This is a genomic window from Devosia sp. (genome assembly GCF_017307565.1).
Classification (GTDB): domain Bacteria; phylum Pseudomonadota; class Alphaproteobacteria; order Rhizobiales; family Devosiaceae; genus Devosia.
The window spans coordinates 1-46,269 of record NZ_JAFKHD010000068.1; the positions used below are offsets into that span (position 1 = coordinate 1).

The 46,269-nt window shown below is 58.6% G+C and carries 43 protein-coding genes; 31 read left to right on the forward strand and 12 right to left on the reverse strand.

The annotated features are described in order from the left end of the window. From J0I64_RS01350 to J0I64_RS01375, 6 genes are all read left to right on the forward strand, one after another. On the forward strand, positions 1–243 hold a 243-nt coding region (locus J0I64_RS01350; RefSeq protein ID WP_291405667.1), incomplete at its 5' end, for a DapH/DapD/GlmU-related protein. Continuing rightward, entirely contained in the window at positions 240–1,277 is a 1,038-nt protein-coding gene (locus J0I64_RS01355; protein WP_291405669.1) for a Gfo/Idh/MocA family oxidoreductase, read from the forward strand. The genes J0I64_RS01350 and J0I64_RS01355, both read left to right, overlap by 4 nt. Continuing rightward, the gene (locus tag J0I64_RS01360) at positions 1,274–2,377 is read left to right on the forward strand and encodes a DegT/DnrJ/EryC1/StrS aminotransferase family protein (RefSeq protein ID WP_291405671.1); all 1,104 of its coding nucleotides are present in this window, start codon (positions 1,274–1,276) and stop codon (positions 2,375–2,377) included. Before J0I64_RS01355 ends, J0I64_RS01360 begins: the two co-directional genes overlap by 4 nt. Then, the gene (locus tag J0I64_RS01365) at positions 2,367–3,053 is read left to right on the forward strand and encodes an acyltransferase (protein WP_291405673.1); all 687 of its coding nucleotides are present in this window, start codon (positions 2,367–2,369) and stop codon (positions 3,051–3,053) included. The genes J0I64_RS01360 and J0I64_RS01365 overlap by 11 nt, the downstream gene beginning before the upstream one ends. A 19-nt stretch (positions 3,054–3,072) precedes the next feature. Then, on the forward strand, positions 3,073–4,047 hold the full coding sequence (locus tag J0I64_RS01370) for an NAD-dependent epimerase/dehydratase family protein (RefSeq protein WP_291405675.1): 975 nt from the start codon (positions 3,073–3,075) through the stop codon (positions 4,045–4,047). Continuing rightward, positions 4,044–5,219: a DegT/DnrJ/EryC1/StrS aminotransferase family protein gene (locus J0I64_RS01375; protein ID WP_291405677.1), complete on the forward strand. Its 1,176-nt coding sequence runs from the start codon at positions 4,044–4,046 to the stop codon at positions 5,217–5,219. Before J0I64_RS01370 ends, J0I64_RS01375 begins: the two co-directional genes overlap by 4 nt. On the opposite strand, the gene J0I64_RS01380 is transcribed toward J0I64_RS01375, so the two are convergent. Then, a complete protein-coding gene (locus J0I64_RS01380) occupies positions 5,216–6,757 on the reverse strand; it encodes an O-antigen translocase (protein ID WP_291405679.1) in 1,542 nt (513 codons plus the stop codon). The two genes, J0I64_RS01375 and J0I64_RS01380, sit on opposite strands and share 4 nt — an antisense overlap. 430 nt (positions 6,758–7,187) lie before the next feature. Between J0I64_RS01380 and J0I64_RS01385 the strand changes: the two genes are divergently transcribed. After that, positions 7,188–9,044, forward strand: a complete 1,857-nt coding sequence (locus tag J0I64_RS01385) for a M10 family metallopeptidase C-terminal domain-containing protein (RefSeq protein ID WP_291405681.1) — start codon at positions 7,188–7,190, stop codon at positions 9,042–9,044. Between the two features lie 87 nt (positions 9,045–9,131). Here the strand turns inward: J0I64_RS01385 and J0I64_RS01390 are convergent, their stop codons facing one another. Then, entirely contained in the window at positions 9,132–9,914 is a 783-nt protein-coding gene (locus tag J0I64_RS01390; protein ID WP_291405683.1) for an FkbM family methyltransferase, read from the reverse strand. 393 nt (positions 9,915–10,307) lie between these two features. Here J0I64_RS01390 and J0I64_RS01395 point away from each other — a divergent pair, with 393 nt between their 5' ends. Next, positions 10,308–11,105, forward strand: coding sequence for a response regulator transcription factor (locus tag J0I64_RS01395; protein ID WP_291405685.1), 798 nt, complete (start codon positions 10,308–10,310; stop codon positions 11,103–11,105). Positions 11,106–11,492: 387 nt separating this feature from the next. Then, complete coding sequence (locus J0I64_RS01400) at positions 11,493–12,101, forward strand: BTAD domain-containing putative transcriptional regulator (RefSeq protein ID WP_291405687.1); 609 nt, start codon at positions 11,493–11,495, stop codon at positions 12,099–12,101. A gap of 78 nt (positions 12,102–12,179) precedes the next feature. On the opposite strand, the gene lhgO is transcribed toward J0I64_RS01400, so the two are convergent. Genes lhgO through rfbA (J0I64_RS01425) form a run of 5 tightly spaced genes read right to left on the reverse strand, consistent with a single transcriptional unit; the run spans position 12,180 to position 16,797 of the window. Continuing rightward, positions 12,180–13,376, reverse strand: coding sequence for an L-2-hydroxyglutarate oxidase (gene lhgO, locus J0I64_RS01405; protein WP_291405689.1), 1,197 nt, complete (start codon positions 13,374–13,376; stop codon positions 12,180–12,182). 19 nt (positions 13,377–13,395) lie between these two features. Continuing rightward, a complete protein-coding gene (rfbD, locus tag J0I64_RS01410) occupies positions 13,396–14,277 on the reverse strand; it encodes a dTDP-4-dehydrorhamnose reductase (protein WP_366933672.1) in 882 nt (293 codons plus the stop codon). Between the two features lie 8 nt (positions 14,278–14,285). Beyond that, positions 14,286–15,350: a dTDP-glucose 4,6-dehydratase gene (gene rfbB, locus J0I64_RS01415; protein ID WP_291405693.1), complete on the reverse strand. Its 1,065-nt coding sequence runs from the start codon at positions 15,348–15,350 to the stop codon at positions 14,286–14,288. Then, the gene (rfbC, locus tag J0I64_RS01420; RefSeq protein ID WP_291405748.1) at positions 15,347–15,916 is read right to left on the reverse strand and encodes a dTDP-4-dehydrorhamnose 3,5-epimerase; all 570 of its coding nucleotides are present in this window, start codon (positions 15,914–15,916) and stop codon (positions 15,347–15,349) included. Before rfbC (J0I64_RS01420) ends, rfbB (J0I64_RS01415) begins: the two co-directional genes overlap by 4 nt. A 2-nt stretch (positions 15,917–15,918) precedes the next feature. Continuing rightward, the gene (rfbA, locus tag J0I64_RS01425; RefSeq protein ID WP_291405695.1) at positions 15,919–16,797 is read right to left on the reverse strand and encodes a glucose-1-phosphate thymidylyltransferase RfbA; all 879 of its coding nucleotides are present in this window, start codon (positions 16,795–16,797) and stop codon (positions 15,919–15,921) included. 752 nt (positions 16,798–17,549) lie between these two features. Between rfbA (J0I64_RS01425) and J0I64_RS01430 the strand changes: the two genes are divergently transcribed. Further along, complete coding sequence (locus J0I64_RS01430) at positions 17,550–18,752, forward strand: sugar transferase (protein ID WP_291405697.1); 1,203 nt, start codon at positions 17,550–17,552, stop codon at positions 18,750–18,752. A gap of 47 nt (positions 18,753–18,799) precedes the next feature. Here J0I64_RS01430 and J0I64_RS01435 read toward each other — a convergent pair whose 3' ends face one another. Beyond that, the gene (locus J0I64_RS01435) at positions 18,800–19,732 is read right to left on the reverse strand and encodes a GDP-L-fucose synthase (RefSeq protein WP_291405699.1); all 933 of its coding nucleotides are present in this window, start codon (positions 19,730–19,732) and stop codon (positions 18,800–18,802) included. Positions 19,733–19,735: 3 nt separating this feature from the next. Further along, complete coding sequence (gene gmd, locus J0I64_RS01440) at positions 19,736–20,857, reverse strand: GDP-mannose 4,6-dehydratase (protein WP_291405701.1); 1,122 nt, start codon at positions 20,855–20,857, stop codon at positions 19,736–19,738. A gap of 294 nt (positions 20,858–21,151) precedes the next feature. Between gmd and J0I64_RS01445 the strand changes: the two genes are divergently transcribed. From J0I64_RS01445 to J0I64_RS01510, 14 genes are all read left to right on the forward strand, one after another. After that, positions 21,152–23,032, forward strand: coding sequence for a nucleoside-diphosphate sugar epimerase/dehydratase (locus tag J0I64_RS01445; RefSeq protein WP_291405703.1), 1,881 nt, complete (start codon positions 21,152–21,154; stop codon positions 23,030–23,032). Positions 23,033–23,188: 156 nt separating this feature from the next. Continuing rightward, a complete protein-coding gene (locus J0I64_RS01450) occupies positions 23,189–24,928 on the forward strand; it encodes an ABC transporter ATP-binding protein (protein ID WP_291405705.1) in 1,740 nt (579 codons plus the stop codon). A gap of 87 nt (positions 24,929–25,015) precedes the next feature. Beyond that, positions 25,016–25,789: a glucose-1-phosphate cytidylyltransferase gene (gene rfbF, locus J0I64_RS01455; protein WP_291405707.1), complete on the forward strand. Its 774-nt coding sequence runs from the start codon at positions 25,016–25,018 to the stop codon at positions 25,787–25,789. 17 nt (positions 25,790–25,806) lie between these two features. Continuing rightward, positions 25,807–26,856, forward strand: coding sequence for a CDP-glucose 4,6-dehydratase (rfbG, locus tag J0I64_RS01460; protein WP_291405709.1), 1,050 nt, complete (start codon positions 25,807–25,809; stop codon positions 26,854–26,856). Beyond that, on the forward strand, positions 26,853–28,088 hold the full coding sequence (locus tag J0I64_RS01465; protein ID WP_291405711.1) for a class I SAM-dependent methyltransferase: 1,236 nt from the start codon (positions 26,853–26,855) through the stop codon (positions 28,086–28,088). The genes rfbG and J0I64_RS01465 overlap by 4 nt, the downstream gene beginning before the upstream one ends. Beyond that, entirely contained in the window at positions 28,085–28,627 is a 543-nt protein-coding gene (gene rfbC / locus J0I64_RS01470) for a dTDP-4-dehydrorhamnose 3,5-epimerase (protein ID WP_291405713.1), read from the forward strand. The genes J0I64_RS01465 and rfbC (J0I64_RS01470) overlap by 4 nt, the downstream gene beginning before the upstream one ends. Further along, positions 28,624–29,736, forward strand: a complete 1,113-nt coding sequence (locus J0I64_RS01475) for a DegT/DnrJ/EryC1/StrS aminotransferase family protein (protein ID WP_291405715.1) — start codon at positions 28,624–28,626, stop codon at positions 29,734–29,736. Before rfbC (J0I64_RS01470) ends, J0I64_RS01475 begins: the two co-directional genes overlap by 4 nt. Next, complete coding sequence (locus tag J0I64_RS01480) at positions 29,729–30,763, forward strand: ATP-grasp domain-containing protein (RefSeq protein WP_291405717.1); 1,035 nt, start codon at positions 29,729–29,731, stop codon at positions 30,761–30,763. The genes J0I64_RS01475 and J0I64_RS01480 overlap by 8 nt, the downstream gene beginning before the upstream one ends. Then, the gene (locus J0I64_RS01485) at positions 30,760–31,986 is read left to right on the forward strand and encodes an NAD-dependent epimerase/dehydratase family protein (protein ID WP_291405719.1); all 1,227 of its coding nucleotides are present in this window, start codon (positions 30,760–30,762) and stop codon (positions 31,984–31,986) included. Before J0I64_RS01480 ends, J0I64_RS01485 begins: the two co-directional genes overlap by 4 nt. After that, positions 31,986–32,792, forward strand: a complete 807-nt coding sequence (locus tag J0I64_RS01490) for a methyltransferase domain-containing protein (protein ID WP_291405721.1) — start codon at positions 31,986–31,988, stop codon at positions 32,790–32,792. The genes J0I64_RS01485 and J0I64_RS01490 overlap by 1 nt, the downstream gene beginning before the upstream one ends. Before the next feature lie 22 nt (positions 32,793–32,814). Then, positions 32,815–33,594, forward strand: a complete 780-nt coding sequence (locus J0I64_RS01495) for a cephalosporin hydroxylase family protein (RefSeq protein ID WP_291405723.1) — start codon at positions 32,815–32,817, stop codon at positions 33,592–33,594. A 152-nt stretch (positions 33,595–33,746) separates the two neighbouring features. Further along, positions 33,747–34,829, forward strand: coding sequence for a dTDP-glucose 4,6-dehydratase (gene rfbB, locus J0I64_RS01500; protein ID WP_291405725.1), 1,083 nt, complete (start codon positions 33,747–33,749; stop codon positions 34,827–34,829). Beyond that, positions 34,826–35,695, forward strand: coding sequence for a glucose-1-phosphate thymidylyltransferase RfbA (gene rfbA, locus J0I64_RS01505; RefSeq protein WP_291405727.1), 870 nt, complete (start codon positions 34,826–34,828; stop codon positions 35,693–35,695). The genes rfbB (J0I64_RS01500) and rfbA (J0I64_RS01505) overlap by 4 nt, the downstream gene beginning before the upstream one ends. 33 nt (positions 35,696–35,728) lie before the next feature. After that, the gene (locus J0I64_RS01510) at positions 35,729–36,637 is read left to right on the forward strand and encodes an NAD-dependent epimerase/dehydratase family protein (RefSeq protein ID WP_291405729.1); all 909 of its coding nucleotides are present in this window, start codon (positions 35,729–35,731) and stop codon (positions 36,635–36,637) included. 38 nt (positions 36,638–36,675) lie between these two features. On the opposite strand, the gene J0I64_RS01515 is transcribed toward J0I64_RS01510, so the two are convergent. Further along, complete coding sequence (locus J0I64_RS01515) at positions 36,676–37,380, reverse strand: methyltransferase domain-containing protein (protein ID WP_291405731.1); 705 nt, start codon at positions 37,378–37,380, stop codon at positions 36,676–36,678. A 185-nt stretch (positions 37,381–37,565) separates the two neighbouring features. On the opposite strand from J0I64_RS01515, the gene J0I64_RS01520 reads away from it, so the two are divergent. The 7 genes from J0I64_RS01520 to J0I64_RS01550 are packed head-to-tail and all read left to right on the forward strand — an operon-like array spanning position 37,566 to position 44,220. Next, a complete protein-coding gene (locus tag J0I64_RS01520; protein WP_291405733.1) occupies positions 37,566–38,408 on the forward strand; it encodes a glycosyltransferase family 2 protein in 843 nt (280 codons plus the stop codon). Positions 38,409–38,420: 12 nt separating this feature from the next. Continuing rightward, a complete protein-coding gene (locus tag J0I64_RS01525) occupies positions 38,421–39,191 on the forward strand; it encodes a DUF268 domain-containing protein (protein ID WP_291405750.1) in 771 nt (256 codons plus the stop codon). Continuing rightward, entirely contained in the window at positions 39,188–40,168 is a 981-nt protein-coding gene (locus J0I64_RS01530) for a glycosyltransferase (protein ID WP_291405735.1), read from the forward strand. Before J0I64_RS01525 ends, J0I64_RS01530 begins: the two co-directional genes overlap by 4 nt. 8 nt (positions 40,169–40,176) lie before the next feature. Further along, entirely contained in the window at positions 40,177–41,043 is an 867-nt protein-coding gene (locus J0I64_RS01535; RefSeq protein ID WP_291405737.1) for an alpha-1,2-fucosyltransferase, read from the forward strand. Continuing rightward, positions 41,040–42,185 (forward strand): glycosyltransferase family 4 protein, encoded by a 1,146-nt coding sequence (locus J0I64_RS01540; RefSeq protein WP_291405739.1) that lies wholly within the window; start codon positions 41,040–41,042, stop codon positions 42,183–42,185. Before J0I64_RS01535 ends, J0I64_RS01540 begins: the two co-directional genes overlap by 4 nt. Next, positions 42,182–43,090: a glycosyltransferase family 2 protein gene (locus tag J0I64_RS01545; RefSeq protein WP_291405740.1), complete on the forward strand. Its 909-nt coding sequence runs from the start codon at positions 42,182–42,184 to the stop codon at positions 43,088–43,090. The genes J0I64_RS01540 and J0I64_RS01545 overlap by 4 nt, the downstream gene beginning before the upstream one ends. After that, a complete protein-coding gene (locus J0I64_RS01550) occupies positions 43,087–44,220 on the forward strand; it encodes a glycosyltransferase family 4 protein (protein ID WP_291405742.1) in 1,134 nt (377 codons plus the stop codon). Before J0I64_RS01545 ends, J0I64_RS01550 begins: the two co-directional genes overlap by 4 nt. A gap of 1 nt (position 44,221) precedes the next feature. On the opposite strand, the gene J0I64_RS01555 is transcribed toward J0I64_RS01550, so the two are convergent. Together J0I64_RS01555 and J0I64_RS01560 are read right to left on the reverse strand one after the other, a co-directional pair. Further along, on the reverse strand, positions 44,222–45,409 hold the full coding sequence (locus J0I64_RS01555) for a hypothetical protein (protein ID WP_291405744.1): 1,188 nt from the start codon (positions 45,407–45,409) through the stop codon (positions 44,222–44,224). Next, a complete protein-coding gene (locus tag J0I64_RS01560) occupies positions 45,406–46,170 on the reverse strand; it encodes a hypothetical protein (RefSeq protein WP_291405746.1) in 765 nt (254 codons plus the stop codon). The genes J0I64_RS01555 and J0I64_RS01560 overlap by 4 nt, the downstream gene beginning before the upstream one ends. Positions 46,171–46,269 lie beyond the last annotated feature (99 nt).

A 46,269-nucleotide genomic window follows, 5' to 3' on the forward strand; every position in this document is an offset into this window, starting at 1 on the left:
GGCCGGCTGCAAAGCGGCGACGACTGGACGGTCGTGCCGACCATCGTGCGCTCGCGCGCGTCCATCGGCAGCAATGCAACCATCCTGCCCGGCGTGACCATCGGCGAGGGCGCCATTGTCGGCGCCGGCGCAGTGGTGACGCATGACGTGCCGCCGGGCGCGATCGTCGCCGGCGTGCCGGCGCGTCAATTGTCTTCCCAAGGGGTCGCTTTGGCGACCAGGCATGAAGGAGCGCTATCATGATCGGCGTCGGCGTTGTCGGATATGGCTACTGGGGCCCCAACCTCGTTCGAAACCTGGCGGACCTCCCCAATGCCGACCTGCGTTGGGTATGCGACCTGCAGACCGAGCGACTGGCCCGCTTGCGCAGCCGCTACCCGGCCGTGCAGATCACCGAGGATTTTGCCAACCTGCTGGCCGACCCCAAGGTGGACGCGATTGCCATCGCCACCCCGGTCTCGACGCACTTTGCCCTCGCCATGCGGGCCCTGCGCGCCGGAAAGAGCGTTTTCGTCGAAAAGCCCATCACGGCCACCGCCGAACAGGCCGAGCGCCTGATCGAGGAAGCCGACCGGCGCGGCCTCGTGGTGGCGGTGGACCACACCTTTATTCATACGGGCGCCGTCAAGAAGCTGCGCGAGCTGATCAACAAGGACCTGGGCGAGGTCTACTATTATGACTCCGTCCGCGTGAACCTCGGCCTCTTCCAGCACGATGTCAGCGTCATGTGGGACCTGGCGGTGCATGACCTTGCCATCATGGACTATGTGCTCGGCGCCCGCCCCCGTGCGGTCTCGGCCACCGGCATGTCCCATGTCGCCGGTTCGCCGGAGAACATGGCCTATCTGAACCTTCATTTCGACTGCAAGCTCATGGCCCATGTGCACGTCAACTGGCTCGCCCCGGTGAAAATCCGGCGCACGCTGATCGGCGGCAGCAACAAGATGGTCGTCTATGACGATCTGGAGCCGAGCGAGAAGATCAAGGTCTACGACCGCGGCATCACGCTCGACCCGATGGCGCCCAAGGCCGGTGAGCGCAAGAACCAGATGCGCATCGGGTATCGCGCCGGCGACATGTTCGCGCCCCAGCTCGACATCACCGAGGCGCTGGGGTCCGAACTCGCCGAGTTCGCCTCCTGCGTCGAGAAAAACACCAAGCCCACCGCCGACGGCGAGGCCGGGTTGCGGGTGGTGCGCATTCTGGAAGCTGCGGGCCAATCGCTGGCCAAGGGCGGCGCGCCGGTCGAGCTCGCCAGGGAAAGCGTATTGGCATGATCCCGTTTCTCGATATCAAGGCGCAATACGCCACCATCCAGCCGTCATTGGAGGCCGCCGCCCTCAAGGTGCTGCGCTCCGGCCGCTATGTGCTCGGCGAAGAAGTGGCGGCGCTGGAGACTGAGTTCGCCGAATATTGCGGCACCAGCCACGCCATCGCGGTCAATACCGGCACAAGCGCGCTGCACCTCTCGCTGATCGCCGCCGGTGTCGGGCCGGGCGACGAGGTGATCACCACGCCGTTCACCTTCGTCGCGACTGCCGCCGCCATTCGCTATATCGGCGCCCGGCCGGTCTTCGTCGATATCGACCCGGTGACCTTCACCATCGATCCCTCAAAAATCGAAGCGGCCATAACCCCGCGCACCAAGGCCATCGTGCCGGTCCATCTCTATGGGCAGATGGCCGATATGGACGCCATCATCCTGATGGCGGCGCGGCATGGTCTGGCCGTGATCGAGGATGCCTGCCAGGCCCATGGCGCCACCTATCAGGGCCAGCGCGCCGGCAGCCTCGGCCTTTCGGGCTGCTTCAGCTTCTATCCTGGCAAGAACCTCGGCGCCTGCGGCGAGGGTGGAATGATCGTGACCAATGACGACGAGCAGGCGCACAAGATGCGCATGCTGCGCGATTGGGGCCAGGACCGCCGCTATCACCACGTGCTCGAAGGCTACAACTATCGCATGGACGCCATTCAGGGCGCCCTGCTCCGGGTAAAACTGCGGCATCTCGAAGACTGGACCGAGGCACGTCGCGCCCGCGCCCGTCTTTACACACAGCAGTTGGCAGGCGCCCCGGTCGAGGTACCGCGCGAAGCCCGTGGCCGCCGCCATGTCTGGCACGTCTTCGCCATCCGCTCGCGTGACCGCGACCAATTGCAGAAATACCTGCTGGCCGAGGGGGTCGAGACCGGCCTCCACTATCCGGTGCCGGTGCACCTGCAGCCATCCTATTCCGATCTGGGCCACGGCCCGGGCGACTTCCCCGAGGCCGAGGCCGCCGCCAACAGCGTGCTGTCCCTGCCCCTCTATCCCGAACTTAGCCTGCGCGATGTGGAGATCGTTTCCGAGCTCGTGCGCCAGGAGTCCTATGTCCATTGAGTCCATTGAATTCAACCGTCTGACCCAGTCGGTTCATGGGCGCTCCGTCGTGAAAGACGATCCGTCTTTTGAAGAAGGCCTCGCCGCCTGGCTTAACGACACCTACGGCTCGGCTTCCCTGCAGGAGGTCTATGCCCGCTTTGCCATAGGCGATGGCAAGCTGGACGCGTTGATGCGCAAGGCAATCTGGCAGGCAGGCGTGCGAAGCTGCGGCCCGGGCCTGCAGGTCGGCAGCCAGGTCGGGTTCCGTCACCTCGAAACCTTCGATATCGGCGCCAACGTCTTCATCGGCGCCGGGGCCTATATCCAGGGCCGCTTCGACGGCACCTGCATCATCGGCAACCACGTCTGGATCGGCCCGCAAGCCTATCTCGACGCGCGCAACCTCATCCTCGGCGACTATGTCGGCTGGGGCCCCGGCGCCAAGGTGCTGGGCTCGCAGCATACCGCCCTGCCGGTTAGCGAGCCGGTGATCGCAACCGATCTCGAGATCAAGCCAGTCCGCATCGGGTCCGGCGCCGATATCGGCACCAATGCCACCATCCTGCCCGGCGTCAGCATCGGGGAAGGCGCCATCATCGGCGCTGGTGCAGTCGTGACCTCGGATATCCCCCCTTTCACCGTCGCTGCCGGCGTGCCTGCTCGCGTCATGCGCCACCGCCAGGACGTCACCTAGGACAGAAAAGGAGCCAGCCATGCGCAACAAGCGAATTCTCATCACCGGCGGCGCGGGGCTCATTGGCTCGCACATTGCAGATCTGCTCGCGGCACAGTCGCCAGCCGAAATCATCGTCTATGACAACTTCGTGCGCGGGCGCTCGCGCAATCTCGATCATGCCCGTGCCAACGCCAACCTCACCATCGTGGCCGGCGACATCCGCGACACCGATCTGCTGGCCGTGACCATGGCCGGCGTCGATATTGTCTTTCATCAGGCAGCGATCCGCATCACCCAATGCGCTGAGGACCCGCGCCTGGCCCATGACGTGCTGGCGACCGGCACGTTCAACGTGCTCGAGGCTGCCGTGACCGCCAAGGTGCAGAAGGTGGTTGCCGCCTCGTCCGCCTCGGTTCTGGGCGCCGCCGATATCTTTCCGACGACCGAGCAGCATCACCCCTATAACAACCGGACCATCTACGGCGCGGCCAAGACCTATAATGAGGCCCTGCTGCGCAGCTTCAATGAAATGTACGGCCTCGACTATGTCGCGCTGCGCTATTTCAACGTCTATGGCCCGCGCATGGACGTCTATGGTGCCTATACCGAGGTGCTGATCCGCTGGATGGAGCGCATCGCGGCAGGCCTGCCGCCCATCATCATGGGCGATGGCACCCAGACCATGGATTTCGTCCATGTGCACGACATCGCCCGCGCCAATATTCTGGCCGCCACATCGGGAGCAACCGATACGGTCTTCAACGTCGCGAGCGGCACCGAAACCAGCCTCTCGGAGCTTGCGCGAATCCTGCTCGAAGCCATGGGGTCTCGCCTGACGCCCGTGCATGAGCCCGCGCGCAAGGTCAATCCGGTGGCGCGACGCCTCGCCTCCGTCGACAAGGCCGAGCGCGAACTTGGCTTCCGGGCCGAAATCTCCATCGAACAGGGCATGGCCGATCTGGTCGCCTGGTGGCGTGCGGAGCGGCTGGCAGAGCGGAGCGATGTCGCATGAGCACCCAGCAAATTCCCGTTGCCAAGCCGGTGCTGGATGAACTCGAGGTCGAGGCAGCTCGCCGGGTCATCCTTTCGGGCTGGGTCACGCAAGGGCCCGAGGTGGCGCGTTTCGAGCAGGAATTCGCCGCCTATGTCGGCGCACCCCATGCCTGCGCCGTTTCCAACTGCACCACCGCATTACATCTGGCGCTGATGGCCGTCGGCGTCGGCGAAGGTGATGAGGTGATCACGGTCAGCCACTCTTTCATCGCCACAGCCAATGCGATCCGCCATTGCGGCGCGACGCCGGTCTTTATCGATATCGAGCAGGACGGTTTCAACATCGATCCCGACCGCATTGCCAGCGCCATCACCCGGCGTACCAAGGCCATCCTCTGCGTGCACCAGCTGGGCATGCCGTGCAATCTCATGGCGATCATGGCCATTGCCCGGCGCTATGGCATCAAGGTCATCGAGGATGCCGCCTGTGCCATTGGCAGCGAAATCCATTGGGACGGCGAATGGCAGCGCATCGGCCGGCCACATGCCGACATCGCCTGTTTCTCCTTCCATCCGCGCAAGGTGATCACCACCGGTGACGGCGGTATGCTGACCACCGCCAACCCGGAATATGACCGCGTATTCCGCAGCCTGCGCCAGCACGCCATGACCGTGCCCGACACGGTCCGCCACGGCTCGCGCCAGGTGATTTTCGAAAGCTACGCCGAGGTCGGCTACAACTACCGCATGACCGACCTGCAGGCCGCCATTGGCCGGGTGCAGCTCACCCGCCTGCCAGAGATCATCACGAAGAGACGCGAGCTGGCTGCACTCTATACCAGCCTCCTTTCCTCCATCGACGGGCTGACTGCGCCGATCGAGCCCCATTGGGCCCGCAGCAACTGGCAGAGCTATTGTGTGACCCTGCCAAGCGGCGTGAGCCAGGCCGGGGTCATGCAGGTTCTGCTCGACCGGGGCATTTCCACCCGGCGCGGCGTCATGAACGCCCATGTCGAGCCCGCCTATGACGGCCGCGGCAATTATAGTGCGATCGACACCCTGTCGCGTTCGATTGCCGCTCAGGAGAGCGCCATCATGCTGCCGCTCTATGTGCAGATGAGCGAGGCCGATGTGGCCATGGTCGTCTCCGAACTCAAGAACGCCCTGACCCCAGCCGTGGCCGCTGCCTAGCGCACCACGGCCGGCTCGTGCCGCAATACGAAGTAGATCACCGGCCGCAGCCGGGTCGGGATCCACTGTTGCGGCACCAGGCGCACCAGCTGGGCCAGCGACAGCCAGCAGCCGATCGCTGTTCCCATCAGCGCCCAGGCCAGCCCCAGCCAGAACGGCAGCAGTTCCACACCGACCAGCACCACGGCCGTTAAACCGGCAAAGAGAGCGATGAGCACTGTGTTGTCGTGGGTCCACCTGAACCCGCTCAGCCGACGCACCAGATAATAGATCAGAAGGCCGTGCCATATATAAAGAGCGGCAAAGGCAACGCCGGCACCCATGAGCCCAACCACAGGCAACAGGAGCCAGGTCAGCCCCACCTGCACCACCGCTGCCGCCAGCTCGGTCCAGAAAAACATCTGACGGGCGCCCTTGGCGAGGATGATGAAGCCCATCGGCCAGGCCACCACCCGCAACAGCATGCCGAGACAGAACCAGCGCAGCAGCGGCACCGCGTCGGCAAACTGAGCGGAATAGAACAAGGTCATGATCACTGGTGACAGCGCCAGCGTTCCGAGGAGCCCCGGGGCCGCGAGGAGGATGCTGACGCGGGCTTGTTCATTGACCATGCTGTTGCACTCGGCATTGTCCTGCGCCACGGCCGAGAGGCGCGGATAGAAATCCGTGCCCATGGCCTGGAGAATGAAGCCGACATAGATGCCGCCCAGCGCCCAGGCAGCCTGATAGTTGCCGGCCGCATCGACCCCCTCGTGCTGCACGACGAGGATGCGGATCAGGAAGGCGGCTCCTGCAGTGAGAAGGCCACTGGCCATGAAGGCAAAGCCCAGCTGCAGCAGCAGCCGGGTTTCCTCGGTGAAATCGGACCAGGCGAGGCTGACCTTGGGCAGCGCGATCTTGCGCCCATACCACTGCGCCGCCACCCAGGATGTCAGCGCCACCGCGATGAGCGAAGGCACGACGCCGTCTTCCCCGAAGAAGTAGACCAGCGGAATGGCAAAGACCGTGTTGAGCAGCGCCCCCACGATCGTCATCCGGGCGAGGTCGCCGATCCGGCGCGAACCCTGGATAACGGCAATGGGCGCTCCGGCCATGATGCGGAGCATGACGGCAAGACCCACGAGCATAACGCCTGTCGCGCGCGCCGGCGTGTCGAAGGAGAGGTTCGAAATCTGCGGCGCGAGGACCAGCAGCATCAATGCCCCGAACCCACCCAGCCCCCATGAGGTCAGGGTCAGCACGCGGGCGATGCGGGCGACCTCGCGCGCGTCGCCGCTCGAGAGCGCCACCGCCACCTGCCGCACGCCGCTCGATTGCACGCCGAGGCCAACCAGATTGGCCGCGAGATCGACGATGACGTTGTAAATGCCGAACAGCCCGATTCCCGCCGGCCCCAGCAAAACGGCCAAAACCTTCAGCCGCACCATCGACAGAATGATATTTATGACTGAGGACGCACCGATCAGCGACGTCGACTTGAGGATTTCGCCATAGCGGGAACCCGTCCCAGCATCCTCGATTCTATCCTGGCTCGCCATAATTCCCACTGGCCTCAAATCGTGCCCCGAACTGTGGCAAGACCCGCAGGAGGTCGCAATCAGCGGAAAATACAGAACGACATGAGTGTTTTACATCGAACGATGTAGGCGAAGATGTAGGCAATAATTATTTTGATCTGCGAATATGCGAATTGCTTTACGTCCATCAAAACTGTTGCGACAAAGACACACAACACCCGTCAATCCACAAAAAAGCGAAATTAACTAAATCCCAACCATGATATAGCAAAAAGATTCGACGATTAATTTCATAGGACGACCCAGTTGTTTGCGGCATCCTGAAATTTCGGTCGCTCGCAATAGGGCAAAAGAATGGCCGCGTTCCTGGCCTTTTTGCCGATTTTGGCCGCCTCACAGCCCGATTTAGCCGTCAATCCTGAAGTCGTATTAACTACAGAAGGAACATCAGATGGCTGGTTGGCCAGATGCAACAAATACCGGCGTACCTGACGGTGTGCAGCTGCTCCCCTCTGGTGACGTCGTCGTTACCAAGCCGGGTACAGTTATTTCGGGCCTCAACATTACCGGAACGGTCTATATCGCCGCCGACAATGTGACCCTGCAGAACTGTAAGATTACCTCAAACAGCTTCTCTGTCGTGCAGATCAAGGCCGGCAGTTCCGGCGTCATCGTCCAGGATTGTGAAATCAACGGCGTTGGCACCAATAATGAAGGCAGCAGCGGCATTACCGGCGCCGGCACCTTCCTGCGCAACAACATCTACAATGTCGAAAACGGCCTCAACATCGGGCCGGGTACCGGCACCGTGATCGAAGGCAACTACATCCACAATCTGAAGGCGTCGGGCTCCCCTCACTATGACGGGATTCAGATCGATGGCGGCCAGACCGACACCATCGTGCGCCATAACACCGTGATCAACGACCACACCCAGACCGCTGCGCTGATGATCGACAACTATTTCGGTCCAGTGAAGAACATCCTGGTCACCGACAATCTGTTGGTGGGCGGTGGCTACACCATTTATTCGGACGGCCAGTTCAATGGCGGTGTGATGACTGGCATCCAGATCACCAACAACCATGTTGGTGGTGGCTACTGGGGTCCGCTCAATGCCAACAGCACCTCGCCGGTCTATACCGGCAACGTGATGGACGGCGTTGCGGTTGCGGCCACGCTGAACGGCCACGGTAACGAAAGCACCACTCCCCCGGTCACCCCGACTGATCCGGTGACGCCCCCGACCTCCAATACGGCCACCGAAGGCCCCGACCGTCTGGTCGGCGATTCCGGCGACAACCGCATTGACGGCAAGGGCGGCAACGACATCATCGATGGCGGTGCGGGCAATGACACCATTATCGGTGGTGCCGGCTACGACATCCTGACCGGCGGCCCCGGCAGGGACACGTTCGTATTCGCCAGCGCAGCCGATATCGGCGACCGCCCCGGCGCACGCGACATCATCACGGACTTCACCCCCGGTGAAGACAAGATCGATCTGTCCGGCATCGACGCCAACTCCAAGCTGGCTGGCAATCAGGACTTCACCTTCATTGCGGCCAACAATGGCGCTTTCACCAAGACGGCAGGCGAACTCGCCTGGCACACTGACGCCGCACGCGGCATCACCTTGGTGCAGGGCGATATCGACGGCGATGGCGTGCATGATTTCGAACTGGAACTGAAGGGCGTGCTGTCCCTCAAGGCCAGCGACTTCATTGGCGTGACCGACAAGGCGACCTCGCCGGGCAATCCCTCAACGCCTGAAACCCCGGACGTGAGCAATCCCAGCGTTCCGCCTGCCACGGGCAACATGACCAATGTGATTGGGACCAACGGGGCCGACAAGCTCTTCGGCGATGCCGGCGACAACTTCCTTGATGGCAAGGGCGGCAACGACATCCTCAATGGCGGTGCCGGCAACGACATCATCTATGGTGGTGCCGGTCGCGATATCATGACCGGGGGTGCCGGTAACGACATCTTCCTGTTCAAAGCCGTGTCGGAAATGGGCACCAAGGCCAGCACGCGGGATATCATCACCGACTTCACCCAGGGCCAGGACAAGATCGACCTTTCGGCGATTGATGCCAACTCCAAGCTGGCCGGCGATCAGGCATTCACTTTCCTGACCGGCGACAACCAGGCTTTCAGCCGCAAGCCCGGCGAACTGGCCTGGCGGATCGATGAAGCACACAACCAGACCATCATCCAGGGTGACATCAACGGCGACGGCGTGCACGATTTCGAAATCGCGCTCACCGGCCAGATCCACCTCAATGCTGGTGACTTCATTCTCTAGCACCTGATTGACGCAGGCGGCCTATCGGCTGCCTGCACCAAAAGCGAAAAGGAGCGGGCCCTGCAGACGCAGTGCCCGCTCTTTCTCTTAGGCCATCTGCAACGGCCGGATCGGCATGACGCCGCCGACGATATCGGCCACTGCGGCGCTGCGGATCGCCAGGATGTGCCGCGCCGGCCATGGGCGGTGCGCGAGCACGCTATCCTCGTCGAACCGCGTCACCTCGAAGAGGCATCGCTGGCGCGGATGATAATAGAAGAAGCGGTAGCCCAATTCGGCAATCGCGGCGTAGAGCGGCAGCGATGCCAGCCCCAGCAGCAGCACCATCACATCAACCTGACCTGCCCGCAGGGTCTCCATGGCCCCCTCAAGCACCTGCGGCTCGAAGCCCGCGACATTGATCTTGAGCAGGTGGATGTGATCGAGCGCCATCGCCTCGGCCACCGCATCGAGCGTATCGACCGCAACCAGTTCGCTATCGGCGTCATCACTGCTGCCCGGGGTGAGCAACTGGCTCATCCAGGTCTTGGGCGCGGTGGCGAAGCGGGCCGTTTCCTTGCGGTTCGACAGGGCCATCTGGTGGACGACAACCCGCCCCTCCACCCCATTGCGCTCGATATTACGCTGCAGGGTCTCGGTATTGACCCGGCTGGGCTCGAAGGCCTCAACCCGCGCCTGCGGCAGGCACACAGCCGCAAACATCGAAAACTGCCCGATGGCGGCCCCGACATCCACCACTTGCCAGTGCGGCTTGGCCACCAAACGCAGGAAGGGGAACTCCGGATCGATGAAATCGCCGAACATAACCAGGGTCGGCGGGAACTGTCCGGGATAGTCAAATTCGAGGATCGCCCCTGACTTCAAACGCATTTGTGATTGCGCTGGGCGTGTTAACCAAATTTTTACAAATCGCATTGCGCCGGCCGCCGTCGCCAAAGGACCGGCGGAACGAAGGCCCCAGCTCAGCTTGTCGCCGACGATTTGCAGCCGCCTCATTGCCATCTGCCCACCCAACTCCGTTCACGGCCGACGCCAAAGCGCTGCTGGCACAAGAAAATCTACAATATCCCAAACTAGTTGAGTTGTGATTTGCCAGTTTGATCTAGCGGAAAACCGACCGAACTAGACCAGTCTAGATGAAGCCAAGTGGCTTATTTCATAGACTTTTCGGCGCACTCAGAGTCACGGGCGTGTCACGCTCGATATGTTCAGTTAAAAATTAGGTCAACTACACACGACAAACAACCAACTCGTGGGGACAATATGTCTGAACAAACAAGCTTAGATATCGAACGGAGTATCTACGCCGTCTGGCACAACACACAGTCAGAAGATGGAGAGGAGCACAGCGGCATACTAATATTGGCGGACACCGGGGTTACATTTCAAAGTCTATTGAAGGCAGCCCAGCAGTGTTTCCCGCGCGTCGCCATCACGCTGGCCAGCCAGATCCCAGACGACAACACGGAAATTCAACCGCCCAGGCTGATCCTTCTCGACGCCTTTGCCTTCCGCAATATTTCCACCACCATCTCCCAATGCCGGGAGCGCTACCCGGGCACCTTGATCGCGCTCATGGTTGAAAGTGGCTGGAACGAAGACCCAGCCCTGCGGGCCGTCGTCGCCGAACGCGCGATACAGGGTCTTGTGCCGTTCAATCTGCAGATCAATGTCTGGTTGGCGACCATATGGCTGCTTTTGAATGGCGGAGAGTATTTTCCCAGCGTTATCAACCCGCGATCCGCCGCGCGTGGTTTTTTGACCCGCCGCAATCACCACAGCAATTCCGACGATCCCAACGCTGACTCGGCCGGCGTACTGTCGGGCCGCGAGGGTGAGGTTCTCGAATTGATGTCGGACGGGCTGCAGAACAAGATCATCGCAGCCAAGATGGATCTGTCCGAACATACGGTGAAGGTGCACGTGCACAACATTATCCGCAAGCTCAAGGTCCACAACCGCACCCAGGCCGCTGCGGTCTTCAGATCCTTCGACCGCCGCCCAAGCTATGAAGTTCTGGGCAGCGCCTCACCCGGCCCATCGCGCAGCCTTCTGAAGTAAGCTGCAGACAATCTACCGAGCGACGTGCAGGAGGCCACGCCTTCGCGGAGCGCAATTACCAATTTCTTCGAGAAGTTTGTGCAAGCGGGCACGTGTTGGGATATACTGACGCAGCTTCCGCCGGCAACTAGGTCGTCACGCAACCATTTGGCATCCAAAGCATTTTTTTCGGAAACTACTGAACTCTCAAGAACGAAAAGACTTCGTCTAAAAAAATCTGCGCCCCAAGACCACGGTCAAGAAATGACGAACGGCTTAAAAACGAGAATATCGATCCAAACCTTTGGTGATGTCTCATTTTCTGAAAATGGGAGACCGCTAAACCCCCCGTTTAACCTGATACGTCTTCTCGTCTACGTCCTGCTCGAGGGCCACGGAAAGCCCGTTATGCGCAGGCGCGTAGGGGATCTTATCTGGTCGGACAACGGGTCCGAACAGGCGAGCGCCGACATTCGCCAGGCACTCGTGCGCATCCGCCGGTTCCAGCTGGAACACGACCTGCAGCTATTGGCGGTCGACGCGCGCATGGTCTGGCCCACCCTGGCGGACGATATCTATTTCGACCTGGCCGAGTTTGTGAAACTGGCGGCCAACCCCACCCTGTCTGGCTGCGTTCGAATGTGCGCAATCTACAATGGCGAACTGCTCTCCTCCCTTCGGGCCGCCGGCGAAGGTTTCGAAGAGTGGCTTTCCTATCAGCGCACCGCACTACGCAACGATTTCGTCAGCACCATCTCCGAGGCGGTGCTGCCCGACAGCGCCCTGTCTTCGCATGATCGGCACTTTTGCGCGCAGAGCCTGCTGCGCATCGACCCCTATCACGAGGGCGCCCACCGCGCGCTCATGCGCGTTGCAGCCGAAAACGGCCAGTTCTCATTTCTGCGCAAGCTGTTTGGCGAGTTCAATCACAAGCTGCGCAATGAACTGGGCGTCCCCCCCGACGAAGAAACCATACGCCTCTACCAGCGACTGATCTCGCAGGCACACGCTACCTAGCCTGCTCGATCGATGCCCTGCGCTCCGAAGGTAGGTTAGTCGAGAATAGCAACGCGATCTCGTTAGGAAAAATACGCCCTAGTCCCGTCTCGCAAGCAGGCGCCCGGCTATATAGTCCCCGATAGGCAGGGACGATGTCGCCGCCGGCGACGGCGCGTTGCACACGTGCAGCATGCGTGCGGTTTCGAGCATGAGGAAGTCCTGCACCATGGCCCCGTCCCTGGACACAGCCTGAGCACGGATGCCCGCGGGCATGGGCGAGAGGTCGGACAATTCGAGCTGCGGGCAATATTTGCGGCAGGCGGCGAGATAGCGGCTGGCAAAAAGACTATTGCCCAGTTCATCGAGTCCCGACCGCAGATTGCGCCCGATCAACTGCCACAAACCGGCGAAGCGCGCTGCATCCATGAGATCGCGCGGGGAGGCAGAGCCCTTGGCATAGCCTTCGCGCGCAAGGCCCAGCACCGCATTGGGCCCAAGGCTGATCCCGCCATCGATCATCGGCGTCAGGTGAATGCCGAGGAACGGCAGGGCCGGGTCCGGCACCGGATAGATCATCGCAGTGACGAGCCCCTGGCGTTGCGGCGGCAGCCGATAATATTCGCCGCGGAAGGGCACGATGGCGAAGTCGACATCGAGCCCGGCCATGCGCGCCACACGGTCCGCCTGCAGCCCGGCACAGGCCACCAGCGCCGATGCGGTAATGCTGCTACCGCCAAGATCGAGCTCCACATCACCCGCGCGCTCCCGTATCGCCAGCGGCACCACGCCCATGGCGATCTCGCCCCCGCCGGCCCTGACATCATCGGCAAAGGCCGAGAGGATTTCGCGATAACTCACGATCGCGGAGGAAGGCACGTGCAGTGCGCTCATGCCGGCAATCGCGGGCTCCCTCTCGGCAATTTCCTCGCCGGACAGCGGCGTCACGGGGATGCCGTGAATGCCGGCTCGTTCTTCCAGCGCCTTGAGGCGCTCGACCTCGAGCGGCGAGGTTGCGACGATAAGCTTGCCGCGCTCCTCGAACGAAATGCCTTTGGCCCGGCAATAATCCTTGGTCATCGCCATGCCCGCACGGCAAAGGCGCGCCTTCAGGCTGCCTGGGGCGTAGTAGATGCCGGAGTGAATGACACCGGAATTGCGCCCGGTTTGGTGGAGGCCAAGCGCCTCCTCCTTTTCGAGCACAATCAGCTTTGCATCGGGCCAGGCGGCCAGCAGCGCGCGCGCCGTTGCGAGCCCGACAATGCCCCCACCAATGACACAGAGATCGTAGTGCATCGCTCCGCCCCCACCCGCGTCAGCTCACCGGCATATCGACCATTTCGCTGGCGATGCGGCGGGTCACTTCGGTGGCACTCTCCTGCCACGAGGGCATGGCCCAGCTAAACCGGCGCTCGAAAAGGTTCGAGTTCAGCACCGAGGCGACCGGGCGCGGCGCCGCAGCCTTGTAGTCGTCGCCCGAAATGTCCCGCACCTCCGCCCATGGCCCGCCAACCGCCCGGCTTGCCGCAAACACGTGTCGCGCCAGGCCCGCCCAGCTGGTGCTGCCGCGACAGGTCAAATGGTAGAGCCCCCAATGATCGTCATCCAGCCGCCCGGCAAGATGGAGAATGGCATCGGCCACATCGAGCATCGACGTCGGAGACCCGAACCGGTCGGCCACCACATCGATCGTGCCCCGGCTCCCCGCCAGCTTTAGCATGGTCCGGATAAAATTGCTGCCATAGGGGCTGTGCGCCCAGGCCGTCCGCAGGATGACATGCTTGGGGTTTGCAGCCTTAACCGCCAGCTCGCCGGCATATTTGGACCGCCCATATTCTCCGAGGGGCGCAGCCGGATCGCCCTCGTCATAGGGCTTCCCGTTGTCCCCGGCGAAAACATAGTCGCTTGAAATGTGAACCACGCCGACGCCCATCCGCGCCGCGGCCGACGCCAAGGCACCTGCCCCATCGCAATTGGTGGCAAACACCAGGCCCGGTTCGCTCTCGGCCTTATCCACCGCGGTATAGGCGGCCGCCGACACCACCAGATCCGGCTGCACCTTTTCAAGCGCGGGCAACAGCGTTTCCCGGCGCAGCAGATCGAGCTCCGGGCGCCCCATGCTCACAAGCTCGATACCGTCTCGCGACGCCGCCCGTTCCATCAGGCAGCGGGCGAGCTGACCATTCCTGCCGCTCACCAGAATTTTCATAGCGCCATGGCCTTGCCGCGCCGCATCGTCGCTTCGCCGGCACCCTGCAGCGGCTGCCACCAGGCGGCATTGTCGAGATACCAATCAACGGTCTTGGCGAGGCCCGACTGCAGCGTTTCGACCGGCCGCCAGCCAAGCTCCTGCTCGATCTTGCCGATATCCATCGCATAGCGCCGATCATGTCCCGGCCTGTCGACCACGAAGCTGATCAGCTCGGCATAGCGCGCACCATCCTGCCGGGGCTCGCGTTCATCCAGCAGCGCACAAATCTGTTCGACCATGTCGAGGTTGGAGCATTCCGCCCTGCCCCCAATATTGTAGCTCTCGCCGACTTTTCCGCGCGCACTGACCAGCGCCAATGCCCGTGCATGGTCCTCGACATAGAGCCAGTCGCGCACATTGCTGCCCGTGCCATAAACCGGCAGCTTGCGCTCAGCGAGGGCACTGAGGATCATCAGTGGAATGAGCTTTTCCGGAAAATGGAAGGGCCCATAATTGTTCGAACAATTGGTCAGCACCACCGGCATGCCATAGGTATGGCGCCATGCCCGCACCAGATGGTCCGACGCGGCCTTTGACGCCGAATAGGGCGAGGACGGCGCATAGGGTGTCCGCTCGGAAAACAGGCTCCCGTCAAACGGAAGATCGCCGAAAACCTCGTCCGTCGACACATGATGGAAGCGAAACTCCCGCTGCCCGGCCGGAGATAGCTTCTGCCAATAGTTCAGCGCCGCATGCAGCAGCACATAGGTGCCCACCACATTGGTCTCGATGAAATTGCCGGGCGCATCGATCGAGCGGTCGACATGGGTCTCGGCCGCCAGGTGAATGAGATGGTCGATGCCATGCTCGTCCAGCAGCCGGCTAACCAGCGGCCCATCACAAATATCGCCCCGCACGAAGATGAAATTGGGCAGGTCCCGCAATTGCGCAATCGCGTAGAGATTGCCCGCATAGGTCAGCTTGTCGAGCACCACCACGACATTGTCCGCGTCCGCCGTCAGGTGCCGACACAATGCCGAACCGATAAAGCCGGCACCGCCGGTAACGAGGACCCTCATGCCGGTTCCTCCGATATCTCGGTGAGATCTGCTTCGTCCAGCGTCAGCGCCAGCCTGTCCTTGTCGGAAAGCTGCATCTCCTCGACCCGCACCGGCCAGGCAATCGCGAGCCGCCGATCGTCAAACCGGATCGCCCGTTCATGCGCCTTGCTATAGGGGCGCGACACCTTGTAGGCGACTTCAGTATCCGGCTCGAGCGTCACAAAGCCATGCGCGTAGCCCGCCGGCACCAGCAGTTGGTTCCAGCGCGACGCGGAGAGCTCGACCCCGATCCACTGCCCGAAAGTCGGCGAACTCGGGCGAATATCGGCCGCGACATCAAAGATCGCCCCCCGCAACACGCGCACGAGCTTGTCCTGCGCAAACGGGGCAAGCTGATAGTGCATGCCGCGCATCACCCCACGCTGGCGCGACACCGAATGATTGTCCTGAACGAATTGGGTGCGGATGCCGTGACGCCCAAAATCCTCGGCGCTCCACACCTCGCAGAAACTGCCCCGCTCATCGCCATGACATTGCGGCTGGATTTCCAGCACCCCGACCAGCCCGGTTTGACGAACCGAAATGCTCACAGCACCAGTTCCCCGATACGCCGCTTGAGATAAGTCGCATAGCGTGACGCTCCGAGCCGCCCGGCGCGCGCCATGGCCCGGTCTGCATCCAGCCACCCCATTTCAAGGCCAATCTCTTCAAGACAGGCGATCTGCATGCCCTGCCGCTGCTCGATCGTGCGCACGAACGACGCCGCGTCATGGAGGCTTTCATGCGTCCCCGTATCGAGCCATGCATAGCCCCGACCGAGCCTGGCCACATGGAGTTGGCCGCGCTGCAGATACTCATTGTTGACCGAGGTAATCTCGAGCTCGCCGCGCGCCGACGGTTTCGTCGCCGCGGCCACGTCGATGACGTCATTGGGATAGAAATAGAGCCCGGTCACGGCCCAGTCGGAGTCCGGAAATTCTGGCTTCTCGACGATCCGCACTGCCTTGCCGGTGCAATGGGCGGACGTCACGACGCCATAGCGCTGTGGATCGTCCACCTGGTAGGCAAAGATCGTCGCGCCCTCCTCACGCGCCGCGGCGGCCCGGGTGAGATCAACAAGGCCATCCCCGAAATAGAGATTGTCCCCGAGGATCATTGCGACATGGTCATCGCCAATGAATTCTCGCCCAATGATGAAGGCTTCGGCCAGCCCATTGGGCTGGGGTTGCTCGGCATAGCAAAGATTGAGTCCGAACTCGCTGCCATCGCCCAGCAGAGCCTCGAAAGCAGGCAAATCGCGCGGCGTCGAAATGATCAGGACGTCGCGAATACCTGCCCGCATCAGCACGCTGAGCGGATAGTAGAGCATCGGCTTGTCGTAGATCGGCAGGATCTGCTTGGAGATCGCCAGCGTCAACGGATAAAGCCGCGTCCCGCTGCCCCCCGCCAGGATGATACCCTTCACCTCTTCCTCCTCACGTAAGCCCACTCACGGCAAGCTCATGTGTCAGTAGGAAAATCGAAGCACATGGACCGTAGAAGCACTACGGCATAGGACCACCCCCACGCCCCCCAAGAAATCGCCTTTTCCGGCAATGGAGGCCTAGCCTGTTGGAGCTAGGGACCAGACATCCCTCGCCTTCAGTCGCAAGACCACCCAGAACGTGTTCGATTATACCGAGATGCTCTGCAACCCACCCCGTAAGTATGTCCGCGACGCAAGGCCATCACCCGTCGAGTTCGAGAAACGGCACAAAATCTTCCCCCGAAGCGTCTACGAAACACCTGACTATTCAAACGCCTGGCCGAACTCTTGGCAGTCACAGAAACCCCGGAAGCGCAAAAGCGGTCGATGTCTGGCCATAGTATAAAGTTTCGCTTCACGCCACCAGAAGACACGATATCGCACTGAAGGGCCCTGCAGCTGACATCACTGGCCTCCGAAATCCCCCAAAACGCACCACCTGCATTCGGCGCGCGAAAAGACGCTATTTTACCACTTGGTTATGTTTTCTAACACCATGAAAGATAACTGGCGTTATTGGATGTTTGAAGCGTTTTCGAACGCAGTTCGCGCAATTGCCATGCGGCCGTGCTGGAGCAGCTATAGCCCCATAACGCTTCGCCGCTCTCACTGACCACCTCTCACACCCATCCGGCGGACTTGCGGCAGGCAGCGTTCCCGCCTATCCGTCACGGCTGTGACGGAGGTTCAGATTGAAGATCATTATTACCGGAGCCTCAGGCGTCGTCGGCCGCGACTTGGTGCCAGCGTTTCTTGCACGCGGCGCGCAGTTGCTTCTCGTAGGCCGTGAGCCATCACGTCTGGCAAAGCTGTTTCCTAGCGTGGAGTGCACGAGCTATGCGGAGCTAACTCAGCATGCCAAAGGCTATGATGGACTTTTGCACCTCGCCGTTCTGAACAACAACGTCGCAGCGTCTGCGGAAGAGTTTGTGCACGCGAATACGGATCTGACGGCTTCTCTCGTCGACATCGCTAAACAGGCTGGAATCGCTCGGTTTGTATACATGTCCACGACCCAGGCTCTGGATGACCGAAATCGCTCCTCTTATGCCACCAGTAAAAGGACAGCGTCCAATGCCGTGCTTGCCGCCCAAGGCGTAGAAACGCGCGTGATCTATCCATCCGCTATCGTTGGCGATCAACTCAACGGCCGTCTGGCACTTCTCAACGCCGCTAGCCCGTCCCTGCGCAAAGGGCTGCTGGAGCTTTACAGTGCAATCACGCCCGTGGCCGATCACGCGGCTGTAGCTACTGCCTGCTGGAATGCACTGAACGCTCCAGATTTCCCGCAGCAGACCGTAGTCAGCAGGGATCAGTCGAAGAACTCAGCCTTTCTGTGGATCAAGCGATGCACAGACGTGCTCGTAGCCCTCGCTATCCTCGTGCCATTCTGCTGGCTTCTGGTGGCCATATGGCTGGCGGTAAAACTGCAGTCACGCGGGCCAGGGATATTTGCGCAGGAGCGGGTGGGGCAAGATGGCCGTATCTTTACGTGCTTTAAGTTCAGGACCATGGCGCAAGACTCGCCCAATGTGGGCACACACGAAGCATCGACCTCTCTAGTAACGCCTCTTGGCAAGGTTTTGAGGAGCACCAAGCTGGACGAACTCCCACAAGCCATAAACATTCTGCTTAACCAGATGTCTCTTGTCGGACCGAGGCCTTCGCTGCCCAATCAGGCTCAGGTTATCAGCGAACGAGAAAAGCTTGGCGTCCTAACCGTCAAACCGGGCATTACAGGTCTCGCTCAGGTCAAAAAGGTCGACATGAGCCAACCGGCCACACTGGCACAATGGGACGCGCAATATGTCCAGCTCAGATCGCTGCGTCTTGACCTGTCGATTGCGCTCCAAACTCTCCGAGGCAAGGGCGGCGGAGACGCTATGGCGCCCTAACCCGGCGCTTTCCGGGCGTGTAGTCGCGATGCGAAACTACGCGTGGTCTACTGGTGCTGGAGAAACCACCGATAGGTCTCTGCAATACCCTCGGCTAGCGCGATCCTGGGCGCCCAACCCATGTTGCGCAGTTTTTCGGCGCTCATCAGCTTGCGCGGTGTACCGTCAGGTTTCGACAGATCGTGCACGATCTCGCCAGTGTAACCGACCACCTCACAAACGATCTGCGTAAGTTCCAAAATAGTCACGTCCTCTCCGGACCCGACATTGACATGCTCATGGTCGGAGTAATTCTTGAGCAGGAACACCAGAGCGTCTGCACAATCGTCGGCGTGGAGGAATTCGCGCCGCGGCTTTCCCGTGCCCCACACGGTAATCGAGGATGCTCCAGCCGTTTTCGCCTCGTGTGCCTTGCGGATAAGCGCGGGCATGACATGGCTGGAAGTCAGATCGAAATTATCGCCAGGCCCGTAGAGGTTGGTCGGCATCGCGCTAATAAAATCACGGCCATACTGCTTGCGATAAGCCTGAGCGAGTTTGATACCCGCTATCTTGGCGATCGCGTACCACTCGTTGGTGGGCTCCAGCGCCCCCGTGAGCAGACTGTCTTCCGAGATCGGCTGATCAGCAAATTTGGGATAGATGCAGGACGAACCGAGGAAGAGGAACTTTTCAACATCGTTGGCATGCGCCGCCGCAACGATATTGGCCTCGATCATGAGGTTGTCATAGAGAAACTCGGCAGGCCGAGTGTCGTTGGCCATAATGCCCCCGACCTTGGCAGCTGCCATCACGATGGCATCAGGCTTGGCGTCGGCCATAAAAGCTTCGACTTCGCTCTGGCGCATGAGGTCTGCCGTTTCCCGACCAGCCGTGATCACCTCGCAGCCTTCGGACGCAAGCCGACGCACAACGGCACTTCCAACCATGCCGCGATGGCCAGCAACCCAGACACGCTTTCTGTTCAGATCATATGTCATGCGTCAGCCCTCAAAACTCACGGGCAAATCCAGGCCATGCGACCTCAGGAGCGCAAAGCGCCGCGCAGCTCGATGGTCAGCTTCAACCATTGCCCGACACATCTCGCGCGCGGTGATTTCCGGTGACCAGCCCAGCTTCTGCTTCGCCTTGCTTGGATCACCAAGAAGCGTTTCGACCTCCGCAGGGCGGAAATACTTGGGATCGATGCGCAGGATGACATCACCAACCTTCACGCTGGGGGCCATGTCCCCGTCGACCCCGATGACAGTCCCAACTTCGTCAACGCCTGAACCCGAGAACTCAATCGTTATGCCCAAATCCGAAGCGGCCCAGGAGATGAATTCGCGCACTGAGTACTGCTTGCCTGTCGCGATCACGAAATCTTCGGGACTATCCTGCTGCAGCATCATCCACTGCATACGGACGTAATCCTTGGCGTGCCCCCAGTCGCGAAGGGAGTCGATATTGCCCATGTAAAGGCAGTCTTCGAGACCAAGTGCAATGTTTGAGAGACCACGGGTGATCTTGCGGGTTACGAACGTCTCTCCGCGTCGCGGGCTCTCATGGTTGAACAGGATGCCGTTGCAGGCGAACAGTCCATATGCTTCTCGGTAATTCACCGTGATCCAGTAGGCGTAAAGCTTGGCGACCGCGTAGGGCGAGCGAGGATGAAAGGGGGTTGTTTCGGTCTGAGGCGTCTCCTGCACTAGACCATAAAGCTCCGAGGTCGAGGCTTGGTAGAACCGCGTCTTTTTTTCTAACCCAAGAAACCGGATAGCTTCCAATAAGCGCAGGGCACCTGTGGCATCGACGTCGGCGGTATATTCTGGCGCGTCGAAGGAAACCGCAACGTGCGACTGTGCGCCCAGATTATAAACCTCGTCAGGCTCGATATCTCGGATCAGGCGCGTGAGGTTGGACGTATCCGACAAGTCGCCGTAATGAAGCTTCATCTGTGCATTGCCGACGTGCTGGTCCTGATACAGATGATCGATGCGCTGTGTATTGAACAGCGAAGCCCGACGCTTGATGCCGTGAACTTCATAACCTTTTTCGAGCAGTAGCTCGGTCAGGTATGAACCATCCTGCCCGGTGATCCCCGTAATCAGAGCCTTTTTTGTCATTGTCGCCTCGAGCAAATTCGTCCTGAAGCGAAAAGGCTGCTGTGTAATCGAACAGCTAAAACGACTGCCTTTAGGCCATGCCAGCTTGTGTCACCGCTGTGCCGCAAGCGTCAAGCTTTGCAGGTCGCTCCACAAGCTTCGCGTTTCGGCCACGTTTTGACGTTGCGCCGCATGTGCTATTTCTGTTTACCAACAGTAGACAGTAGCGACGACCATCAAAAGATGGGCCGATGTTAGCGCTTTAGAGCGGCGTGGCTACTAGCTAGGCTAGAAAATTTCAGAGATTTCGTAGGCATGTTGAGAGTAGTATCGACGATCATCGGCCTTCCGCGGTTTTGGAAACGCGTCATCATCTTGTCGTTTGATGCCTTGGCATTGGCGGCGACGCTCTGGGCCAGCTTTGCCCTCAGGTTTGGACAATGGACACCGCCGTCGACGCTGTTCGACTTCCTGCTGATCATGTCAGCGCCGATTGTTGCCATCCCGATATTTGTCCGACTGGGACTCTACCGCGCCGTTATCCGGTACCTACCGGAACGTGCACTGTGGACGACGATCCAGGCGACGACACTGGCAACCCTATGTTGGGTTCTTGTGATTTTTCTGTCGCAGATTTCGCTGAGTTACGTCGTGCCCCGCTCGGTGCCCATCCTCTATTGGGCCCTAGCCACAATCACCATCGGCGGCAGCCGTTTCATCGCAAAAAGGCTGCTTTGGCCGAAAAGCACCACCCGGCAACAAAACAAACCGATTGCGATCTATGGTGCGGGTGAAGCTGGCGCTCAGCTTGCCAATGCCCTGCGCCGGCAGGGAACCTATCGCATCGTCGCCTTCCTTGATGACAACAGGACGCTGCACGGACGCGATGTAGCCAGTATCCGGGTGTTCCCGCCGTCGGCGGTGTCCATGCTTACTGCACAGTACGGTCTCGAGGAGGTCATCCTATCGATCCCGACACTTACAGCGACCCGCCGACGCGAGATCGTGAGTGCAATCGGCGGTCAAGGGGTCAAGATTCGGACTGTGCCGCCGGTGACGGACTTGGTAGATGGGCGCTATCTTGTGAGCCAAATCCGCGAAGTCGACATTGATGAGCTGCTCGGGCGCTCATCGGTCCCTCCTGCCCCCGGACTCTTGAGGTCGATGATTGCCGGCAAGACCATCATGGTCACAGGAGCAGGCGGTTCGATTGGCTCTGAACTGTGCAGGCTGATTGTCAAGCTTGAACCCCGATGCCTTATCCTGTTCGAGGCGAACGAGTTCGCACTGTACAATATCGAACGCGAATTGCGCGGGGACCCGACGTCAACAATCGTTCCAGTGCTTGGCTCAATCGTCGACCGCCAGCGCGTCGACATATCGATGACAGCCTACAGTCCTGATGTGGTTTTTCACGCGGCAGCGCACAAGCATGTGCCATTAATCGAAGCCAATGCTCTTGAGGGCATTCGCAACAACGTCATGGGAACTCGCATTGTCGCAGATGCAGCGTACGCTCATGGCGTTTCAACCTTCGTTCTAATTTCCTCAGACAAAGCCGTGCGCCCCACCAATGTCATGGGCGCGACCAAACGTTGGGCCGAACTGATCGTAGCGGAAAAGGCGGCCGAGGCTGAACGCGCTGGAAGCGGGCAAAGGTTCACCGCCGTCCGCTTCGGCAATGTGCTGGGATCCAACGGTTCTGTGGTGCCGCTCTTCAAGGAGCAGATCAGCAAAGGAGGCCCCGTTACCCTTACGGATCCAGCAATGACACGGTACTTCATGTCCATCCATGAAGCCTCCGAACTCATCGTTCAGGCCGGTGCACTCTCCCACGGCGGAGACATTTTCCTGCTCGACATGGGCAGCCCCGTGCTTATCAGGGACCTGGCAGAGAACATGATCCAGCTGGCAGGCCTGGCAGTCCGCAGTGCTGAAAATCCCGATGGAGACATCGAAATCGTCGTTACCGGCAAGCGCCCCGGTGAGAAAATGTTCGAGGAGTTATTCTACGACGACGGCGCGGTGGAAACTACCGATCATCCCAAAATCCGTCGCTCGCCAAAAGAAAGCTCGATCCCGGTCGCGATGGCATTTGCCGAGCTTATCGCCCACGTCGACGCTAATGATGAAACCGCCGCCCGCAAATGCCTATTTGGCCTGATCAGCCAATTGCCCGAAAAGGCTGATGCCTAGACTGCGTTTCTACTGGACGGCGCCCCCCATCGTGGCTAGACCGCGACTGCTCGTTTCTGACGACCCGCCGGGCTTGCAAGAGATCGATCTGCAGTTGAGACATATTCGATGAGTCTGAATGGCCCCGTCCATCTTCGCGACTTCAGGGAAGGCGCCATGAACGCTGTTGCAGCTTTGTGGCAACGACTACCCCAGCGGCGTCGCCGCCAATTCTATGGCCTGATCGCCATTTCGCTTCTTGCTTCCGTTGCCGAGGTTATGAGCCTCGCGATGCTGTTTCCTTTGCTTCTGCTTTTGGCTTCGCCGCAGCAAGCAATGGAAAGCGGCTTCATACAACCGGTGGCCACAGCCATAGGCCTTACCGACACTGCGCCCCTTGCCTTCGCGGCGCTGATGGCGTTCATCGCTGCGGCTCTCGCCGCCGGTATCATTCGCTGGATCGTATTAGTCGCCAACAATAACTATTCTTTCGGATTGGCGACCGAGTTGAGTGAGCGCGCCTACCGCAAAAGCCTGCTCCAACCCTACTCCGTGCAGCTACAGCGCAATTCAAGCACCATAATCGATGGTGTCATGAACAAGACCATGGCGGTTGCCGGCAATGTGGTTGCACAAATCCTGACGTTGATGACGTCGACCGTTGTTGGCCTTAGCATTCTTGTGACGCTGATCGTCACAGATCCCACCGTCGCGGCCGTCACCGGTATTACCTTTGCGGTGATCTACATCACCATCACCATCGCCGTCCGACAGCGGCTTCAGCAAAATGGTGAAATTATTGCTCGTGAATCGGCTCGGGCCATCAATGCCTTGCAAGAGGGTCTTGGCGGCATCCGCGACGTGCTGATCGACGGCACGCAAGAAACCTATGCCCAGATCTTTCGCAATGCCGACCGCCCCTTCAAGGCAGCAATGAGCCGCAATGCCATCATTGCTGGATCGCCCCGGTTCATTGTCGAAACGCTCGGCATGATCCTGATAGCGACCCTCGCTTTTTTTCTGACCCGTGCCGATGGCGGTATGGGATCAGCGATCCCGACCTTGGGGGTTTTGGCGCTGGGCGCGCAGCGTCTGCTGCCCATGCTGCAGCAAAGCTACGCGGCCATCGCCACCATCAGAGGCAGCGAAGCTTCGCTTTGGGGGGTCATCGAGTTGCTGGACCAGCCTGATGCGCCGTCGCAGTCAGTAAGCAAGGTACCGTTCGAGAGGGATATCCGGCTGGCAGCAGTCAGCTTTCAATATCCCACCGCCAGCGTCCCGGTATTACACGACATGACTTTGACAATTCCGAAAGGAAGCAGATGCGGCTTTTATGGCCCCACTGGCGGCGGAAAAAGTACGACGCTCGATATCATCATGGGGCTGCTCGAGCCGAGCGGCGGCCGCATCGAGGTCGACGGCCTGCCGATCACCGAGCAACATCAAAAGGCTTGGCGCGCCCACGTAGCGCATGTTCCCCAGGCAATCTACCTCTCCGACAGCACCATTGCTGAAAACATCGCCTTCGGCAGCAAACGTGACGAAATCGACATGGATAGGCTTCGCTCTGCAGCGCGATCCGCCCAGATAGCGGATACGATCGAGAGCTGGCAAAACGGCTATGATACGCGCGTCGGCGAGCGCGGGCTTCGTATTTCAGGAGGCCAGCGGCAGCGTATCGGCGTGGCGCGCGCACTTTACAAGCAGGCCGATCTCATCATCCTTGACGAGGCCACGAGCGCTCTGGACAACCAAACTGAAAGTGCCTTGATTGATGCCATCGAGGCGCTCGGCTCGCATGTGACAATCATCATGGTGGCGCATCGCCTGACGACGCTCAAAAACTGCGATGCACTGGTGGAAATCGAAGGTGGGCGCGTGAAACGCGTTGGCCGATACGACGAGCTGATTGCCTGACAGCCTTGGCTTGAGTTGCCAGTTCAGCTCATCTTATAAGCAGGTCACTGCGCGGTATCGCTCATTCTGGATCATATCGAGGTAGCTTTGAAAGCAGTTATATTGGCAGGCGGGCTTGGTACGCGCATCTCAGAGGAGACTGGCGTAAAACCAAAACCAATGGTTGAGATTGGTGGCCGCCCGATCCTTTGGCACATCATGAAGATTTTCGGTGCGCATGGGATCAATGATTTCGTGATCTGCTGTGGCTACAAGGGCTACATCATCAAGGAATATTTCGCCAATTACTTCCTTCACATGTCGGACGTCACTTTCGACATGCAAAACAATGAAATGCTGGTCCATCAACGTTATGCCGAGCCGTGGCGAGTGACGCTGGTCGATACTGGCGAGAGCACTATGACCGGTGGGCGCCTGCGGCGCGTGCGCGACTACGTCAAGGATGAGGAAGCCTTTTGCTTCACCTATGGCGACGGGCTGGCCAGCATCAATATTACGGAACAGATCGCGTTCCATCGCGCCCATGGCAAGCTGGCGACAGTAACCGCAGTTCAGCCACCCGGCCGATATGGCGCGCTGGACATGGACGGAACAAGCATTCGTGGCTTCATCGAAAAGCCACAGGGTGACGGCGGCTGGATAAACGGCGGCTACTTTGTGCTGTCGCCCAAGGTCATCGATGAAATCGACGGCGATAGCTCCTCGTGGGAAGGCGCTCCCTTGCAGGCACTTGCTCAGAAGGGCCAATTCGAGGCTTACCGGCATTCGGGATTCTGGCAGCCCATGGATACGTTGCGGGAAAAGGTTATGCTTGAAGAGCTGTGGCAGAGTGGCAAGGCGCCATGGAAGGCCTGGACTTGACCTCGGCGAGATCAAGCTTGGCGAACCTGGCTGGCCGCCGGGTGTTTCTCACAGGGCACACCGGTTTCAAAGGCAGCTGGATGGTTGCCCTCCTTCGGCACCTCGGTACCGAGGTATTTGGCTACGCGCTCCAACCATCATCGACACCCAATCTTGCAGAACTCGCCGGTATCGGCGACATGCTGGCGAACGAGACCATTGCCGACATTCGTGACGCTGTTGCCTTGCGCCAGGCAGTGCTCAACGTGCAACCGGATCTCGTGATCCACATGGCGGCACAGGCGTTGGTGCGGCCAAGCTATTCAGATCCCATTGACACGTGGTCCACCAATGTCATGGGCACGGTCAATCTGTTAGACGCTGCGCGCAACGCCAAGGGCATCGCTGGGATCGTCATTGTGACGACCGATAAATGCTATGAGAACCGAGCCTGGGAATGGGGCTATCGTGAAACCGACGCTTTGGGCGGGCACGATCCCTATAGTGCCAGCAAAGCAGCAACCGAGCTGGTTGCGCAAAGCTATCGCAAGAGCTTTTTCAATGACGGCGGCACACTGATCGCCACCGCTCGCGCAGGTAATGTCATCGGCGGCGGCGACTGGAGCCAGGACCGTCTTGTCGCCGACGCCGCGCGGGCAGCAGCAAGTCGAAATGCCCTCGTCGTACGAAACCCTGACGCCACCAGACCCTGGCAGCATGTCCTGGATTGCCTGTCGGGCTACCTGACGCTCGGCAGCGCCCTGTTGGCAGGCAAACACGATGCCGCCACCGCATACAATTTTGGCCCCGATCCTGTAGATAACGTTAGTGTAGGACAACTGCTGACCGGGCTTTCCCAACATTGGCCGGAATTGCGTTGGCAGGTGGAACGGCAAGAAGACGCTCCGCATGAGGCGGCGTTTCTTTACCTGGATTCCAGTCGGGCCCGACGCGACCTTCAGTGGAAATCACGCTGGGGCCTCGACAAGGCACTGCAGCAAACCGCCGTCTGGTATCGCAGCGTGGCTCAGAATAGCTCGGTTGCTCCATCCCTTATTGCCTCTCAGATCGATGAGTTTCTACAATGAGTTCAGCGACGTGCATGTCTTGCGGGACGCCACTGAGCCGTGTGGTCTGCGACCTCGGCCTGTCGCCCATTTCCAATGCTTTCATCAAAGCTAGCGATGCTCAAACGGGCGAAATGTTTTACCCGCTCAAAGCCTGTGTTTGCGAAAAATGTTGGCTGGTGCAATTGGAGTCGAGCCCCGAATCCAGCGCACATTTCCACGAGGATTACGTTTATTTCTCGTCGTTCTCGACCGGCTGGGTCGAGCACGCGCGCCGCTATGTCGAGGCCATGACTGAGCGACTGTCGCTTACGCCGCAGAGCCGAGTGATGGAACTGGCCAGCAATGATGGCTATCTGCTGCAATTTTTTGCTCAAGCGGGAATTCCAGCCCTCGGCATCGAGCCCACGGCCAATACGGCGGCAGCAGCACGTCTGAAAGGTGTCGAAACCCGAGAAATGTTCTTTGGCCGCAGCAGCGCAGCAGCGTTGGCAGCCGATGACTGGACCGTGGACTTGCTGCTCGGCAACAATGTTCTGGCTCATGTGCCCGATATCAACGACTTCGTCGGTGGCATGCCGCTGGTGCTAAAGCCGGAGGGAGTGATCACCCTCGAGTTTCCACATCTGCTGAACCTGCTGACGCAGAACCAGTTCGATACGATATATCACGAGCACTACACTTACCTCTCACTCACCGCGCTGACCCCGATCTTCGAACGCGCGGGCCTGCGTGTCTTCGACGTCGAGAGCATTTCCACACACGGCGGCAGCCTGCGTATTTTCGTCTGTCACACCGCTTCAGACCGCGTTACCACGCCGGCAGTCCACGAGATGCTGGCGCGCGAGCACGCCGAAGGCCTCGACGCTGCCGAGCGGTACGATGCTTTTGCCACAAGTGTTGTTCAGACCAAGGGCGCCCTGCTGCAGTTTCTCATAGAGGCACGCGCGGCAGGCAAGACCGTGGCAGGCTATGGTGCCGCCGCCAAGGGTAATACCCTGCTCAATTATTGCGGCGTGCGCGCTGACATGGTGCATTTTGTCGTCGACAAGAACCCAACAAAGCAGGGGCGTCTCCTGCCCGGATCGCGTATTCTGGTGCTGGCACCCGAAGAGGTCGCAAAACGACGGCCAGACTATGTGTTGATCCTGCCGTGGAATATTCGCGACGAGATTATTGACCAGATGTCCGGTATTCGGGCTTGGGGCGGGCAGTTCGTGGTGCCGATTCCGACACTGGATATCATCCCGTGAAGTTCACCGAGACACCTCTTGCCGGTGCGTACGTGATCGATATCGAGCCACACGCGGACGAGCGTGGATTTTTTGCGCGCACGGTTTCGACCGAAGGCTTCGCGGAACACGGACTTGGCGCAAGTTTCGTGCAGCAATCGATATCCTTCAACGTCCTCAAAGGAACGTTGCGGGGTCTGCATTTCCAGGCAGCGCCACACGAAGAAGACAAATTGGTACGCGTTACACGCGGTGCCATATTCGACGTGATCGTTGATCTACGGAAGAACGAGCCCACCTTGGGCAAATGGTTTGGTGTCGAGCTGAGCGCAGTCAATCATCGTCAGCTGTATATTCCCAAGGGATTTGCCCATGGCTTCCAGACGCTGGATGACAATTCCGAAGTGCTTTATGCCATGACGGTGCCTTATGCCCCGGGCTTTGCCCGCGGCGTGCGGTGGGACGATCCGGAGATCGGCGTGGAATGGCCTCTCCCCCATAGCGTTATTGGCGCTCGCGATCTCGAACTTCCTACTATGGCAGAGAGCAAGCTGGCATGACCCGCATCCATTATACGAAGCCTTCCATCACAGACCTCGAAGTGGCTTACGCAACAGACGCGGCCCGCAATGGCTGGGGCGAAAAGTGCTACGAATATATTGGCAGATTTGAAACCGCTTTCGCCAGGCACTTGGGCGTGAAGCACGCAGTCGCCACCTCCAGCTGCACCGGCGCAATTCACTTGGGCCTTGCAGCACTGGGCGTGGGGGCCGGCGACGAGGTCATTCTCGCGGACATAAACTGGATCGCCTCAGTAGCCCCAGTGATCTATCTGGGTGCGACGCCTGTGATGGTTGATATCCTGCCCGATACCTGGTGCTTGGACCCGGCCAAGGTCGAGGCAGCGATTACCCCCAGAACCAAAGCCATTATCGCCGTCCATATCTATGGAAATCTCTGCGACATGGACGCTCTGCTGGCGATCGGCGAACGTTATGGCATTCCTGTTATCGAAGACGCAGCCGAAGCCATCGGCAGCCAGTGGCGCGGTCAGCGGGCAGGTTCGATGGGCCGGTTCGGAACATTCTCCTTCCATGGTACCAAAACCATCACCACCGGCGAAGGCGGCATGTTTGTTACCAATGACGACGCGCTCTTTGAACGTGTACTCACCCTGTCAAACCACGGCCGGGCGCGTGGCCAGACCAAGCAGTTCTGGCCAGACGAAGTTGGGTTCAAATACAAGATGTCCAACATCCAGGCGGCGATCGGTTTGGCCCAGGTAGAGCGGATCGAAGAGCTGATTGAGGGCAAGCGCCGGGTTTTTTCACAGTATCAGCGCGAGCTTGCGGGCCTTCCGCTAACGATGAATCCGGAGCCAGAGGGGTGTGTCAACGGCTACTGGATGCCCACCATCGTCGTTGATGGCGCGGTATCCTTCACGCGCGATGGCTTGCTTGCCGAGTTCAAAGCCAACGAGATCGATGGCCGGGTATTTTTTTGGCCGCTTTCGGAACTGCCCTACTTCCCGTCGCGGCCCGACAATACCGTCGCCCACGACATCTATCGTCGCGCCATCAACCTGCCCACTTATCACGACATGGCGACGCAAGACATCCAGCATGTCTGCGAGATAGTTCGACGGCTGTTGAGGGCCAAAGATGACTGACACAAATCTAATTAACGTGATGATTGCGGGGATCGGCGGCGCCTCGCTTGGCACCGAGCTCATGAAGTCGCTGCATCTCGCTGGCGGCTACCGGATATTCGGTTGCGATATTTCATCGACTGCTTTCGGTCTCTATGACGAGCGTTTCGAAAAAGCCTTCCACGTCGACCGAGACAACTATATTGCGTCGGTCATAGGCGCCTGCCAGTTGGCAAATGCGCGCTGGTTGGTTCCTGGGGGTGAACAACCCATGGTCCTGCTCGCCGCAGCTAAGCCTGCTCTTGAGGCGGCCGGCATCGGCCTAATAGCGAATGATGCTGAGCTCATCCGAGTCTATTCCGATAAGGCCGAGACATTTCGGCGATTGGCTGCGTTAGATATACCCGTCCCGCTGACTCGTGAGATCCATAAGGATGACGACATTGTCGCCGTCGGGCTCCCCTGTATCATCAAGCCGGCCACAGGATCGGGCGGCAGTGCGATGGTTTTTTTTGCAGTCGACGTAGATGAGGCCCGCATCTACGCCGACTATATCAGCCGAGCTGGTGGAGTCGCCATCGCCCAAGAATATATCAGCCACGACAACGGTGAGTTTACCGTAGGGGTGCTTTCAACGCCCGACGGCGCAGTGGCCGCCTCAATAGCACTCAAGCGCAGCCTAGACAGCAAGCTATCGGTGATGTCGCGGGGCCGTGGTGGGTTAATCTCTAGCGGTTACACCCAAGGTTATATCGGCAGTTTCTCGGACATTTGCCTGCAGGCCGAACGCATCGCTCTCGCCATTGAAAGTCGTGGTCCGATCAACATCCAGGGCAGGCTTCGCGACGGCGTTCTAGTTCCGTTTGAGATCAATCCTCGTCTGTCGGCATCCTCGTACCTGCGAGCCATGGCGGGTCATAACGAGCTTCATTGGCTGTTGCAGTATCTGGCGAAAGGCACGCCCATCCGACCATCCTCGATCAAGGAAGGCTGGTACCTGCGTTCTCTCACCGAGACCTTTGTTGAGCCGGAGTGCTTAAAGGTATGATCCGCTGGATTACTCCATTCCTCGGCACCGCGCCCGCAGGATCGCCTGACATAAGCCCTGATATCCAGGTTGTTGACGTGCGCGATTTGGTCGACAAAAACGGCAACAATCTGGACGCCATCCGCCTAAAGATAGAGCAGGGAACAGCCTTGCTTGAGGCTGGCCAGAGGCTTGTGGTCTGCTGCGACTATGGGATTTCTCGTAGCAATTCCATAGCTGCGGGTATCCTCTTCCGTCATGGCGCCATGTCCTTTGATGCCGCTGTCCGCGAAGTACGCCGGACAACTGGCGAGAACGAGATCAAACTAGAGCCCCTCAATGCGGTGCGCGCGGCATTGAGAGCAGATGAACCAGTGCCTAAACTGGATGGACTCAGGGTTCTTATCACCGGAGGATCGGGCTTTATCGGTTCGGCGTTAAGCGGAGCTTTGGAGGGCGCAGCTTTCGTGCTCGCGCCAAGCCGTGCGCAGGCTGATCTTTCGGCCGGAGCAGTCGCGCTCGATTTGCTTGTCAAGGAACATCGCATCAACACACTGGTGCACTTGGCCAATCCGCGAATCTACACGTCTGCCCAGGCGACGGGCGATGCGGTGACCATGCTACGCAACGCGCTAGACGTCTGCCGGGAGAATGGCTTGAGGCTGATCTTTTTGTCCGGTTGGGAAGTCTATTCTGGATACCGTTCGGTCGACCTACTGGCAGATGAAACGTTGCCCACTTTGCCCAAGGGCCCCTATGGCGAGGCCAAGATGCTGTGCGAGACGCTGATAGGCCACTATCGACAGTTGCACGGTCTGGATGCGGTAATCGTTCGGTCGTCCCCAGTCTATGGGATTGGAAGCGACCGACCAAAGTTCATCTACAACTTCCTTGATAAGGCCCGCCGTGGCGCACCTATCCAAACTCACTGCTATCTGAACGGTTCGCCGCAACTTGACCTACTGCATATTGACGATCTGCAGTCCGCCCTTTTGTCCATCCTGACTTCCGATGCGTCGGGCGACTTCAATGTGGGAACCAGTCAGATGACAAGCACCTTGGTCATCGCATCTGCTATCGTGGAACGAACCCAGTCGGCGAGCAAAGTCGTCCAGCACCCGATTGCGGACTATGCACCGAATATTCGAATGGACTACACCCGTGTCAGGAAAATCCTCGGCTGGGAGCCGAGCTGGTCTATTTCTGACGGGCTCGACCAGATAATTATGCAAGGAAAAACATGATGGCGGACACCGGATCAACGACGCCCGCGGACGAAATCGCCCTTCAAGAAGGCTTTTCCTGGGCTCGTTCCGTAAATTTCAGCGACTACAACAGCTACCTGGGCCACTATCAGGTGATGTCATGCCTCGATCACGTGCGCGGCGACTCTCTGCTTGACATGCCGATCGGGGATGGTTTCCTGACTGAAAAAATGGCGCACCGGTTCAAGCGTATCGTCGGCGTCGATGCGTCGAGCAAACACTTGGCGGAAGCGCAGAAGCGGCTTCCACAGGTTGAAATGCATCATGCGCTGATCGAGGACCTCGATATCGAGGAGAAGTTCAGCACCGTAACCATGCTGAACGTTCTCGAACACGTTGAGGACCCGGTTCAGGTTCTCCAGAAGGCCGCCAGCTTTCTGGAACACGAGGGAATCCTGATCGTCCATGTACCCAATGCCCATGCTGTCAACCGTAAGATAGCGGTATTGATGGGAACGCTCGAAAGTTGCGAGGAACTTTCGCCTTTCGACATCAACGTTGTGGGCCATCGACGCTCTTACACGATGGAGACCTTCAAGGAGGACTTCAACAAGGCCGGCCTCAATATCGTGGCAACCGGCGGCGTCTTTTACAAGATGATGTCGACTCCGCAGATCGACTGGTTCCTTAAAAATGGTCCATGGGAAGAAGGCGGCTTTGGCTGGGGTCGTGTTGGTGCAGAACAGCGTGATTGGAAGTCAGAGTTCTGCCGTGCTTGCTACGAATATGGCAAAGACCATCCTGAGGATTGCAACGTCATTTATATCTGCGCCACCAAAGCTTAAGTCGGCCTCAAAAGGAAAAAAAATGGATCCGATCAAGGATTTTGCGGCCCAGGTCGCTGGTAACATTCGAGCGCTCGGGACTGACCAAACCCTTCGGGCGGATACCGTTAAATGGATCGAAGAGGCGAACGCCCACGGCTACACCTATAATTATTCATGGCTTGGCCGGCCGATCATTCAGTTCCCGCAAGACATGGTCGCCATGCAGGAGTTGATTTGGCGCATAAAGCCTGACCTCGTGATCGAGACCGGCATTGCCCATGGTGGCTCGCTGATCCTCAGTGCCTCGATGCTGGCGATGCTTGACTATTGCGATGCCGTTGAAGCTGGAGAACTGCTTGATCCGGCCAAGCCAAAGCGCCGCGTATTGGGTGTCGACATCGATATCCGCGAGCACAACCGTAGCGCCATTGAGGCACACCCGATGGCCAACCGGATCGACATGATTCAAGGCTCCTCCATCGATCCAGAAACCATTGCCGCTGTACATGCGAAAGCTTCCGGATATAAGCGCGTCTTGGTTTCACTGGACTCGAACCACACACACGAGCATGTTCTGGCCGAACTTGAGGCCTATGCACCGCTGACCACACCGGGAAGCTACTGCGTGGTGTTTGACACTCTCATCGAAGATATGCCGGCAGGGTCCTTCCCGGATCGTCCATGGGACAAGGGCGACAATCCAAAGACTGCGGTGTGGGAATATCTCAAGACACACTCTGAGTTCGAGAGCGACCTTGACTTCGACCACAAGCTACTCATTACCGTAGCACCGCATGGCTTCCTCCGCCGCAAGGATTAGTTTTCGCAACGTGCCAAAGTGCTTCATCCCTGCGAAGCGAGTCGATAAAGCCGGAACCAGTCGCTCGTCCCATATGACCGCGCCGACGCGGTTTCGTGTAAATCGCGTGGGGTTTTGTTATTCCCGTTGCGCAGTCCTGAGGCAGCTTAATCATGCGGGTTTTGGTTACAGGCGGGGCGGGTTTTATCGGATCGGCGCTGGTGCGCTACCTCGTGCAGGAGCTTGGCTATGACGTCCTGACCGTCGACAAGCTGACCTATGCCGGTAACCTCGCTTCGCTGACCTTGGTGGCAGATAGCCCCAACCATCGGTTTGTCAAAGCCGATATCTGCGATGCCGCGGCCATGGCCGCGGCGTTTGCAGAATTTCGTCCGGACCGGGTAATGCATCTCGCCGCCGAAAGCCATGTGGACCGCTCCATCACTGGTGCGGCCGAGTTCATCCAGACCAATGTGCTGGGCACCTTTACCCTTCTGGAGGCAAGCCGGGCCTATTGGATGACCTTGACGCCGCCCCAGCAGACAGCATTTCGGTTCCTCCACGTCTCGACCGACGAGGTCTATGGATCACTCGGTGCCGAGGGCCTGTTTGCCGAAACGACCCCCTACGACCCCAGTTCGCCTTATTCGGCCAGCAAAGCGGCCTCCGATCACCTCGCCAAGGCCTGGCAGCGTACCTATGGGCTGCCGGTGGTGGTTTCCAATTGCTCGAACAATTACGGGCCCTACCACTTCCCGGAAAAACTCATACCACTGACCATCCTCAACGCTCTGGAAGGCAAGTCCCTGCCCGTCTATGGGCGCGGAGACAACATCCGCGACTGGCTCCACGTTGATGATCACGCCAGGGCTCTCGACCTCATCGCGGCACGCGGGCGTCCCGGCGAGACCTATAATGTTGGCGGCCGCAATGAGCGACGCAATATCGATGTGGTTCTGTCGATTTGTGCCATCCTTGACGATCTTCGACCTGATGCTGCACCACGGAGCGATCTTATCGCTTTCGTCGAAGATCGCCCGGGACATGATGCGCGTTACGCAATCGATGCAACGCGTCTTGAAACCGAACTTGGCTGGCGTGCCAGCTACACGTTCGATTCTGGCATTGAGCAAACCATACGCTGGTATCTGGACAACGACTGGTGGTGGACGCCGCTGCGTGCCCGCCACGCCGGTGAGCGGCTCGGACTTTTGGAAAAAACGGCGACTGCCGCATTAGAGGGAGAGAGCCATTGAAGGGCATCATACTGGCAGGCGGTAGCGGCACACGGCTCTATCCCATAACCGCCGCAGTCTCCAAGCAGTTGCTGCCGATTTATGACAAACCGATGATCTATTATCCGCTGACCACGCTCATGCTGGCGGGAATCCAGGATATCCTGATCATCACGACGCCGCATGACAACGAAAGCTTCAAGCGCCTACTGGGTGACGGTTCGCAATGGGGCATCACAATCAATTATGCCGTCCAACCCGAGCCGGCGGGGTTGGCACAGGCCTATACGATTGGCGCCGACTTCATCGATCGTCAGCCATCGTGCCTGATTCTGGGCGACAATATATTCTTCGGCAACGGCTTGGCAGGCATTTTGGGTACGGCGACGCGGCGCAAGGAAGGCGCCAGCCTCTTCGCCTACCGGGTCGCTGATCCCGAGCGCTACGGCGTTGTAGAGTTCGACTCCCACATGACAGCCATTTCCCTCGAGGAGAAGCCCCTGAAGCCGCGCTCCAACTGGGCCGTGACCGGGCTCTATTTCTACGACGGCTCGGTGGTCGATATCGCCGCCGACCTCAGGCCATCGGCCCGCGGTGAGCTGGAAATCACCGATGTCAACCGGATCTATCTCGAACGCGGCCAGCTCAACGTCGAGTTGATGGGACGAGGCTACACTTGGCTTGATACCGGTACGCCCGACAGTCTGCTCGAAGCGGCGGAGTTTGTAGGGATTCTGGAAAAGCGGCAGGGTATCAAGATAGCATGCCCGGAAGAAATCGCCTTTCGGCAGGGCTTCATCAGCCAGGCTCAGTTGGAGTCGGCCGCGGAGGCACTCGGCAAAAGCACCTACGGCCTCTATCTCAGGCACATCGCAGCGGGCCGCTGACGGCCTGCCATTTCCCTTCTAGTCGAGCAGCATATGCATTTCGTGGTTATCGGCGGTAACGGCTTTATTGGCAGACATTTTGTGTCCGCCGCTGTCAGCAAAGGCCATCGCGTTACGATTGTCGGCCGCGCGGCTTCAATCGCAGATGAGCATGGTCCGGCCGTCGATTACCGCTCCGGCGGGACCCAAGCCCTGGCCGCCGACTCAGAGCTGTTGAGCCGAGCCGACCGCATCTGCCACTTTGCCACGACGTCGACGCCCGCAACATCCAACGCAGATCCGCTTGCCGATATCGAGAGCAATCTGATGTCTACGGTGCGGCTCTTAGAGGCGATGCGACAGACCGGCAATCGCCGCATTCTGTTCCTGTCCTCTGGTGGCGCCGTCTATGGGCGACCACATTATCTCCCCATAGACGAAAAGCATCCGCTCAATCCCCTGAGCGCGTATGGCGTCGTAAAATCGGCGATCGAGCGGTACCTGCGCATGTATGAGGCCAACTATAGCCTAGCGCCGACAATTATCCGACTCGCCAACCCTTATGGGCCGGGCCAGAATTCTTTTGGCCAGCTTGGCGCGGTGAGTACGTTCATCCATCTCGCGCTAACAGACCAACCGGCGACGATCTGGGGCGATGGCAGCGTGATACGCGACTATGTCTACATATCCGACGCCACCGCCTTACTGCTGGCAGCAGCAGAAAGCGATGCGACAGGCACGTTTAACTGTGGAGCCGGGACGGGCACCAGCCTGATCGAATTGATGGAGACGGTTGAGCAGGCGACCGGCAAAACCCTCCACCGCCAATTCAAGCCGGCAAGGTCCTTCGACCCACCGGAAGTAGTACTAGATGTGTCACTGGCCCATAGTATTTTCGGCTGGCGCCCAGCTGTTCCGCTGACAGCCGGTGTGTCGCGGACGGTTAAGGCGCTGGCAGACTAAACAGCGCTATTTCTAAAAATCGCGCCGCCCAACCCTATTCACTGCTCTGAGGGCCGGCGAACCGCCACCACGTTCCAGCCAAACAGACCTATTTCGGATGACTGCGGATAGCGTGTCCCATAGCTGGCAACCATGCGCGTCAGGCGACCGCCAATTCTGCGGAGCAAATTGTTCATCGGCTTGCCGCTGTAGACGCCGATAAGATCCATGCCTCGGTTGAACTCCTGCGCTGCGAGTTCAAACATATTGCCGTTGGCGTCCATGCGGACGATGTCGAAACCGGCAACACCAAGGTGATGCTCGTAGAAATACCGGCTGAACCCCGTGGCAAAGTGCTGGGGAGCAAAATGCGTCATGCTGACGAATGGCGCAGTTATTATGATCTGCCCGCCGGGCTTTACCAGCTTGCACATCTTGCGCACTGATGCAGGGGCATCGGCGACATGTTCTAGGACTTCGGAGCAGAGAACTGCATCGTAAAGTGTGTCCTCGGGAATATCGAGAAGATCGCAGACCAGATCGATTTGAGACGTGTTCCACTCACGCGTCTGCAGCCCCTTGCCGTCGCCCTTGCCGTCGTAGGTGGCAAGGTCCTGCGCCACATACTGGAGATGCGCCGCGTCTGGTTTGTAAAAGCACTCACCTGCTCCAACATCGAGCAATGACTGACCGGCTGGAATTTCACCGATACGCTCGCGCACCCAATTCCATCTGAACTGCTCGTTTGTCATAATTGCAGGCATAGAACTTCCAAATTTGTATGACGCGGAAACTCGGAGAGAGGCGACATGGCCGGTACATCAGCCGTGTTGCAAGCCGCATGGGTTTGTTATAGCCCGAGCAGGTCATCAACAACCACCTAGGCAATACCCCATCGCCGCCATTGGGGTAAGCCATGAGCTAGCCGACGGCGCATTGGAGTTCAAGCGTGGCCGAGATTACAATAGGGATTCCCACCTACAACAGGCCCGCGGGTCTGCGCCAAGCGCTAGAAAGCATCGAAAAACAGTCCCTGCAGCCAGACAAAATTATCGTAAGCGACAATGCCAGTACCACCACTGAGACTGAGAAGATCGCTGCGGAGTTTGCAGATAAACTGCCCATACAATATTTTCGCCAAAAAGAAAATTTGGGAGCAAAGCGCAATTTTATCTTTCTCCTCGAGCAAGCCGACACGAAATATTTTATGTGGTTAGCCGATGACGATGCTTTCGGCGCAGACGACACCTTACTCCACCTCTATCAGGAGATACGTCTACACCAAAATGTAGTAATGACGTTCCCAGACGTTGATGTGTTTTTTGATGAGGAGAAAACACATTACTCACGAGGTATCCATTCAAAAATCTTCGGCAACTGCCAGACGAACTGGGATTATTTAAGAGCTTTTGCTGGGTATGGTGGCGGACATTGCTTCTACGGTCTCTATGACAGAAAAATGTTAGAGAGCTTCAACCTAGACAGCGTGTTCGACAGCAGCATAGCCTACTTCAATGAAGGTGTATTTTTACACACCTTATTTCTCAATGGCGGCATCCGTTTCGTCCCAAAGGCTAAATTTACCTACAATGGAACTTCACCTGCAAAAATCTCTTCCGAAATCCTTCTGCACTCGTTTCAAATATACAGTGAAAAAGTTCTTAACTTATACTCAGAGAGAAAATTAAAATTCTTTCAAAATCTAATCGTAATGAGAGAACTGCGCAAAAGTCATAGCCCTTATATCCGCAGCTTAGAGCGCGACATAAAGGCCACCAAGGATATGAAGTAGGCAGTGACCAGCATGGTTATTTCAGCAATTAGAAAATTGCGCGCCAGATTGAGGGCACACAAAGTCGCTCAAGTGCAGAAAAATATCTATGATGAGAATTTTGTCGATGAATTCGCTTTGCTGAGCAAACAACATGCGGAATTGCGCGCTGAACCCATGAACTGGGATGACAGGTACGTTTGTTTGTCGGAAAAAACGATACAAACCGAGTTCGATCGACACTACATCTATCACCCTGCTTGGGCAGCCAGAATATTGGCAACAACGCGCCCCGCTATACATGTGGACATTTCATCCACTCTTACTTTCTGCACGCTTATTTCCGCCTTTATTCCAACAGAATTTTACGACTTTCGCCCCGCTCCGCTGGCGCTGAGTGGGCTGACATGTGGTGCAGCAGACCTAACGAACCTGCACTTCGTAACCGATTCTATCGATTCACTGTCCTGCATGCACGTACTCGAACACATCGGGCTCGGGCGCTATGGCGACCCAATCGACGCCATGGGCGACCTGAAAGCGATGAGAGAGCTCGTTCGCGTCCTGAGGCCAGGTGGTGACTTGCTTGTTGCAGTCCCTGTTGGCAGAGAACGTGTGCAGTTCAATGCCCACAGGATTTACGATCACGAACGTCTACTTTCCTATTTCGAGGGGCTGGAGCTGCAAGAATTCGCACTGATCCCAGATGGACCTGCTCCTGATGGCCTGATTGCGGCAGATGCGGCGCTCGTCCGCTCTCAGGAATATGCCTGCGGATGCTATTGGTTCAAGAAGCCAAAGTGACCACGTCTCCGCCAACCATCACGATCCTGATCCCGGTCTACAACGCCGAAAACACGCTCGAAGCGTCCCTAGTCTCCGCGCTCGAGCAGACGCGTCCAGCCAACGAGATTGTGGCCATCAATGATGGGTCGCGTGATGGATCGGGTGCTATTCTCGCCGCGGTAGAAGACCCGCGGATGCAGGTTTTCGAACAAGAAAATCAGGGCCTGGCGGCAACGCTTAACCGGGGCATCGAACTGGCCAGCGGCGCATATATTGCGCGCCTTGATAACGATGATCTGGCGCTGCCGCAGCGGTTGGAAAAACAACTGGCCTTCATGGAGTCGAATCCGGACGTCGCTTTGCTCGGCACCTGGGCCGCGATTTACGTCGGGGATGATAAGAGCGGCCGGTTTCACCGTCATCCAACCGAGTCCAAAAGCCTCAAGCTCGACCTGCTATTCGACAACCCCTTTGTGCATTCGTCAGTCATGTACCGTACAGACGTCGTCCGCGCACTGGGTGGATATCGCGTCGAGCGCGCCAAGCGCATTCCCGAGGATTACGAATTCTGGTCGCGCATCGCCCGCTCGCACGAAATCGCCAATCTTCCTGAAGTGCATACAGTCTACCGCGAAGTGCCCGGCAGCATGATGCGCAGTGGTGCCGAAGAGATGCTGGACAACGTCATCGTCATTTCCGCCGACAATCTGCAGCATGTATTGCCGGGTATTTCGCCGTCGCACTGCCTAGACCTGTCGCGGCTCTATCATGGTCGCGCGCCGGCCTCGAACCGGATCATACTGCAGGCGCTGCAATTGTGGCGACGGGCCGCGATTGCTGTTGGCGGTGCGCCCAGGCAGTGGACGCCCGAGTTTCGAAACCGCTATAGATTGGCGCAGCGGCGCTTGCTGGTGCAGAGCGTCCGGCGGGCCCTCCCCCGTCCCATCGCCAATCTGCTGCGCAAGGCGCGACAGCTCCTTAAAACCAAGACATAGGACGTTGCGTGCAAAAGGCCTATATCACCGCCCTGACCGGCGGGCTCGGCAACCAGATGTTCCAGTATGCCATGGGCCGGGCCCTGGCCGAACGCCATGGCGCTCCGCTGTTGCTCGATGTGCGTGGTCTCCAGCATGACGCCCTGCGCAGCTATGCGCTCTCCCATTTCCGGATCAGCGCCGAGCTGGCCAGCGAGGCCGACATGCCGCGCGAGCTGGGGAGGCTCGGGCGGCGACTACACCGCCTGCCGCGCTGGCTGACAGGCCAGACCCGGATCGTGGAGCAAGGTTTCCCATTCGATCCGACGATCCTGGACCTTAGCCCGCCGTTACACCTTTCAGGCAATTGGCAGAGCGACCGCTATTTCTCGTCCTATGCCGACATCATCCGTGGTGAATTCCAGCTCCGGGAAGCATTTACGCCGGACCGTCAGGCCATCGCCGACTTGTTGACAGAACGCCCAATGATCTCGGTGCATGTCCGTCGCGGAGACTATGTGAGCAATGCCACGACAAACGCCTATCATGGCACCTGCGAGCCAGAATGGTACGACGCGGCGCGGCAGCGGCTTGCTCAGCAGCTCGGCAATGCAGAATACATGGTGTTCAGCGACGACCCGGACTGGGCACGAGCCAATTTGAAAGACTTCTCATCGGCGGTATTCGTGGAGCCCAAGGACGATGGTCGCGACGAACAGGATATGCATCTGATGGCGCTCTGCCATCACCACATCATCGCCAACAGCTCCTTCAGCTGGTGGGGTGCCTGGCTCAACCCCAAGCCTGGCAAGGAGGTCATTGCCCCACTGAATTGGTTTCGCAGCGCCCAGCACGATACGCGCGACTTGATCCCGGCGAACTGGACCCGCCTATGAAAGTGTTGCTGACAACACCCACCTATCCGCCCTTCAACAGCGGGCTGGGCAATGCGGTGCGCCGTCACGCACTGGGACTGGTCAGGCACGGGTTTGAAGTTGTCGTTGCAACCGGCGGCAGCGCCCGAACGACGGAGATGATGGACGGCGTACGGGTCGAGCGCTTTGCCGTGACTGGCGCAGATTATTTGCGCAACCCAATCCGCGGCGATGTCGAAAGCTACCGCAGTTTTCTGCGCACGGAGCGCTATGACACCATTGTCCTGGAAGCCTGGCAGACCTGGAGCACGGACATTCCCCTCCAGATATCTGGCGAGTTGAAGGCGCGAAAGTTCCTCTACAGCCACTGCCTTTCAACCAATAGCTGGCTCTCATACATTCCAGTCCGCTCGCTGGCCTTCTATATCCTTTGGCGGCCCTATTGGTGGACGCTCCGCAAGAAGATCGCCAGTCTCGATGCCATGATCTTTTTGGCCGATGGTGGCTCAGATGACCGGTTTGATGACCTCGGAATTGCCCGTAAGGTCGGCGTCCCCATCCATGTCATTCCGAACAGCTGTGACACCGCCGCGCTCGCCACTCCGTCGGACACACGCACACAAATCATCTCGGTGGGCTCTTATACTCCGGCCAAAGGCTTCGACTATGTGATTGCGGCCTATGCCCGATCCCGAGCGAAGAATGTCATTCCGCTCGCTTTATTTGGCCAGGAGCATACCGCCTTCACAAATGTGCTTCGTGCGCAGGCCCAAGACCTGGGCGTGACGCCGGACATGGTGAGCTTCAACAGCGGCGTCGCGGGAGAGGCTCTGCTGGCAAAGTATGCGCAGTCGCGACTTTTCCTCTCTGGATCTCACACCGAATGCCAGCCGCTTGTATTGCTGGATGCCATGGCCACGGGAACCCCATTTGTCGCACGGTCGACCGGCTGCATTGCAAACATGCCCGGCGGTGACGCTGCCATCTCGGTCAACGAGGCGGCCGAGGCCATTGACCGACTGCTCGAGGATGATGCGGCTTGGGCCCAATACCAAACGGATGGCCTGCGGGCGGCTGAGCAGACTTACAACTATGAACGCAACAGCGCTCACTTGGCGGCTGTTCTAAGCGAAGATCTCGAAAGGGCTCGGCGCCTACCATGAGCATGGATGGATCGCCTCCGCTGGTCACCATTGCCATGCCGGTTTTCAATGGCGGAGCGACCCTTCGCGTCGCTCTGTCATCCTTGCTGGCGCAAACATTCCAGGACTGGGAACTCCTGCTGATCGACGATGGGTCCAGTGATGGCGCCGTAACCGACCTGCCTGACAATGTCGATGCGCGGATCAGAATTATCGCAGATGGCGCCAACCAAGGCCTTGCAGCTCGTCTCAACCAAGCCATCAGCCTGGCGAGGGGACGCTATTTTGCTCGCATGGACCAGGATGACGTTGCCCATCCCGAGCGCATTGAGCAACAGGTCAACTACCTCGAAGACAACCCAGCAACCGACCTGCTGGGCACCAAATGTATTGCTATATCGGAAGACAGCAAAATCCTGGGAGAATTTCCCTTTCGCGAGACCCATGCCGACATCTGCGCGCGTCCGTGGTCGGGCTTCTATCTCGCACACCCCAGTTGGATGGGCCGAACGGAGTGGTTTCGGCGGCATCGCTACGCTGACGACGCACCATTTCGGTGCGAAGACCAGGAATTACTGCTCCGGGCTCACACTGAGAGTATTTATCACAGCCTCGACAATGTGCTCCTAGCCTATCGACTTCGGGACAGAGTGCGCCTCAAGACAATCCTACGGACGAGACTGGCGCTTGCGGGAGTGCAGCTCCGCTACTTTTCATCCCGGAGAAATTTTGCCGGCGTGCTGGCCGCTATCTCGGTGACAGCTTTGCGATTGGGCAAGGATGTCTTTCTGCCAGCATCGACCGGCGTCAGATCAGAAGTCGCCGGCCGTATTGGCGAGAGCGATTTGGCTTGGTGGAAAGACTGGCTGAACACGGGTTCTCAAGCGGCTCAGTTGCTTGAGCCCCTCAAGGAAAGCAACCGGTGAAAGTCGCTCTCGTCGGCAATCAAGCTTTTGGCCTGTTGAATTTTCGCGCCGCGCTGATTAGGCGTCTGGTGGAAGACGGCCATGAGGTCATCGCGCTTGTTCCAGACTACACGCCGGCGTCCCGCGCCGCAGTTGTGGCACTTGGCGCCACACCGATCGACCACAACCTAAGCCGTACGGGCATGAATCCGCTGAAGGATTTGGGTGCTACGTGGCAGCTTCGAAACACGCTGCGACGCCTCGCTCCTGACCTGGTGTTGTCCTACACAGTCAAACCAGTGGTCTATGGTACTCTGGCAGCGTGGCTAGCGGGCGTAAAGCGCCGCTATGCCCTGATCGAAGGCCTCGGGCACGCATTCATTCATGGTGAGACTTTCAAGCAGCGGCTGTTGCAGCGGAGCGTTTCTTCGCTTTATCGCATCGCTCTCAGTCGTGCTGACCAGACGTTGTTCCTAAACAAGGATGACGAAGCCGAGTTCGTGACACGTCGTCTAGTCCCACCAGGCAGTTCGCGCATCGTGGGGACAATCGGCGTCGATCTCGACGAATGGAATGCTGCCCCTCCCGTATCCGAACCGATGACCTTTCTGTTCATCGGTCGGCTGATCAATGAGAAGGGCCTTGCTGAGTTTGTCGCGGCCGCGATGCAAGTCCGCGCGAACTTCCCAGCCGCACGCTTTGTCATCGTTGGCGACGTAGACAGCAATCCAAGCAGTGTCAGCCGCCAGCAAGTTCTTCAATGGGTCAGTGACGGGCTCTTGGAGTGGCCAGGTCATACCGACGTGAAGCCATGGATAGCACGCTCGAGCGTGTTCGTTCTTCCATCTTACCGGGAAGGTTTCCCTCGTGCCACGCAGGAAGCTATGGCGATGGCGCGCGCCGTGATTACGACGGATGTGCCGGGGTGTCGGGAAACAGTCTTAGAAGGACAGAACGGCTTTCTGGTCCCGTCGCATAATGCTTCAGCTCTTGCCGACGCGATGGAGCGCTTTCTGCACAACCCTGAACTTGTGAGCGAAATGGGAAAGCGAAGCCGGGACATCGCGGAGGCACAGTTCGATATCGACATGGCAAACGATCGTATTCTTGGCGCCATTGAACTGACACCTGAGCCCAGCCACGCTCAATGATTTAGCCGTCGGCCAGCGGTGGCAACATCCCTGCGAAAAGAAACAACAAGGGCAAAAGAACCGCCGCCCCTATCGAGAGATAACGAGCGCCGACAGTTTCCGACAGTCCAAGTGTCAGTGGGAAGATCAGCGGCATCATGTAGCGCGGCTGAACAAATGTGCCGTAGGAAATTCCTAAAAGCACAACGATTGATACCAGGGCCGTAATACCTCGGGAAATATCGTCCGTCAGCACATTGCGTGCACTCCAGACCAGGCCGGCGAGCAATACGATCCCAAACTGCCAATAGCCAACGCCAAGCAGGTAGATGCCACCGCGCACGTCCGCTATTTGCGGTCGAAGGCCGAGATTGAAGGCATTGCCAACCAATCGAGCCAGGTAGGCGGCAACATCGCCGAGCGCAGAGAATTTATCTCCTGCGATCAAGCTTCCGATTTCGACGTTACGTTGAATTGACGCATCAACTGCGGAAAGGTCGGCTATGGGAAAGGCCAAAAACAGCAATACAAGAAACGAGCATGAAATTATTCCGCCCGATACAAATGCAAACCGGCGCGAAAGCGCGACGACAAGCACCATTCCCAAGATCAGCGCGTAGCCGTCTCGAAACCAAAAGCAAAGAAGAACCAAAAGCATGACCAAAGGCCACTTGCCGTAAATCAGCCCCCACAGCGCTAATGTGGTCAGCAGAATGAGTGGAACTTCTTTGTTCGGGTAGAAGAGGCAGGCAACAAGATAGAGATTGGTGGACACCAAGATGATTGACGCCAGCCAGCTACCGTTTAGGCGCTCAGCGGGCGTGATGTGTTCAAGAATCGAGTAAAATACCGTGACCGAGACGGCGAGCATTGCAACATTGGCAACTACAACGTAGCCGCTACCCCATAGGGTCATCGGAAAATATAAGACAGCCACACCAAAGAAGGTGTTGAGGTTGGGAATATGATGCCAACTGGTTGTCCAGACTTGATAGACCGCCTGTTCAAGGCTGAAGGCATCGGGAACTGCCAGCCCCGAAAACCCTAGGTCAGCAAGATTTCCGGCTTGCGACCGGAGCAGAAAAGCTACGAACGCCGAGACCCCAAATATCAGCAGTGAGATGCAAAAGAGCGCCGGTAGAGAAAACCTGCCATCGGCGAGGTGGGTGCGATAGGACACATCGATACCACCATCCGAAAGAGTAGTCATACGCGGCGCCGTGCAGCGGCAAGACGAAGTCCGTCTTGGGTGAAGGCCACAAACAGCACTGCCAGCAGTCCACCGATAGCCGCCACGATGGGCAGGCGTATCCACTGTAGGCCAGCAGCGTAAGGCTGTGTGTCAACAGGACTGACTACGACCAGCGGGCCGCCACCTACCTCCTGAACTTGCCTTAGTTGTGCATCGAGACTTCCGAGAGCAGACACAAGCGAAGCTGCCGAATTAGCTCTCGCGATAAGTTCTTCGGCGCTCTGCGGTGAAGACGGTGCTTCGTCCAAGGCCGCCAAGTAATTCGTGAGCAACTCTCGCTTGTCAGCGATGTCACGCATCATAAGCTGATTTTGGGTATCAAATGACTGCACACCTTCCGCCAGCAGGTGGACTAGTGCCTCCAAAGCTGCGTCACCCTCAGCAGCCGAGGCAGAATCCAGTGTCAGCTTTAGGGTTTTGTAGTCTGGCGCAAGTCGACCCGGAACTTCTTCAACGAGGACCACTTGAGCAAACTGCTCAGAGACATTTGAGCCGCTGGGCTGTATCAGGCGTTCCACTTCACCGGAAGGAAAAGCGTCAGTCGGAAACCTGACAATGGCCTGCGAACGAAAAGGCAGGCTCGCATTCTCGGACGACATGCTCGCCCAGACCCCTACAACGATTGCTGACAGCACCGGCACTAGTACAACCCAAAGCCAGATGCCCTTGATGACACGCAGAATGTCCAAGAGATCGTAGGTACGTTCGGTTTCCGCCACCTAATCCTGCCCTTCGTTTGCGCCAACGAGCGCGAGGCTCCAGGACCTAAATCCTGCCCCGCAGGCTAGACCACAATCGGTGGCGATTAAGAATGATTT

What these genes read in the sequence shown, in the direction of transcription:
- J0I64_RS01355 (WP_291405669.1), top strand. Translation starts at nt 240, where the DNA reads ATGATCGGCGTCGGCGTTGTCGGATATGGCTACTGGGGCCCCAACCTC.
- J0I64_RS01360 (WP_291405671.1), top strand. Translation starts at nt 1,274, where the DNA reads ATGATCCCGTTTCTCGATATCAAGGCGCAATACGCCACCATCCAGCCG.
- J0I64_RS01365 (WP_291405673.1), top strand. Translation starts at nt 2,367, where the DNA reads ATGTCCATTGAGTCCATTGAATTCAACCGTCTGACCCAGTCGGTTCAT.
- J0I64_RS01370 (WP_291405675.1), top strand. Translation starts at nt 3,073, where the DNA reads ATGCGCAACAAGCGAATTCTCATCACCGGCGGCGCGGGGCTCATTGGC.
- J0I64_RS01375 (WP_291405677.1), top strand. Translation starts at nt 4,044, where the DNA reads ATGAGCACCCAGCAAATTCCCGTTGCCAAGCCGGTGCTGGATGAACTC.
- J0I64_RS01380 (WP_291405679.1), bottom strand. Translation starts at nt 6,757, where the DNA reads ATGGCGAGCCAGGATAGAATCGAGGATGCTGGGACGGGTTCCCGCTAT.
- J0I64_RS01385 (WP_291405681.1), top strand. Translation starts at nt 7,188, where the DNA reads ATGGCTGGTTGGCCAGATGCAACAAATACCGGCGTACCTGACGGTGTG.
- J0I64_RS01390 (WP_291405683.1), bottom strand. Translation starts at nt 9,914, where the DNA reads ATGCGTTTGAAGTCAGGGGCGATCCTCGAATTTGACTATCCCGGACAG.
- J0I64_RS01395 (WP_291405685.1), top strand. Translation starts at nt 10,308, where the DNA reads ATGTCTGAACAAACAAGCTTAGATATCGAACGGAGTATCTACGCCGTC.
- J0I64_RS01400 (WP_291405687.1), top strand. Translation starts at nt 11,493, where the DNA reads ATGCGCAGGCGCGTAGGGGATCTTATCTGGTCGGACAACGGGTCCGAA.
- lhgO (WP_291405689.1), bottom strand. Translation starts at nt 13,376, where the DNA reads ATGCACTACGATCTCTGTGTCATTGGTGGGGGCATTGTCGGGCTCGCA.
- rfbB (WP_291405693.1), bottom strand. Translation starts at nt 15,350, where the DNA reads ATGAGGGTCCTCGTTACCGGCGGTGCCGGCTTTATCGGTTCGGCATTG.
- J0I64_RS01435 (WP_291405699.1), bottom strand. Translation starts at nt 19,732, where the DNA reads ATGACATATGATCTGAACAGAAAGCGTGTCTGGGTTGCTGGCCATCGC.
- gmd (WP_291405701.1), bottom strand. Translation starts at nt 20,857, where the DNA reads ATGACAAAAAAGGCTCTGATTACGGGGATCACCGGGCAGGATGGTTCA.
- J0I64_RS01445 (WP_291405703.1), top strand. Translation starts at nt 21,152, where the DNA reads ATGTTGAGAGTAGTATCGACGATCATCGGCCTTCCGCGGTTTTGGAAA.
- J0I64_RS01450 (WP_291405705.1), top strand. Translation starts at nt 23,189, where the DNA reads ATGAACGCTGTTGCAGCTTTGTGGCAACGACTACCCCAGCGGCGTCGC.
- J0I64_RS01465 (WP_291405711.1), top strand. Translation starts at nt 26,853, where the DNA reads ATGAGTTCAGCGACGTGCATGTCTTGCGGGACGCCACTGAGCCGTGTG.
- J0I64_RS01475 (WP_291405715.1), top strand. Translation starts at nt 28,624, where the DNA reads ATGACCCGCATCCATTATACGAAGCCTTCCATCACAGACCTCGAAGTG.
- J0I64_RS01480 (WP_291405717.1), top strand. Translation starts at nt 29,729, where the DNA reads ATGACTGACACAAATCTAATTAACGTGATGATTGCGGGGATCGGCGGC.
- J0I64_RS01485 (WP_291405719.1), top strand. Translation starts at nt 30,760, where the DNA reads ATGATCCGCTGGATTACTCCATTCCTCGGCACCGCGCCCGCAGGATCG.
- J0I64_RS01490 (WP_291405721.1), top strand. Translation starts at nt 31,986, where the DNA reads ATGGCGGACACCGGATCAACGACGCCCGCGGACGAAATCGCCCTTCAA.
- J0I64_RS01495 (WP_291405723.1), top strand. Translation starts at nt 32,815, where the DNA reads ATGGATCCGATCAAGGATTTTGCGGCCCAGGTCGCTGGTAACATTCGA.
- rfbB (WP_291405725.1), top strand. Translation starts at nt 33,747, where the DNA reads ATGCGGGTTTTGGTTACAGGCGGGGCGGGTTTTATCGGATCGGCGCTG.
- J0I64_RS01510 (WP_291405729.1), top strand. Translation starts at nt 35,729, where the DNA reads ATGCATTTCGTGGTTATCGGCGGTAACGGCTTTATTGGCAGACATTTT.
- J0I64_RS01515 (WP_291405731.1), bottom strand. Translation starts at nt 37,380, where the DNA reads ATGCCTGCAATTATGACAAACGAGCAGTTCAGATGGAATTGGGTGCGC.
- J0I64_RS01525 (WP_291405750.1), top strand. Translation starts at nt 38,421, where the DNA reads ATGGTTATTTCAGCAATTAGAAAATTGCGCGCCAGATTGAGGGCACAC.
- J0I64_RS01540 (WP_291405739.1), top strand. Translation starts at nt 41,040, where the DNA reads ATGAAAGTGTTGCTGACAACACCCACCTATCCGCCCTTCAACAGCGGG.
- J0I64_RS01545 (WP_291405740.1), top strand. Translation starts at nt 42,182, where the DNA reads ATGAGCATGGATGGATCGCCTCCGCTGGTCACCATTGCCATGCCGGTT.
- J0I64_RS01555 (WP_291405744.1), bottom strand. Translation starts at nt 45,409, where the DNA reads ATGACTACTCTTTCGGATGGTGGTATCGATGTGTCCTATCGCACCCAC.